This is a genomic window from Peribacillus sp. NPDC060253 (assembly GCF_042727425.1).
In the GTDB taxonomy this organism is placed as follows: domain Bacteria; phylum Bacillota; class Bacilli; order Bacillales; family DSM-1321; genus Peribacillus.
In genome coordinates, this window is record NZ_JBHXAS010000004.1 from 1 (window position 1) to 57,671 (window position 57,671).

Annotated in this window: 53 protein-coding genes and 3 other annotated features (1 of these 56 running past the window's edge); of the genes, 46 read left to right on the forward strand and 7 right to left on the reverse strand. The window is 42.3% G+C overall.

The genetic code is table 11. The features are described 5' to 3' along the window. Positions 1-178: 178 nt before the first annotated feature. Positions 179-436, forward strand: a binding site (T-box leader). 117 nt (positions 437-553) lie between these two features. The 13 genes from ilvB (at position 554) to yihA (ending at position 18,041) form a co-directional block, all read left to right on the forward strand. Next, on the forward strand, positions 554-2,269 hold the full coding sequence (ilvB, locus tag ACFWE9_RS01945; protein WP_230154879.1) for an acetolactate synthase large subunit: 1,716 nt from the start codon (positions 554-556) through the stop codon (positions 2,267-2,269). Positions 2,270-2,272: 3 nt separating this feature from the next. Beyond that, positions 2,273-2,785 (forward strand): acetolactate synthase small subunit, encoded by a 513-nt coding sequence (gene ilvN, locus ACFWE9_RS01950; protein WP_230154880.1) that lies wholly within the window; start codon positions 2,273-2,275, stop codon positions 2,783-2,785. Positions 2,786-2,853: 68 nt separating this feature from the next. After that, positions 2,854-3,882, forward strand: a complete 1,029-nt coding sequence (gene ilvC, locus ACFWE9_RS01955) for a ketol-acid reductoisomerase (RefSeq protein ID WP_230154882.1) — start codon at positions 2,854-2,856, stop codon at positions 3,880-3,882. Further along, on the forward strand, positions 3,869-5,404 hold the full coding sequence (locus ACFWE9_RS01960; RefSeq protein WP_230154884.1) for a 2-isopropylmalate synthase: 1,536 nt from the start codon (positions 3,869-3,871) through the stop codon (positions 5,402-5,404). Before ilvC ends, ACFWE9_RS01960 begins: the two co-directional genes overlap by 14 nt. Before the next feature lie 15 nt (positions 5,405-5,419). Further along, the gene (leuB, locus tag ACFWE9_RS01965; protein ID WP_230154886.1) at positions 5,420-6,532 is read left to right on the forward strand and encodes a 3-isopropylmalate dehydrogenase; all 1,113 of its coding nucleotides are present in this window, start codon (positions 5,420-5,422) and stop codon (positions 6,530-6,532) included. Between the two features lie 69 nt (positions 6,533-6,601). Continuing rightward, entirely contained in the window at positions 6,602-8,011 is a 1,410-nt protein-coding gene (leuC, locus tag ACFWE9_RS01970; protein ID WP_377355358.1) for a 3-isopropylmalate dehydratase large subunit, read from the forward strand. 28 nt (positions 8,012-8,039) lie between these two features. After that, on the forward strand, positions 8,040-8,639 hold the full coding sequence (gene leuD, locus ACFWE9_RS01975; protein WP_230154889.1) for a 3-isopropylmalate dehydratase small subunit: 600 nt from the start codon (positions 8,040-8,042) through the stop codon (positions 8,637-8,639). Between the two features lie 180 nt (positions 8,640-8,819). After that, positions 8,820-9,854 carry a tetratricopeptide repeat protein gene (locus ACFWE9_RS01980; protein ID WP_230154891.1) on the forward strand — a complete coding sequence of 345 codons (1,035 nt, stop codon included), beginning with the start codon at positions 8,820-8,822 and terminating at the stop codon, positions 9,852-9,854. A gap of 185 nt (positions 9,855-10,039) precedes the next feature. After that, positions 10,040-11,332, forward strand: coding sequence for a trigger factor (tig, locus tag ACFWE9_RS01985; protein WP_377355359.1), 1,293 nt, complete (start codon positions 10,040-10,042; stop codon positions 11,330-11,332). A gap of 435 nt (positions 11,333-11,767) precedes the next feature. After that, positions 11,768-13,036 carry an ATP-dependent protease ATP-binding subunit ClpX gene (gene clpX / locus ACFWE9_RS01990; RefSeq protein ID WP_230154895.1) on the forward strand — a complete coding sequence of 423 codons (1,269 nt, stop codon included), beginning with the start codon at positions 11,768-11,770 and terminating at the stop codon, positions 13,034-13,036. A 181-nt stretch (positions 13,037-13,217) separates the two neighbouring features. Next, positions 13,218-14,888 carry an ATP-dependent protease LonB gene (gene lonB, locus ACFWE9_RS01995; RefSeq protein ID WP_230154898.1) on the forward strand — a complete coding sequence of 557 codons (1,671 nt, stop codon included), beginning with the start codon at positions 13,218-13,220 and terminating at the stop codon, positions 14,886-14,888. A gap of 253 nt (positions 14,889-15,141) precedes the next feature. Next, the gene (lon, locus tag ACFWE9_RS02000) at positions 15,142-17,463 is read left to right on the forward strand and encodes an endopeptidase La (protein ID WP_230154900.1); all 2,322 of its coding nucleotides are present in this window, start codon (positions 15,142-15,144) and stop codon (positions 17,461-17,463) included. Beyond that, positions 17,460-18,041, forward strand: coding sequence for a ribosome biogenesis GTP-binding protein YihA/YsxC (gene yihA / locus ACFWE9_RS02005; RefSeq protein WP_230154910.1), 582 nt, complete (start codon positions 17,460-17,462; stop codon positions 18,039-18,041). The genes lon and yihA overlap by 4 nt, the downstream gene beginning before the upstream one ends. Positions 18,042-18,112: 71 nt before the next feature. On the opposite strand, the gene ACFWE9_RS02010 is transcribed toward yihA, so the two are convergent. Further along, positions 18,113-18,595 carry a LiaI-LiaF-like domain-containing protein gene (locus ACFWE9_RS02010; protein ID WP_230154912.1) on the reverse strand — a complete coding sequence of 161 codons (483 nt, stop codon included), beginning with the start codon at positions 18,593-18,595 and terminating at the stop codon, positions 18,113-18,115. Between the two features lie 254 nt (positions 18,596-18,849). On the opposite strand from ACFWE9_RS02010, the gene hemA reads away from it, so the two are divergent. From hemA to ysxE, 8 genes are all read left to right on the forward strand, one after another. Beyond that, positions 18,850-20,199 carry a glutamyl-tRNA reductase gene (gene hemA / locus ACFWE9_RS02015; RefSeq protein WP_230154914.1) on the forward strand — a complete coding sequence of 450 codons (1,350 nt, stop codon included), beginning with the start codon at positions 18,850-18,852 and terminating at the stop codon, positions 20,197-20,199. Between the two features lie 10 nt (positions 20,200-20,209). After that, positions 20,210-21,040: a cytochrome C assembly family protein gene (locus ACFWE9_RS02020; RefSeq protein WP_230154916.1), complete on the forward strand. Its 831-nt coding sequence runs from the start codon at positions 20,210-20,212 to the stop codon at positions 21,038-21,040. 9 nt (positions 21,041-21,049) lie between these two features. Then, positions 21,050-21,982, forward strand: coding sequence for a hydroxymethylbilane synthase (gene hemC, locus ACFWE9_RS02025; RefSeq protein ID WP_230154918.1), 933 nt, complete (start codon positions 21,050-21,052; stop codon positions 21,980-21,982). Next, the gene (locus tag ACFWE9_RS02030) at positions 21,982-22,758 is read left to right on the forward strand and encodes a uroporphyrinogen-III synthase (RefSeq protein WP_230154920.1); all 777 of its coding nucleotides are present in this window, start codon (positions 21,982-21,984) and stop codon (positions 22,756-22,758) included. The genes hemC and ACFWE9_RS02030 overlap by 1 nt, the downstream gene beginning before the upstream one ends. 18 nt (positions 22,759-22,776) lie before the next feature. Beyond that, a complete protein-coding gene (gene hemB, locus ACFWE9_RS02035) occupies positions 22,777-23,772 on the forward strand; it encodes a porphobilinogen synthase (RefSeq protein WP_230154922.1) in 996 nt (331 codons plus the stop codon). Positions 23,773-23,810: 38 nt separating this feature from the next. Then, positions 23,811-25,100 carry a glutamate-1-semialdehyde 2,1-aminomutase gene (hemL, locus tag ACFWE9_RS02040; protein ID WP_230154924.1) on the forward strand — a complete coding sequence of 430 codons (1,290 nt, stop codon included), beginning with the start codon at positions 23,811-23,813 and terminating at the stop codon, positions 25,098-25,100. Positions 25,101-25,445: 345 nt separating this feature from the next. Next, on the forward strand, positions 25,446-26,882 hold the full coding sequence (gene spoVID / locus ACFWE9_RS02045) for a stage VI sporulation protein D (protein WP_377355360.1): 1,437 nt from the start codon (positions 25,446-25,448) through the stop codon (positions 26,880-26,882). Between the two features lie 140 nt (positions 26,883-27,022). After that, complete coding sequence (gene ysxE, locus ACFWE9_RS02050) at positions 27,023-28,093, forward strand: spore coat protein YsxE (RefSeq protein WP_377355361.1); 1,071 nt, start codon at positions 27,023-27,025, stop codon at positions 28,091-28,093. A 58-nt stretch (positions 28,094-28,151) separates the two neighbouring features. On the opposite strand, the gene ACFWE9_RS02055 is transcribed toward ysxE, so the two are convergent. Continuing rightward, positions 28,152-28,343: a hypothetical protein gene (locus ACFWE9_RS02055; protein ID WP_101222799.1), complete on the reverse strand. Its 192-nt coding sequence runs from the start codon at positions 28,341-28,343 to the stop codon at positions 28,152-28,154. Positions 28,344-28,578: 235 nt separating this feature from the next. After that, positions 28,579-28,808 (forward strand) — a binding site (T-box leader). A gap of 44 nt (positions 28,809-28,852) precedes the next feature. On the opposite strand from ACFWE9_RS02055, the gene ACFWE9_RS02060 reads away from it, so the two are divergent. After that, entirely contained in the window at positions 28,853-31,504 is a 2,652-nt protein-coding gene (locus tag ACFWE9_RS02060; protein ID WP_230154932.1) for a valine--tRNA ligase, read from the forward strand. Between the two features lie 72 nt (positions 31,505-31,576). Here the strand turns inward: ACFWE9_RS02060 and ACFWE9_RS02065 are convergent, their stop codons facing one another. After that, complete coding sequence (locus ACFWE9_RS02065) at positions 31,577-32,419, reverse strand: ATP-grasp domain-containing protein (RefSeq protein ID WP_230154934.1); 843 nt, start codon at positions 32,417-32,419, stop codon at positions 31,577-31,579. After that, complete coding sequence (locus ACFWE9_RS02070) at positions 32,388-33,329, reverse strand: ATP-grasp domain-containing protein (RefSeq protein WP_230154936.1); 942 nt, start codon at positions 33,327-33,329, stop codon at positions 32,388-32,390. Before ACFWE9_RS02070 ends, ACFWE9_RS02065 begins: the two co-directional genes overlap by 32 nt. Positions 33,330-33,426: 97 nt before the next feature. Between ACFWE9_RS02070 and ACFWE9_RS02075 the strand changes: the two genes are divergently transcribed. The 11 genes from ACFWE9_RS02075 (at position 33,427) to minD (ending at position 43,045) form a co-directional block, all read left to right on the forward strand. Beyond that, a complete protein-coding gene (locus ACFWE9_RS02075; protein ID WP_230154938.1) occupies positions 33,427-34,710 on the forward strand; it encodes a bifunctional folylpolyglutamate synthase/dihydrofolate synthase in 1,284 nt (427 codons plus the stop codon). A 353-nt stretch (positions 34,711-35,063) separates the two neighbouring features. Further along, on the forward strand, positions 35,064-35,195 hold the full coding sequence (locus ACFWE9_RS02080; protein WP_290370502.1) for a hypothetical protein: 132 nt from the start codon (positions 35,064-35,066) through the stop codon (positions 35,193-35,195). A gap of 3 nt (positions 35,196-35,198) precedes the next feature. Next, entirely contained in the window at positions 35,199-35,948 is a 750-nt protein-coding gene (locus tag ACFWE9_RS02085) for a prepilin peptidase (RefSeq protein ID WP_377355365.1), read from the forward strand. 296 nt (positions 35,949-36,244) lie between these two features. Then, positions 36,245-37,219, forward strand: a complete 975-nt coding sequence (locus ACFWE9_RS02090; protein WP_377355367.1) for a hypothetical protein — start codon at positions 36,245-36,247, stop codon at positions 37,217-37,219. A gap of 192 nt (positions 37,220-37,411) precedes the next feature. Then, positions 37,412-37,981 carry a Maf family protein gene (locus ACFWE9_RS02095; RefSeq protein ID WP_230154944.1) on the forward strand — a complete coding sequence of 190 codons (570 nt, stop codon included), beginning with the start codon at positions 37,412-37,414 and terminating at the stop codon, positions 37,979-37,981. Positions 37,982-38,040: 59 nt separating this feature from the next. Then, on the forward strand, positions 38,041-38,715 hold the full coding sequence (gene radC, locus ACFWE9_RS02100; RefSeq protein ID WP_230155356.1) for a RadC family protein: 675 nt from the start codon (positions 38,041-38,043) through the stop codon (positions 38,713-38,715). A 146-nt stretch (positions 38,716-38,861) separates the two neighbouring features. Then, entirely contained in the window at positions 38,862-39,881 is a 1,020-nt protein-coding gene (locus ACFWE9_RS02105) for a rod shape-determining protein (protein ID WP_230154946.1), read from the forward strand. 171 nt (positions 39,882-40,052) lie between these two features. Then, a complete protein-coding gene (gene mreC, locus ACFWE9_RS02110; RefSeq protein WP_230154948.1) occupies positions 40,053-40,925 on the forward strand; it encodes a rod shape-determining protein MreC in 873 nt (290 codons plus the stop codon). Beyond that, on the forward strand, positions 40,922-41,440 hold the full coding sequence (gene mreD, locus ACFWE9_RS02115; RefSeq protein WP_230154951.1) for a rod shape-determining protein MreD: 519 nt from the start codon (positions 40,922-40,924) through the stop codon (positions 41,438-41,440). Before mreC ends, mreD begins: the two co-directional genes overlap by 4 nt. A gap of 115 nt (positions 41,441-41,555) precedes the next feature. Continuing rightward, entirely contained in the window at positions 41,556-42,239 is a 684-nt protein-coding gene (gene minC / locus ACFWE9_RS02120) for a septum site-determining protein MinC (RefSeq protein WP_230154952.1), read from the forward strand. 2 nt (positions 42,240-42,241) lie between these two features. Continuing rightward, on the forward strand, positions 42,242-43,045 hold the full coding sequence (minD, locus tag ACFWE9_RS02125) for a septum site-determining protein MinD (protein ID WP_230154953.1): 804 nt from the start codon (positions 42,242-42,244) through the stop codon (positions 43,043-43,045). Between the two features lie 123 nt (positions 43,046-43,168). Here the strand turns inward: minD and ACFWE9_RS02130 are convergent, their stop codons facing one another. Further along, the gene (locus tag ACFWE9_RS02130) at positions 43,169-43,612 is read right to left on the reverse strand and encodes a S1 domain-containing RNA-binding protein (RefSeq protein ID WP_034308861.1); all 444 of its coding nucleotides are present in this window, start codon (positions 43,610-43,612) and stop codon (positions 43,169-43,171) included. A gap of 278 nt (positions 43,613-43,890) precedes the next feature. Between ACFWE9_RS02130 and ACFWE9_RS02135 the strand changes: the two genes are divergently transcribed. The 11 genes from ACFWE9_RS02135 (at position 43,891) to ACFWE9_RS02185 (ending at position 54,026) form a co-directional block, all read left to right on the forward strand. Next, positions 43,891-44,640 carry a M23 family metallopeptidase gene (locus tag ACFWE9_RS02135; RefSeq protein ID WP_230154955.1) on the forward strand — a complete coding sequence of 250 codons (750 nt, stop codon included), beginning with the start codon at positions 43,891-43,893 and terminating at the stop codon, positions 44,638-44,640. Beyond that, positions 44,633-45,499 (forward strand): M50 family metallopeptidase, encoded by an 867-nt coding sequence (locus ACFWE9_RS02140; protein ID WP_377355371.1) that lies wholly within the window; start codon positions 44,633-44,635, stop codon positions 45,497-45,499. The genes ACFWE9_RS02135 and ACFWE9_RS02140 overlap by 8 nt, the downstream gene beginning before the upstream one ends. Positions 45,500-45,541: 42 nt before the next feature. Continuing rightward, on the forward strand, positions 45,542-47,014 hold the full coding sequence (locus tag ACFWE9_RS02145) for an Rne/Rng family ribonuclease (RefSeq protein ID WP_377355411.1): 1,473 nt from the start codon (positions 45,542-45,544) through the stop codon (positions 47,012-47,014). Positions 47,015-47,089: 75 nt separating this feature from the next. Then, positions 47,090-47,173: a sequence feature (ribosomal protein L21 leader region), on the forward strand. Positions 47,174-47,186: 13 nt separating this feature from the next. Then, positions 47,187-47,495: a 50S ribosomal protein L21 gene (rplU, locus tag ACFWE9_RS02150; RefSeq protein WP_034308849.1), complete on the forward strand. Its 309-nt coding sequence runs from the start codon at positions 47,187-47,189 to the stop codon at positions 47,493-47,495. A gap of 13 nt (positions 47,496-47,508) precedes the next feature. Then, positions 47,509-47,841, forward strand: a complete 333-nt coding sequence (locus ACFWE9_RS02155; RefSeq protein WP_053347153.1) for a ribosomal-processing cysteine protease Prp — start codon at positions 47,509-47,511, stop codon at positions 47,839-47,841. A 12-nt stretch (positions 47,842-47,853) separates the two neighbouring features. Then, entirely contained in the window at positions 47,854-48,144 is a 291-nt protein-coding gene (gene rpmA / locus ACFWE9_RS02160; RefSeq protein WP_230154959.1) for a 50S ribosomal protein L27, read from the forward strand. Positions 48,145-48,683: 539 nt separating this feature from the next. Next, on the forward strand, positions 48,684-49,223 hold the full coding sequence (locus ACFWE9_RS02165; protein WP_230154961.1) for a Spo0B domain-containing protein: 540 nt from the start codon (positions 48,684-48,686) through the stop codon (positions 49,221-49,223). Positions 49,224-49,271: 48 nt separating this feature from the next. Further along, entirely contained in the window at positions 49,272-50,561 is a 1,290-nt protein-coding gene (obgE, locus tag ACFWE9_RS02170) for a GTPase ObgE (RefSeq protein WP_230154962.1), read from the forward strand. A 14-nt stretch (positions 50,562-50,575) separates the two neighbouring features. Further along, the gene (locus ACFWE9_RS02175; RefSeq protein WP_230154964.1) at positions 50,576-51,052 is read left to right on the forward strand and encodes an ACT domain-containing protein; all 477 of its coding nucleotides are present in this window, start codon (positions 50,576-50,578) and stop codon (positions 51,050-51,052) included. Between the two features lie 1,017 nt (positions 51,053-52,069). Then, complete coding sequence (pheA, locus tag ACFWE9_RS02180; protein WP_377355375.1) at positions 52,070-52,945, forward strand: prephenate dehydratase; 876 nt, start codon at positions 52,070-52,072, stop codon at positions 52,943-52,945. Positions 52,946-53,333: 388 nt separating this feature from the next. Further along, positions 53,334-54,026: a DUF6944 family repetitive protein gene (locus tag ACFWE9_RS02185; RefSeq protein ID WP_230154968.1), complete on the forward strand. Its 693-nt coding sequence runs from the start codon at positions 53,334-53,336 to the stop codon at positions 54,024-54,026. A 57-nt stretch (positions 54,027-54,083) separates the two neighbouring features. Here ACFWE9_RS02185 and ACFWE9_RS02190 read toward each other — a convergent pair whose 3' ends face one another. Next, complete coding sequence (locus tag ACFWE9_RS02190; protein ID WP_377355413.1) at positions 54,084-54,617, reverse strand: transcription repressor NadR; 534 nt, start codon at positions 54,615-54,617, stop codon at positions 54,084-54,086. A gap of 46 nt (positions 54,618-54,663) precedes the next feature. Continuing rightward, positions 54,664-55,791 carry an IscS subfamily cysteine desulfurase gene (locus ACFWE9_RS02195; protein ID WP_377355377.1) on the reverse strand — a complete coding sequence of 376 codons (1,128 nt, stop codon included), beginning with the start codon at positions 55,789-55,791 and terminating at the stop codon, positions 54,664-54,666. Positions 55,792-55,894: 103 nt separating this feature from the next. Between ACFWE9_RS02195 and nadB the strand changes: the two genes are divergently transcribed. Further along, a complete protein-coding gene (gene nadB, locus ACFWE9_RS02200; protein ID WP_230154972.1) occupies positions 55,895-57,478 on the forward strand; it encodes an L-aspartate oxidase in 1,584 nt (527 codons plus the stop codon). After that, positions 57,459-57,671 carry the 5' portion of a carboxylating nicotinate-nucleotide diphosphorylase gene (gene nadC, locus ACFWE9_RS02205; RefSeq protein ID WP_230154974.1) on the forward strand. Its footprint extends 639 nt past the window's final position, so the window shows 213 of its 852 coding nt (coding positions 1-213); the start codon lies at positions 57,459-57,461; its stop codon lies off the right edge, out of view. The genes nadB and nadC overlap by 20 nt, the downstream gene beginning before the upstream one ends.

Sequence of the window (57,671 nt, forward strand, 5' to 3'; positions counted from 1 at the left end):
AAATAACTTTTTTTATAGAATGTGGTAATGGTAGGTATGTAAGCGTATACACCAAATCTCGCAATTTAGAATTATCAAAAAATTCTCAAAAACCTGTTGACTACTACTTGAAATACGCGTAAGATAATCACAAATACAAGACATCAAACATAAACGTTTCGAAAAAATATGAATAATGCGAAAAACATTGAAGAGGATAAGTAGTCTTTTTACAAGGCATTCACAGAGAGCCGGGTTGCTGAGAGCCGGTATTGTCCCGAAAGATGAACTCACCTTGGAGTTTCAGCTTGAACGTTAACTAGTAGAGCTGAACGGGTGCGTACCAGTACCCGTTACCAAAACAGAGAATAGTGTAGGCTATTCAAAGTGCGCATGGATTTTCATGCGAAAAAGGGTGGTACCGTGGAGTGGCTCATCAAGCCTTTTCACCCCTTTAACTTGCCGAGTGCAAGTACATTTGGGGTGGGAAGGCTTTTTTGTATGCATAAAAAGCTGAAAATTCCGAATCTTACAAAAACAATTGAATGAGAAAGTGAAGGAGGTCTTTACGAAAATGACACAAAAATCAGTGGTAGCTGATCGGAAAAGTGGAAAGACACATTATAGTGGTGCCGAATTCCTGCTGGATGCACTAAAAAAGGAAAATGTTGAAGTCATCTTTGGTTATCCTGGCGGTTCGGTATTGCCGATTTATGACAAGCTTTATAGCTCAGAGCTTTTTCATATTTTGACAAGACATGAACAAGGTGCAATCCATGCAGCGGAAGGATACGCCAGGATCACCGGCAAACCGGGGGTGGTCATCGTCACATCCGGCCCCGGTGCAACGAACATCGTTACCGGTTTAGCGGATGCAATGATCGACTCTTTGCCACTTGTCGTTATTTCGGGTCAGGTCTCTACCAGTGTAATTGGTTCAGATGCTTTCCAAGAGGCTGATGTACTGGGGATTACTACCCCGATTACCAAACATAACTATCAGGTAAGAAAGCCGGAAGACCTCCCGCGCATTATAAAAGAAGCTTTTTATATCGCTTCAAGCGGCCGGCCTGGTCCAGTATTAATCGATATTCCCAAAGATATGGCGATCTTGGAAGGTGTATCGACGGATGCGGAGCCGAAAATGGATCTTCCGGGTTATCAGCCGACGACTAAGCCCAATTACTTACAAATCAGAAAGCTTGTTGAAGCAGTAAGCGGAGCAAAAAAACCGGTCATCCTCGCAGGGGCAGGTGTCCTGCATGCAAAGGCAGCCCACTTATTAAAGGACTACGTCGAGCAGCAAGGCATTCCTGTCGTCCACACCCTATTGGGGCTAGGAGGTTTTCCTGCGGAACATCCGCTCTTTATCGGAATGGGTGGTATGCATGGTTGTTTTGCAGCAAACATGGCGTTATCGAAATGTGATTTATTAATCAATATCGGTGCCAGGTTCGATGACCGATTGACTGGGAATCTAGCGAAGTTCGCACAGCATGCAACGGTAGCCCATATCGATATCGATCCAGCAGAAATCGGTAAAAATGTACCGACGAAAATTCCAGTTGTCGGCAGTGCGAAGGAAGCATTGAAGGAGTTGATCGCTCAAAACGGCAAGAAGCCTGAAATTGAAGAATGGACTACACAGCTGACCAAATGGAATGAAGAGTTCCCATTACGTTATACACATGAAGAAGGTGTGCTGAAACCTCAGCGGGTCATCCAGATGCTTCATGAAAAAACGAATGGGGAAGCCATTGTTACGACGGATGTAGGACAGCATCAAATGTGGGCAGCGCAATACTATCCGTTTAACAAACCGAATTCATGGGTCACTTCCGGTGGACTTGGGACGATGGGCTTTGGGTTACCTTCGGCTCTCGGAGCGCAACTGGCGGATCCGAAGGCGACGGTGCTTTCCATATCGGGAGATGGAGGATTCCAGATGTGCCTTCAAGAACTTTCGGTCATTGCCGAAATGAATCTGCCGATCAAAATCATCATCGTCAACAATGGGGCACTCGGAATGGTAAGGCAATGGCAGGAACTTTTTCATGATAATCGTTTTTCACACAGTATTTTTCAATCACATCCAGATTTCGTGAAATTGGCTGATGCATATGGAATTCCTGGATACAAAGTGACAACGGAGGAAGAAGCAAGCGACTGCCTCGACGTTGCGTTAGCGACCGATGGTCCAGTGTTAATTGATTTCCGTGTTAAGCAAAAGGAAAATGTCTTTCCGATGGTGGCACAAGGAAAAGGGCTTGATGAAATGGAAGGAGTTTAATCAATGAAGGGAATTCTTAGCCTCACCGTGAACAACCGGCCAGGCGTCCTCAATCGGATAACGAACCTGTTCACAAAAAGAAATTATAACATTGAAAGCATGACTGTCGGACCATCCGAACAGGAAGGCATTTCAAGGATGACCTTCGTGGTCGATGTTGACGACGAAGCAGTTGTTGAACAAATCACAAAGCAATTGAACAAGCAGATCGAAGTTTTGAAAGTGCATGATATTACGAATCAAACGATTGTGGCGAGGGAACTTGCACTCATTAAAATATTGGTGACTACACAGTCCCGAGCCGAGATTTATTCGGTCATTGAACCCTTCCGTGCTTCCGTAATTGATGTCAGTAAAGATAGCCTGACAGTTCAAATCACAGGGGAATCCGATAAAATTGAAGCCTTCATTGAACTGATCAAGCCGTATGGCATCAAGGAGTTGGCAAGGACAGGGACAGCCGCCATCGCGCGCGGAATGCAAATAGCACCCGCTAAGAGTGCGACAATCGTATAAAACAAAAACAAAAAAACAAAGAAACAAAAAAACAAAAACAATGAAAAGAAAAGGGAGATGTAATTATTATGGCAAAAGTATATTATAACGCAGAAGCAAACGAGAATTTTTTCAACAATAAAAAGGTAGCGGTTATCGGATATGGTTCACAAGGACACGCACACGCCCAAAATCTACGTGACAGCGGTGTAGACGTAATCATCGGAATCAGGAAAGGTAAATCCTTCGATAAAGCTGTAGAAGACGGCTTCAATGTATACACAGTTAAAGAAGCGGCTGAACAGGCAGATGTAATCATGAACCTATTACCGGATGAAACTCAACCGAAAGTATACCAAGAAGAAATCAAACCGGTATTGCGTGCAGGTCAAGCGTTAATGTTCGCGCACGGATTCAACATCCATTTCAATCAAATCGTTCCGCCAGCAGACGTAGATGTATTGTTAGTGGCTCCAAAAGGTCCTGGACATCTTGTTCGCCGTACATACGAACAAGGTGCAGGGGTACCGGCATTGTTTGCCATCTATCAAAATGTTACGGGTGAAGCGAGAGAATTGGCCCTAGCGTATGCTCGGGGAATCGGAGCTTTAAGAGCTGGCGGATTGGAAACAACATTCCAAGAAGAAACGGAAACAGATCTATTTGGAGAGCAAGCTGTACTTTGCGGCGGATTAACTTCTCTTGTGAAAGCTGGTTTCGAAACCTTGACAGAAGCTGGATACCAACCGGAAGTAGCATATTTCGAGTGTTTACATGAACTTAAATTAATCATCGACCTTATGTATGAAGGCGGAATGGAAAACATGCGCTATTCCATTTCTGACACAGCTCAATGGGGAGATTTCGTTTCTGGACCACGCGTTGTAACGGAAACTACGAAAGAGGCCATGAAAGCCATCTTGAAAGATATCCAAGACGGTGAGTTCGCTAAAGGATGGATCTTGGAAAACCAAGCGAATCGTCCAGTTTTCAATGCAATCAATAATCGTGAAAACAAGCATCAAATCGAAGTGGTGGGCCGTGAATTAAGAAAAATGATGCCATTCGTAAAACCTCAGCAAACAGAGAAAGAAGTGGTAGCCGTTGCGAAAAATTAATATATTTGAGACGACACTTCGAGATGGGGAGCAATCCGCCGGTGTGAATTTGAATTTTACTGAAAAACTTGAAATTGCTTATCAGCTTGAAAGATTGGGTGTTGATATAATCGAAGCCGGTTTTCCGGCAGCATCCAAAGGGGATTTCAACTCCGTACAGGAAATCGCGCGCAAAATTAAAAACAGCTCTGTTACAGGGCTGGCGCGTGCTTTAAAAGGGGATATTGATGCAGCTTGGGAATCATTAAGAATCGGGGCAGAACCAAGATTGCATACGTTCATCGCCACGTCTCCCATTCATCGTGAATATAAGCTGAAGATGTCGAAGCAACAAGTGATAGAAAAGTCCGTCGAGATGGTTAAGTACGGGGCAGCGCGTTTTCCGATCGTCCAATGGTCTGCAGAAGATGCGAGCCGAACCGAGCTTGACTACTTGGCTGAAATCGTTGAAGCGGTCATTCAAGCTGGTGCCAAGGTCATTAATATTCCGGATACAGTAGGTTATGCCGCTCCAATCGAATACGGCAACATTTTCCGATACCTTCGTGAAAATGTTCCTTCTATTGATAAGGTAAGCTTATCTGCACATTGTCATGACGATCTTGGGATGGCAACGGCCAATTCATTAGCTGCCATCGAAGGCGGGGCTACACAAGTCGAAGGAACAATCAACGGCATTGGTGAGCGTGCAGGAAACGTGGCACTTGAAGAAGTGGCCATGGCACTCTATATCCGTAAAGATTTCTATCAAGCAAAAACGGATCTTGTATTGAATGAAATTAAAAGGACCAGTGATTTGGTTAGTCGTCTTACCGGAATGCAGGTTCCTGCTAATAAAGCCATAATTGGTGCCAATGCTTACGCACATGAATCTGGCATTCACCAGGATGGCGTGTTAAAAGAAAAAACGACATACGAAATCATATCACCTGAACTTGTCGGTGTAGCTTCCAATTCACTCGTTTTAGGCAAACATTCAGGGCGCCATGCTTTCAAAGAAAGATTGCAAGAGTTGAATTTTTCGGTAACGGACGAGGAAATGAACTCATTATTCGTTCAATTCAAGGAGTTGGCTGATAATAAAAAGACCATGACTGATGAAGATATCGTGGCACTAGTGCTTGAAGAGAAAGCGACGGATATCAGTTTCTATGACCTGGTTTCTTTCCAGATTTCTCACGGTACACATCAGACGGCGACCGCGACGGTTACACTGAAAAAAGGCGATAATGAAGAAATTCAGGAAGCGGCTACAGGAGCAGGAAGTGTTGAGGCTCTATATAACACACTTGAAAGGTGTTTGGGCAGCGAAATCAACTTGCAGGACTATCGAATCCAATCGGTTGGTGGCGGAATGGATGCCCTTGCTCAAGTTTTTGTGAAAATTGATTATAACGGTGTGGAAACAAGCGGCCGAGGTCTTGATCAGGACGTCTTGGAAGCATCCGCCAAAGCATATTTGAACGCGGTGAACCGTGTGATCATTATGAAGGAACTAGAAGTAAAAGCAGTATTACAATAGGAAGGGGAGATTTCGATGAAAAGGAATATTGCGGTGCTTCAAGGAGATGGCATCGGGAAAGAAGTAACAAGAGGCGCTGTAGAAATCCTCGAGGCCGTTGCCCAAAGATATGGACACGATTTTGAATTTCAATATGGTGAGATTGGCGGCGGTGCCATCGATAACACGGGATCGCCCCTGCCGGATGAAACCGTGGAGATTTGTAAAAACAGCGATGCGGTATTATTAGGGGCTGTTGGGGGACCAAAGTGGGATAATCACCCTGCGCACCTAAGACCGGAACGAGGTTTGTTGAAAATCCGAAAAGATTTGAATCTTTATGCTAACATCCGTCCAATCAGCTATTATTCCAGCTTATCGGAATCTTCTCCTCTTAAAAAGGAATTCATTGAAGATGTGGATTTCGTGATTGTCCGGGAACTAACTGGCGGCCTTTATTTCGGAAAGCCAAGTGAGCGAGTGGAAAGAGAAGGGAAAGAAGCGGTTGTTGATACTCTTTTCTATCAGAAAAGTGAAATGAAACGCATCATTGAACTTGCGTTTAAATTAGCATCCGATCGCAAGAAAAAAGTAACATCCGTAGATAAAGCGAATGTTCTTGAATCCAGCAGGATGTGGCGTGAAACGGCTGAAGAAATCGCTAAGGACTATCCGGATGTGACGCTTGAACACATGCTGGTGGATAATGCAGCGATGCAGCTGATTAAAAACCCGAAACAATTTGATATTATCGTAACGGAGAATATGTTTGGTGATATTTTAAGCGATGAAGCGTCCGTTTTGACAGGTTCGCTTGGAATGCTTCCTTCCGCCTCGATATCAACGGAAGGGCCTAATTTATATGAACCGATTCATGGCTCTGCGCCGGATATTGCGGGGAAAAACTTAGCTAATCCGATTGGGACCATTTTATCGGCGGCGTCCATGCTGCGTTTATCCTTTGGCTTGGAGGATGAGGCACATGCCGTTGAGCAGGCTGTGGAAACGGTCCTTGAATACGGCTTGAGAACAGGTGATATCGCAAATGGGCAACCGAATATTACGTCTACTTCAGAGATGATTGCGGAAATAAAAGCCAATCTTTTAGACCAGGAAGCCATTTCCAACATCATGGGTGCTTACGCATAAACTTCTTTCACGGCCTAACATTAGGCCGTGTTTTTTAAAAAAATATAAGATTAATCGAGGTGGATACGGATGGGAAAGTCGATAATAGAGAAAATATGGGATCGTCATATTGTAAATGAAGAGGAAAATAAACCGGATTTATTATATATAGACCTTCAATATATACATGAAGTGACCTCTCCGCAAGCATTTGAAGGATTGAGATTAAAAGGACGCAAAGTCAGGAGGCCGGACCGTACATTTGCGACTATGGATCATAATGTACCGACCGTTAATCGTTATTTCATCGAGGATGATATTGCAAGGAAACAATTAGAGGCACTTGACCAAAACTGTAAGGAGTTCGGTATTCGTCTTGCTGATTTAGACAGCCCGGAACAAGGGATCGTACACGTAATCGGACCGGAATTAGGACTTACGCAGCCAGGAATGACCATTGTCTGTGGTGACAGTCATACTTCGACACATGGAGCATTTGGATCGATTGCATTTGGAATCGGTACGAGTGAGGTCGAGCATGTCTTGGCCACGCAATCATTATGGCAAACAAAACCCAAAACTTTGAAGCTTGAGGTTAACGGTAAACTAGGTCACGGCGTGATGGCGAAAGATGTCATTTTATATGTCATTTCTAAATTCGGTGTCGATTTCGGCACGGGATACATCATTGAATACTGTGGGGAAGTTTTCAGGGAAATGTCAATGGAGGAGAGAATGACCGTCTGCAATATGTCGATTGAAGGCGGTGCAAGAGCTGGACTGGTAGCTCCGGATGAAACAACTTTCTCTTATTTAAAAGGTCGTAAATATGTGCCAAAAGGAGAGGAGTTCGAACAATGTGTTCAGGATTGGAAGTTACTTTCGAGTGATGAAGATGCTGTGTATGACCAAGAAATCATTCTTGCTGGCAGTTTGATTTCACCAATGGTCAGCTGGGGCACAAATCCTGGAATGGCCAGTGGGGTGGACGGTAAAGTACCGACCTTTGCAGAAGATATCATAGATTCAAAGGAACTGAATCGTGCACTTGAATATATGGGTCTTGAGGAAGGCATGCCAATCACGGAAATTCCCGTTCAGCATGTATTCATAGGGTCCTGTACGAATTCCCGGATCGAAGACTTACGGCAGGCGGCAGAAATGATTGAAGGCCAAGAAGTACAAAAAGGAGTCAGGGCGATGGTCGTTCCCGGTTCACAGAGCGTTAAAAGGCAAGCGGAAGATGAAGGCTTGGATGAGATTTTCAAATCTGCGGGCTTTGAATGGCGTGAATCAGGTTGCAGCATGTGCTTGAGTATGAACCCAGATGCGGTACCATCCGGCGAGCATTGTGCTTCCACGAGTAATCGGAACTTTGAAGGCAGGCAAGGAGCTGGTGCAAGGACGCACTTAGTCAGTCCTGCAATGGCCGCTGCTGCAGCCATTTATGGGAAATTTGTCGATATTAGAAATTTGAAAAAGACTGAACAAGTCCATTAAAAATACGAATTAACTGGAGGTGCAGAGAATGGAACCCATTACGATATATAAAGGAAGAGCGGCGGCACTTGACCGTAAAAACGTAGATACCGACCAAATCATTCCAAAGCAATTTTTAAAACGAATTGAGCGAAGCGGATTTGGGGAATTTTTATTTTATAACTGGCGTTTTGATGAAAATGGTAAAGAACGTCCTGATTTTGAATTGAATCAGCCCCATAATCAAAACACGTCCATTTTAATAGCAGGTGAAAATTTCGGCTGCGGTTCTTCCCGTGAACATGCTCCATGGTCATTGAAAGACTATGGATTCGATATTGTCATCGCACCGTCTTTTGCTGATATTTTTAAAAGTAATTGCATGAAAAATGGCATGGTCCCCATGGCTTTAACCCAGGCGGAGGTAAAATATTTAATGGAAAGGGTGTCGTCACTTGACTATGAGCTGACGATCGATCTTCCCAATCAAACATTGAAAGATGATCAAGGGTTTGAAACAAGCTTTGAAATCCATCCATATTGGAAGGAAATGCTCGTTAAAGGCTGGGATGAAATTTCCATAACCCTTCAATATGATAAAGAGATTACAGCCTATGAGTCACAAAAAAAGGTTATTTCAAGTATTTAATTGTTGAAGGATATTTTCCCGTTTTCCTTTCTTATTTGAGGGGGTGCGGGATTTTTTTTTAGGTGAGGGAAGCCGGAAAGTAGTCAGGGATGGGCTCATCCATCCCTATAAATTTTTGTGTTTCTTCCTATTACATGCTAAACTGTTTTTCAAAAAGCGAACGGTGAGGCGGAAAATAGGATGGATAATGAGAACAACCAAAAGAAGGCCGGAGAAACCAAGATTATCGCCTTTCCGAATCTCGGTGAAAGGTTGATTGTAAAAGGGTTGGATGAGCTTGGAAACAGAAACTTCAAAGTTGCTGCACAGCTTTTTACCCAAGCGAGGGAGTATGAGCCCGAAAATGATGAAGTTTGCATGGGGCTAGTGGTCTCGCTTGTCGAACTTGAGTATTATGAGGAGTCAAAAGAATTGTGTAAAGAGATGCTGAATAAAGGCATCGGTGACTATTTTCAGCTTATCAATATCTATTTGATGGTACTGCTTCAATTAGGTGAGCATCAGGAAATGGTCGCGACGATCGAACTGCTATTTGAAGAGAGCCAAATTCCCTTTGATAAAGAGGAACATTTCGAAAAGATGCTTCAGTTCAGCAAACGGGCACTTGAGGAAAAAAAAGATGAAGAAGACAGACAAAATCAGCAGATTGCAGAGGAATTGCAAGAGGATGATCTTTTTGTAGGTAAAACGGATAATGAAATGTTCTTGGTCATTTCAAAACTTACGAATATCAATATTCGACCATTTATCCCGCAAATCGAACAATTTCTACAAAAGGATGATGGGCATCCGTTCTTTAAAACGATGCTGCTTATCATTCTTATTGACCAGGAATATAACGAAGAAGTGGCATTGAGGAAATTCAATCAATCGAAATCTGTCATACCAAGGGAATTAGAAAGTTTGAAGGAGACGGCCTTTTATAAGAAGGTTACGGGCCTGGCAGAAGAGGAATTAAGTCAGGAAAACCCGAGCTTATATGAAATGGTGCATAGCTTGATCGAACGGCATTCCTTTCTATTATATCCTTTTGAACCAGAGCCAGAAAGCTTGCCAGGATGGGCAGCTGCCTACCATGCCTTAGCTGAAGAATACATGGCTGGAGAAGTTTCCGGGATGGACATCGCGGATATTTACCATGCTGATGAGGAAGCCGTTGCGGATATTCTATCCTATTTAAAAGAAATTGAGGAAATTTCTTATCCCATTATTTAACCTATTGCTGTTGTAACAGAATAAACCTGTGGTATAATGTAGTGGTTGTAATGTATAATCGTCTAAATTTGACGATTTCCCAATAATTTTGTTGGGGTTATATGAAGGATGACTTGTTAACACTTGCAAAGCATATTCATCCAATGCTTATTATTGAAGTATATAGATTTTTTGGAGGGAAACACATGTCTGTAAAATGGGAAAAACAAGAAGGTAATCAAGGCGTACTAACAATTGAAGTTGACGTTGCAAAAGTAAACGAAGGTTTAGACGAAGCTTTCAAAAAAGTTGTAAAACAAGTAAATGTACCTGGCTTCCGTAAAGGGAAAATGCCACGTCAAATGTTCGAAAAAAAATTCGGCGTTGAATCACTTTACCAAGATGCGCTTGATATCATTCTTCCAGATGCTTATGCAAATGCTGTCGAAGAAGCTGGAATTCAGCCTGTAGATCGTCCAGAAATCGACATCGAAAAAATGGAAAAAGGCGAAAACCTAATCTTCACTGCAACTGTAACAGTTAAACCGGAAGTTAAATTAGGAGATTACAAGGGTGTTGAAGTTGAAAAATTCAACACTGAAGTAACTGACGAAGATGTTGAAAATGAATTGAAAACTTTACAAGAGCGTCAAGCTGAGCTTGTTGTTAAAGAAGAAGGACAAGCTGCTGAAGGCGATACAGTTGTTCTTGACTTTGAAGGATTCGTTGATGGTGAAGCATTCGAAGGCGGAGCTAGCGAAAATCATTCATTGGAAATCGGTTCAAATTCTTTCATTCCAGGATTTGAAGAGCAACTTGTTGGTCTTGAAACTGGCGCTGAAAAAGATATCGAAGTTGCTTTCCCTGAAGAATACCATGCTGCTGAACTTGCAGGTAAACCAGCTGTATTCAAAGTGAAAATTCACGAAATCAAAACAAAACAACTTCCTGAGCTTGATGATGAGTTCGCGAAAGATGTTGACGACGAAGTGGAAACTTTGGCTGAACTGAAAGGAAAAACAAAACACAAATTAGAGCATGACAAAAAACACGAAGAAGAAAACTTCGTACAAAATACTGTAATTGGTAAAGCTGTTGAAGGTGCAGAGATGGACGTTCCTGAAGCAATGATTTCAAACGAAGTGGACCGTATGATGAATGAGTTCTCTCAACGCATTCAATCTCAAGGACTTAATTTGGAACTTTACTACCAATTCTCAGGTCAAGACGAAGAAGCTTTAAAAGCACAAATGAAAGAAGAAGCTGAAGGACAAGTTCGTACGAGCCTAACTCTTGAAGCAATCGCTGAAGTTGAAAAACTTGAAGCAACTGACGAAGATGTTGAAGCTGAACTTGGACAAATGGCTACAATGTACAACATGGAAGTTGAAGCGATCAAACAAGCTCTTGGAAACTTAGATGGAATCAAAGGCGATCTTAAAATTAAGAAAGCGATTGACTTCTTGGTAGAAAACAGCAAAACAGTTGAAGCAAAATAATTTTTTATAAGTAAGCAGATTTAAATATTACCTTAAAAAAACAAGGCGCGAGTAATCGTGCCTTGTTTTATACATATTGAGAATTAGTGAAAATTTCAATTATCAGTTATTTCCTGATTGATTTTTTTTGGATTTCGGTGTAGATTAGTTCTAATACCGCATATACATATTTATACAGCGAATCCTAATTTTAAAAATCAAAAGTTTTGGGCATACTGGTAAAGGGCAAATACATATTGATTGATTATTGTACTTATTTAACAACTCGGACGCGTGAGCATTTTTGTTACTAAACTTCCAAGAACATGATAAAATGCAAAACATACTAGGGAATTTTGGAATGCTTAAGTAGATGTGTGCCTAGTTTTTTTTTTCATTACGATTGGGTACCGCTATGTAATAGAGTTGGAAGAGTATTTAAAGGGGTGAACGTTCATGTTTAAATTTAATGATGAAAAAGGACAGTTAAAATGTTCTTTTTGCGGTAAAACACAAGAACAAGTTCGTAAACTGGTTGCTGGTCCAGGTGTATATATTTGTGACGAGTGTATCGAGCTTTGTACGGAGATCGTCGAAGAAGAACTGGGTACTGATGAAGAAGTAGAATTCAGAGATGTGCCAAAACCTATGGAAATCCGTGAAATTCTTGACGAATATGTGATTGGACAAGAACAGGCGAAGAAGTCTTTGGCTGTTGCAGTTTACAATCATTATAAACGTATCAATTCCAATAGCAAAGTCGATGATGTGGAGCTTTCTAAGAGTAACATCGCCCTAATCGGACCGACGGGAAGCGGGAAAACCCTTCTTGCGCAAACATTGGCGCGTTTACTGAATGTTCCTTTTGCCATTGCTGATGCGACCTCATTGACGGAAGCTGGATATGTAGGGGAAGATGTGGAAAACATCCTTCTTAAATTGATTCAAGCGGCTGATTATGATGTGGAAAAAGCGGAAAAAGGCATCATTTATATTGATGAAATCGATAAAGTTGCCCGTAAATCGGAAAATCCTTCGATTACACGTGACGTGTCTGGTGAAGGTGTGCAACAAGCTTTATTGAAAATTCTTGAAGGAACGGTTGCAAGTGTTCCGCCACAAGGTGGACGTAAGCATCCACATCAAGAATTCATCCAAATTGATACGACCAATATTTTGTTCATCTGTGGCGGTGCCTTTGATGGCATTGAACCAATCATCAAACGCCGTCTTGGTCAAAAAGTCATTGGTTTTGGCTCTGACGTGAAAAAGGATGACATTGCAGAAAAAGAATTGCTTTCCAAAGTCCTTCCTGAAGATTTGCTTCGTTTCGGATTAATCCCTGAATTTATCGGACGTCTTCCGGTAATTGCCACACTTGAGCAATTGGATGAAGCAGCTTTGATTGAAATTCTGACACAACCGAAAAATGCTCTTGTTAAACAATATCAAAAATTGCTTGAGCTTGACGATGTTGAATTGGAATTCGAACCGGAAGCGCTAAGTGAAATTGCTAAAAAAGCAATTGAACGTAAAACTGGTGCACGTGGACTGCGTTCCATTATTGAAGGGATCATTTTAGAAGTGATGTTCGATTTACCATCACGTGATGATGTCGCAAAATGTGTTATCACAGGCAGCACAATTTCGAAAAATGAATCTCCAAAGCTCGTCCTTAAAGACGGTACAACTATCAAAGGACAAGAAAAGAAAACATCTGCTTAATTTATAAGAAAAAGTAAGACTGCCAGTTCATCCTGGCAGTCTTTTTATGTTTACTGAAAAAAATGTTGTTCTTTAGGTTAAAAACCCCAAAATTTACAACCTGAATTTCTTGGATAAATTCGCCCTTCCCAAGGAGATACTAACAGAAATGACAAACTAGGAGAGTGCAGGAGGGAATACGATGAATTGGACAGGATTGGCGTTGTTTATCCAGCTTTTTTTTGGGATTATAATTGGATTGTATTTTTTGAACTTATTGAAAGGCCAGCGGACACAAAAAGTTTCCATTGACCGTGACTCAAGAAAGGAAATGGACCAATTAAGTAAGATGAGATCCATTTCATTAACAGAGCCATTGGCGGAAAAAGTAAGACCAAGTACATTTAATGAAATCATCGGTCAAGAAGATGGCATTAAATCTTTAAAGGCGGCCTTATGTGGGCCAAATCCCCAGCATGTGATTGTTTACGGTCCTCCAGGTGTAGGAAAAACAGCAGCGGCCAGACTTGTTTTGGAAGAGGCTAAGAAGAATGGTAAGTCACCATTTAAGAATTCGGCCGTGTTTGTTGAATTGGATGCCACTACAGCTAGATTCGATGAGCGGGGAATTGCCGATCCGCTGATTGGTTCGGTGCATGATCCGATCTATCAAGGGGCCGGGGCGATGGGACAAGCCGGCATTCCGCAGCCAAAGCAAGGTGCTGTCAGCAATGCTCATGGCGGCGTGCTGTTCATAGATGAAATAGGGGAGCTTCATCCAATACAGATGAATAAACTGTTAAAGGTATTGGAGGATCGTAAGGTCTTTTTGGAAAGTGCCTACTATCAAGAGGAAAATCAAAATATTCCCACTCACATCCATGATATTTTTAAAAATGGACTTCCGGCTGATTTTCGCTTGATTGGAGCCACAACCAGAACGCCCAATGAAATCGCACCTGCGATTCGCTCAAGGTGCATAGAAGTGTTTTTCCGTGAACTTGATCGGGAAGAAATCATCAAGGTGGCTAAAAACGCATCCGATAAAGTGGGAATCACCATCAGTGAAAAAGGCTTGCAGTCGATTTCGGATTATGCCCGAAATGGCAGGGAAGCTGTCAACATGATTCAAACCCTTGCAGGTATATCCATTAATGAGAACAGGACTTTTATTAGAGAAGAAGATATTGATTGGATGGCACATAGCAGCCAGCTGACGCAAAGAATGGATAAGAAAATAGAATCTGATTCCAAAATAGGCCTTGTCAATGGTCTTGCAGTCTATGGTCCCAATTCCGGGGCATTGCTAGAAATCGAGGTTACCGTCATGGCCGCTTCTAATGAGAAGGGTTCAATAAATATTACCGGCATCGTCGAAGAGGAGAGCATTGGCGGAGGGAACGGAAAATCGATTCGCCGCAAGAGCATGGCAAAAGGTTCGGTTGAAAATGTAATTACGGTTCTACGGTCGATGGGAGTACCTGCCGATCAATTCGATATCCATGTCAACTTCCCGGGCGGCAGTCCTGTAGATGGCCCTTCTGCGGGAATTGCGATGGCTACTGGCATTTACTCGGCCATTTATAAAATCCCTGTTGATCATACATTGGCGATGACTGGAGAAATCTCCATTCATGGCGGTGTTAAACCGATTGGCGGAGTCATCCCGAAAATCAAGGCCGCAAAACTGGCCGGGGCAAAAAAAGTAATTATTCCAGTCGATAACATACAGCCGCTGCTATCTGAAATCAAGGATATAGAAATCATTCCCGTTTCGAATGTGAAAGAAGTGCTCGATCAGGCACTGAAAAAGGAAATGATGACGGAACAAATCCTCACGTCCTTGGACCTATCAAAAAAAGAAAGCGTATAAAGGAAAATGCCCCGGCTTAATACAACCGGGGTATTTTTAGGACCATAATGTACGACTTGCATAAACCGAACGAAAAAATAAACACATGTCATACGTGCTTTTTTATCTAATATTGGAGATAATAAAAGCAGTCGAAACGTGTTAAGGTAAACAAATAGACACTTCTATATAAATAGGATAGAATTGTTAAAAGGTTGAGAACATGGGTAAATAGTTTACAACGACGATACTAATTAGATGGAGGTGTCAGGAAATGACTGATAAAGAAATCATCGTCCCCCTCCTGCCGCTTAGAGGACTGCTTGTATATCCAACAATGGTACTTCATTTAGATGTAGGCCGAGATAAATCGGTACAAGCCCTTGAGAAAGCAATGGTGGAAGACCATCTTATATTTTTGACGACACAACAAGATGTTTCGTTGGACGAACCAGGTGAAGAAGATTTATTTAAAATGGGCACTTTGACAAAGGTAAAACAAATGTTGAAGCTTCCGAATGGCACGATCCGGGTGTTGGTGGAAGGATTGAACCGAGCAGAGGTCATTGAATTTTACGATTATGAGACACATTTTGGTGCCAAGATTAAAATATATGAAGACAGTGACGAAAAAGATGCTGAACATCAAGCATTAATGCGCACTCTACTGGATTATTTTGAACAATACATAAAAATGTCCAAGAAAATAACTGGTGAAACGTTTTCATCCACTTCCGATATTGAAGAGCCGGGGAGATTAGCGGATATAATCGCTTCCCATTTGCCTTTGAAATTGAAGGAGAAGCAAGAAGTGCTTGAGACGATCGATATGAAAAAGCGTTTAAGCCGTGTAATCGAGATCATCAATAACGAGAAAGAAGTTCTTTTTCTCGAGAAAAAGATCGGTCAGCGTGTTAAGCGTTCCATGGAGCGGACTCAAAAAGAATATTATTTACGTGAACAAATGAAAGCGATCCAAAAGGAATTGGGCGATAAAGAAGGAAAAACGGGGGAGATAGAAGTCCTCAACGAAAAGATAGAAGAAGCGGATATGCCAGAGCACATTAAACAAACGGCATTAAAGGAATTGGACCGTTATGAAAAAGTGCCGTCCAGCTCAGCCGAGAGCTCAGTCATTCGCAACTATATTGAATGGTTGATCTCGCTTCCTTGGTCCAATGCCACTAAAGATGACTTGAATATTCATAAAGCTGAAAAAATCCTGAACAGGGATCACCATGGTTTGGAAAAGGTGAAAGAGCGGGTGCTTGAGTATTTAGCCGTCCAACAATTGACCAATTCATTGAAAGGACCGATCCTTTGCTTAGTGGGACCCCCTGGCGTCGGAAAAACCAGTCTGGCTAAATCGATCGCGTCATCACTGAACAGGAATTTCGTTCGTATTTCTTTAGGCGGGGTGCGTGATGAGTCAGAAATCCGGGGACATCGCCGCACGTATGTAGGAGCAATGCCAGGACGGATCATCCAAGGTATGAAAAAAGCTGGAACGATCAATCCGGTCTTCTTGCTGGATGAAGTGGATAAAATGTCCAATGACTTTAGGGGTGATCCATCTGCAGCGATGCTTGAGGTGCTGGATCCGGAGCAAAATCATAATTTCAGTGATCATTATATTGAAGAAACGTATAATCTTTCCAAAGTCATGTTCATAGCGACGGCAAACAATTTGGCATCGATTCCTGGACCGCTACGTGATCGTATGGAAATCATTTCGATTGCAGGTTATACTGAGATAGAGAAACTTCACATAGCCAAGGATCACCTGCTGCCTAGACAGTTGGAAAACCATGGTCTATTGAAGACACAACTGCAAGTTCGTGAGGAAGCTCTTACCAAAATCATTCGTTATTATACTCGGGAAGCCGGTGTTCGGAGTCTGGAACGACAGCTTGCAAGCATCTGTCGGAAGACTGCGAAAATCATCGTGTCCGGAGATAAAAAGCGGGTCGTCATTTCTGAAAAGAATGTCGAGGAGTTTTTAGGGAAAACCATGTTCCATTATGGACAGGCTGAAGTCGAGAACCAAGTCGGTGTAGCTAATGGTTTAGCTTACACGTCGGTTGGCGGCGATACGCTTCAAATCGAGGTTTCCTTATCACCAGGTAAAGGCAAACTTATCCTGACAGGAAAGCTTGGCGATGTAATGAAAGAGTCAGCCCAGGCTGCTTTCAGTTATGTACGGTCGAAAACCGAGAAACTTCATATTGATAAGGACTTCCATGAGAAATATGATATCCATATTCATGTCCCTGAAGGCGCTGTCCCTAAAGATGGCCCTTCTGCAGGTATCACGATTGCAACAGCGTTAATATCGGCCCTCACTAATAGGCCGATCAGAAAAGAGGTAGGCATGACAGGCGAAATTACATTACGCGGACGGGTTCTTCCAATCGGCGGGCTTAAAGAAAAATCTTTAGCGGCTCACCGGGCAGGACTTACGAAAATCATCATCCCGCAAAATAACGAAAAGGATATTGATGATATCCCGGAGAGTGTCCGTAAAGCATTAACATTTGTTCCAGTTTCACACGTAGATGAAGTCCTTGAGCATGCATTGGTAGGTGTGAACGAATGAAAGTGACAAGTTCAGATATTGTCATCAGTGCTGTGAAGCCTGAACAATATCCCAATACTCCAATACCGGAGTTTGCTTTGGCAGGCCGTTCCAATGTTGGGAAATCGAGTTTCATCAACAAAATGATCAATCGAAAAAACTTGGCGCGCACATCCTCTAAACCGGGTAAGACGCAAACCTTGAATTTTTACATCATAAATGAAGCACTCCATTTTGTGGATGTACCGGGTTATGGTTATGCTAAGGTATCTAAAACGGAGCGCGATGCTTGGGGAAGGATGATCGAGACATACTTCACTTCCCGTGATCAGTTATGCGCTGCGCTTCTGATTGTCGATTTGCGTCATCCGCCGACAAAGGATGATATCGCAATGTACGAATTCCTAAAGCATTATGACCTGCCCCGGATCGTTATTGCCACAAAAGCGGATAAAATTCCAAAAGGCAAATGGCAGAAGCACTTAAAAATCACACGCCAAACGTTAAATATGGAAAAAGAAGATGAATTGCTTCTTTTCTCAGGAGAAACAGGCGAAGGGAAAGAACAAGCCTGGGGCGTCCTTAAGAAATATATGTAATAGAAAAGGGTATTCCGCATCTGGAATACCCTTTTTCGTATGTATTTTTCGAAATATACGATTAACCATCTTTACTTTTTTCGAACTAGAAAAAAGATGCCGATTGCCATCAAGGCAAATGGCCAAAACCTTTCGATGTTTGCCGTGCTTGTTTCAACAATCCCGAAAGACGTTGTGATTTTATCGTAGAAAAAGAAAAGGATCGAGATGATGAGTAATATCATCCCATGAAACATTCCAGAATTTGTTTTGCGTGCCCGGAGAATAAATCCCAGTGAGATGATTAAAATAAAGATACCTATATTATCCGGCCAAATATCTAGGTTCTCGACGATGTGGAAATGAGCCCCAAACCCCAGCAAGATGACGCCTGGAAGGATGGACTCATATTCATTACCGCTATAAGCCTGAATTAAGAAGGCGGCACCAACTATACATAATAAAGTGGGCCAGCTATAAAAGCCTGGAAAGATTTCCATTTTAGAGTGTTCAAGAAAAAAATAGAGACCGAAACCGATTAAGACGATTCCGGGAAAAATACGTTGCGTTTTCATTTTATCCTCCTATGCAATTCGATTACTTGAAGTTTTTTGCCATTTTTGATATGGTACTTTTGTACACAATGTCGAACTATGTATGTAACTTACAAATCACCGCTTAGACACCTTTTGTAGCAATTCAGGCGTTTAGGCTGTCTTTTCATGGTAGCATACGTTTTCATAAACTGTTCATATTATTTGCGTGAATCCATTTTAGTACATGGTATAATAAATTTACATGAAAAATTTTGGGGGTGCAAAACAAAAGGATGCATATTTTAGCGGTTGGTATAAATTACAAAACTGCCCCTGTTGAAATTCGGGAAAAACTGTCGTTTAACGAAGCCGAACTTGCCGAGGCAATGAAAGCTCTTAAAAATAAAAAAAGCATTTTGGAAAATATCATTATTTCTACATGTAACAGGACGGAAATATATGCGGTCGGTGACCAGCTTCATACAAGCAGGTATTATATCAAGGAATTTCTTTCGGAATGGTTTAACATCGATAAAGAAGAATTTTCTAAATACCTGTATATCTATGAAGGCGATGGGACTGTCGAGAATTTATTTTCAGTGACCTGCGGCTTGAATTCCATGATATTGGGAGAAACTCAAATTTTGGGACAAGTGCGTTCCAGCTATATGTTAGGACAGAAGGAAGATACGATTGGTACCGTTTTTAACCATCTCTTCAAACAAGCCCTTACATTAGCGAAAAAAGCCCATTCAGAGACGGAGATCAATACGAATGCCGTTTCTGTCAGCTATGCGGCAGTCGAGCTTGCGAAAAAAATCTTCGGTGGCCTGAATGGCAAGAACGTCTTGATTCTTGGTGCCGGTAAGATGGGTGAGCTAGCCATTCAAAACCTGCATAGTAATGGAGCAAACAGCATTACTGTCATTAACCGTACCTTTCAGAAAGCCGTCGACTTGGCCGAAAGATTCAATGGTACAGCGAAGCAGCTTCAAGAGCTGCAATGCGCTTTAGTGGATACGGACATCCTGATCACTTCCACTGGTTCAAAAAATCTTTTAGTAACAAAAGAAATGATGACATTCGTGAATAAGCTTCGTAAAGGCCGTCCTATTTTCATGGTCGATATCGCAGTGCCTCGTGACCTCGATCCATCATTGGGCGAGCTGGAGAATGTTTTCTTGTATGACATTGACGACCTTGAAGGGATCGTGCAAGCGAATATCGAAGAGCGTAAAAAAGCTGCCGAGAAAATAGAAATGATGATTGAATCTGAAATCGTTGATTTCAATCAATGGATTAATTTGCTTGGTGTGGTTCCTGTCATTTCTTCTTTACGGGAGAAATCCTTATCCATTCAAAAGGAAACGATGGAAAGTATCGAAAGAAAGCTTCCGCATTTAAGTGAACGTGATAAAAAAGTACTGAACAAACATACAAAGAGCATCATCAACCAAATGTTAAAAGATCCGATTCTTTATGCAAAAGAGCTTGCGGATGAGCCGAATGCAAAAGAACAATTAAATAATTTCGTGAAAATCTTCCATTTAGAGGAATTGATAGAAGACCAGCTGGTGGCGGATGATGAAAAAGAACGGAACAGCTCCAAGGCATCTCTATTGAATCCACTTCCTGTCCAGTAATGAGGTAGATATGGAATTAATAATGACAAGATTGCATGAAGCCACTGTATTGTTGTATGCCATCAGTATGCTTTTATATTTTATTGACTTCCTTAATAATAACCAGAAGGCGAACAAGGTCGCTTTCTGGTTGCTTTCTATTGTTTGGGTACTGCAAACAATTTTTTTGTTTCTGTATGTATTGAAAACGGGAAGATTCCCGGTATTGACGATTTTTGAAGGCTTATATTTTTATGCATGGGTCCTCATATCGTTATCATTGGTTATTAACCGTTTGCTAAGAGTCGATTTTACGGTCTTTTTTACGAACGTTTTAGGTTTTATGGTCATGGCCATCCATACCTTTGCACCAGTTCAGATAGAATCTCAAGTACTTGCACAGCGTCTCGTTTCAGAGCTTTTGCTCATACATATCACTTTTGCCATTCTATCTTACGGGGCCTTTACTCTTTCATTCGTGTTTTCACTACTATACTTAATTCAATATGATTTATTGAAACGGAAGAAGTGGGGAAAACGGCTGCTTCGACTCGGCGATTTAACAAAGCTTGAGCATATGTCTTATGTCCTTGCTGTAATAGGTGTTCCGTTATTAGTGGTCTCGCTTATCTTGGGCATTCAATGGGCATATATAAAAGTGCCTGGAGTATCCTGGCTGGATATGAAGATCATCGGTTCGTTTATTTTGCTCATCGGTTACAGTGTATTTTTATACTTGAAAATTCGGAAACAAATGTATGGAAGGACACTAGCCTTTCTGAATATTGGATCTTTCATGATTGTGTTAATAAACTTTTTCCTTTTTGGAAGCCTTTCAACATTCCACTTTTGGAATACATAGGAGGAAACTATGAGAAAAATCATTGTCGGTTCTAGACGTAGTAAATTAGCGATCACCCAAACAAACTGGGTGATCAAACAACTTAAAGAGCTTGGGGCTCCATATGAGTTCGAGGTGAAGGAAATTGTCACGAAGGGTGACCAAATTCTTGATGTAACACTTTCCAAGGTTGGCGGTAAAGGCTTATTCGTTAAAGAAATTGAACAAGCGATGCTGGATAAAGAGATCGATATGGCTGTACATAGTATGAAAGATATGCCGGCAGTGCTACCAGAAGGATTGACGATTGGTTGCATACCACCGAGGGAGGATCACCGGGATGCTTTGATTTCAAAGAACCACGAAACCCTTTCTGAAATGAAGCCCGGTTCCATCATAGGTACGAGCAGTTTGCGCAGAGGTGCTCAAATTTTGGCAAGAAGACCGGATCTTGAAATTAAATGGATTCGCGGAAATATCGATACCCGTTTGAATAAGCTGAAAACGGAAGATTATGATGCTATCATCCTAGCGGCAGCCGGACTATCAAGAATGGGATGGAAGCAGGATATCGTATCGGAATTTTTAGATGAGGATATTTGTATTCCTGCAGTTGGCCAAGGAGCACTTTCCATTGAATGCCGTGAAGACGACAAAGAGCTGCTGGCAGAACTTGCAAAATTAACCTGTGAAAAAACGAAAAGAACGGTTGAAGCGGAACGTGCCTTTTTGGATAAAATGGAAGGCGGTTGCCAAGTGCCGATTGCCGGATTTGCGGTAGCAAAAGATAATGAATCTGTTTCCTTGACGGCTTTGGTCGCTTCTCCGGATGGAAAGGTGATTTATAAAGAAATGGTTGAGGGGACTGACCCTGAGGCAGTTGGACATGCTGCTGCCAAACAGATTAGTGAAATGGGCGGTAAAGCGTTGATCGATCGCGTAAAAGAGGAGCTTGATCAGTAATGAATCCCTTTCAACCTCTTAAGGATTATCAGGTATTAATCACCAGAGGGAAAGGGCAGGCTGATGGTTTAAAAGATTCGATCGAGAAAAATGGCGGAACGCCGCTTCTTGTACCATTGCTTGAGTTCACTCTTCCAGATCATTTGGAAGATGTTCAACAGCGGTTAGATGAGCTGAATACTTATGACTGGATTATTTTGACCAGTCAAAATGGAGTGGAATTCTTCTTTAAGCTTCTTGGTAAAAAGCCTGTCAGGCTTCCGAAAATAGCCGTCATCGGCTCAAAAACGGAAGCGGCCCTGAAAGGACATGGATATAAGGCGGATTTTGTCCCAACGCAGTTTGTTGCTGAAGGGTTTGTATCAGAGTTCATTCCCTTACTAGATTCCGGGACACGTGTGTTGCTGGCAAAAGGAAATCTCGCAAGGGCGGTAATTGCGGAGACAATCAATGAAGCTGGTGTATCCTGTGATGAAGTGATTATTTATCATACCGTACTTCCCGGAAGCAGTGAAAAACAACTCGTTCAACTTATAACGAATCATGAAATCGACATCATCACCTTTACGAGTTCTTCGACGGTCAATCATTTCTTGCAGATCATGGAACGCCATGAACTGGGTACATACATAGACCGGATCATCATCGCTTGCATCGGGCCGGTTGCCGCTAAAACGGCTGCTAAACATGGGCTATCCGTCGATGTGTGTCCAGCTGTTTATACAACGGAAGCCATGGTCGCGGATATCATACGATTCATAAGTGAAATGAAATAATAAAGGAGGAACTTTCTAATGAAAAACATTCCATTCAACCGTCACCGTCGCTTACGTGCAAGTGCCGGAATGAGGGCTTTAGTCCGTGAAACACAATTGCATAAAGAGGATTTGATCTATCCGATCTTCGTCATTGACGGTGAACAGGTAAAAAATGAAATTAACTCGATGCCGGGTATCTATCAGCTTTCCATGGATAATCTGGGTGCGGAAATGGATGAAGTCGTGAGTCTGGGCATAAAGTCGGTCATTTTATTCGGTGTTCCTTTTGATCATGATAAAGACGAACAAGGAACGGGTGCGTTTCACCATAACGGACTTGTTCAAGAGGCAACCCGCCTTATCAAAAAACAATATCCTGAAGTCATTGTCATTGCAGATACATGCCTTTGTGAGTATACAAGCCATGGTCATTGCGGTGTCGTAGAAGGGGAAAAAATCCTGAATGACGCATCTCTTGACCTTCTTGCCAAAACGGCAATCAGCCAGGCTGAGGCCGGCGCTGATATCATTGCCCCTTCCAATATGATGGACGGTTTCGTTGCGGCCATCCGAGCAGGTTTGGATGAAGCGGGTTATGAAGATATTCCGATCATGTCCTATGCGGTGAAATACGCTTCGGCTTTTTACGGCCCATTCCGTGATGCAGCGAATGGGGCGCCACAATTTGGCGATAGGAAGACGTACCAAATGGACCCTGCCAATCGTCTTGAGGCGTTCCGTGAAGCTGAATCCGATGTTGAAGAAGGTGCAGATTTCTTAATCGTGAAACCAGCCCTATCCTACATGGACATCATCAGGGATGTTAAAAATAATTTTAATCTTCCTGTTGTTTCCTACAATGTCAGCGGTGAATATTCAATGGTTAAGGCAGCTGCCCAAAATGGCTGGATTGATGAAAAAGCGATAGTGATGGAAATGCTGACAGGCTTAAAACGTGCAGGTTCCGACTTGATCATCACGTATTTTTCAAAAGAGGTAGCACGCTGGATAAATGAAGAAAATCAAAGATGATAACAAACATAACCTGAAATGGAAAAGGGGATTGAATCATGCGGTCATATGAAAAATCGAAAAAAGCGTTTGCCGAAGCAAAAAAATTGATGCCGGGCGGCGTGAATAGCCCTGTGCGTGCCTTCAAATCTGTGGACATGGATCCCATTTTCATGGAGCGTGGAAAAGGTTCGAAAATGTATGATATCGATGGCAATGAGTATATTGACTATGTTCTTTCATGGGGACCGCTTATCCTTGGTCACACGAATGACCGTGTCGTTGAATCATTGAAAAAGATAGCTGAATCAGGTACAAGCTTTGGAACCTCTACGCTGATTGAGAATGAACTGGCTAAGTTGGTCATCGAACGGGTGCCTTCGATTGAGATGATCCGGATGGTATCATCAGGAACAGAAGCAACCATGAGTGCTCTAAGGTTGGCGCGAGGCGTTACAGGTCGGGATAAAATCCTGAAATTCGAAGGTTCTTATCATGGACATGGCGATTCATTGTTAATCAAAGCTGGATCCGGCGTTGCAACCTTAGGTTTACCGGATAGCCCGGGAGTACCGGAAGGCATTGCAAAAAATACGATTACCGTGCCATATAATGATCTTGCTGCAACCAAATATGCGTTTGAACAATTTGGTGAAGACATCGCCTGTATCATCGTAGAGCCTGTTGCAGGGAACATGGGCGTCGTTCCGCCACAACCTGGATTCCTCGAAGGCTTACGCGAAGTGACGACACAATACGGCGCTCTATTGATCTTTGACGAAGTAATGACAGGGTTCCGTGTCGGCTATAATTGTGCACAAGGTTATTTTGACATCGTTCCTGACCTGACTTGCCTTGGGAAAGTAATTGGCGGCGGCTTACCTGTCGGAGCTTTCGGAGGCAAGCGCGAATTCATGGAACAAATAGCTCCGAGCGGGACAATCTATCAAGCAGGAACATTGTCCGGTAACCCTTTGGCAATGACGGCTGGTCTTGAAACACTGAGCCAATTAACTCCTGAATCGTATGAAGAGTTCACCCGAAAAGGTGATATGCTCGAAAAAGGCATTGGCGAAGCAGCGGAAAAGTACGGTGTTCCGTATACATTCAATCGTGCCGGTTCCATGATTGGACTTTTCTTTACGAATGAAGAAGTGATCAATTATGATACAGCAAAAACATCCGATTTAGAGTTCTTTGCTTCCTACTATAGGGAAATGGCGAATCAAGGCATTTACTTGCCACCTTCCCAGTTTGAAGGATTATTCCTATCTACGGCACACAGTGATGAAGATATCGAAAAAACCATTGCAGCTACAGAACAGGCTTTTGCGAAATTAAAAAAATGATTTGAATAAAACTATTAAGTCAGGCTCCCTTTTTCCAAACACTTTTGGAGAAAGGGAGCCTGTCTTTTTTGAATTTATTCGATATTGGCCGAAATAAAATGAATGCAGGACGAATAAACTGGCAGAAGGCCGAATTAAAGCGAATGTAGACCGGATTAAACGGTAAAAGGCCGAAGTAAAGGCAAAAGCCAAAATAAATGCTTAATAAAATTACTTCTTTATAAAAGGTCCAGCAAAAATAAGGACAAGATGGCTTCCGACGAAAAAAGGAATAATCAATGGCCATCCTTCATAGATTGTTATTGGTATAGGTACCGTTTCCTGAAGCTGAAAGGAGGAGTTGTCTTGTCGCAAGAAAATGAATCGTATTTACGATTTTCTTTAGAGGAATCTGTTTGGTTCCATAAGGGACAGGAAGTGGTTGAGCTATATTCCATTTCCCTGGATCCAAATGTGACGATTCAAGAAAGTGATCAATATGTTTTTATACGAGGCTCGTTAGACTTATGCGGTGAATACAAAGACTCGCAAAATGGTGAAGAAGAGGAGTTTTCGCAGACCTTTTTGCCAAAAGCCGTTCAAAAGGTCGAGAGGAATCTCAATGGACTTAATGAGTTCACACACCGTTTTCCGGTTGATATAACGATTCCGAATAATCGGATTGCCTCATTGGAGGAAGTGTATGTCTCGATTCAAAGTTTTGATTATGCTCTGCCTGAGCATAATTGTTTAAAATTGCAGGCTGATTTGCTGATAACCGGAATTTATAATGATTCATATGTCGAAGAAAGGTTTGATACGGAACAGGAAGTTGGTGAAACTGAGGAACAAGAAGAAACGGACGGAGAAAATGAGTCTTATATTCCATATGCGGCTGGAGTGCCGCCAATCCCTGATTTTCAGCCTGTGTTCCGTGATGAGCAGGAAGAAGAGTTATACACACCATTTACTGCTGAGGCAAGACGTGTTTCTGAAGCAAACGAAGATGAGGAAGAAGAAGAGCCAATATATTTAAGTGATCAGCATAATGCCCCAGTTTTTGAAATTCCCGTTTCACCATATCCTGAAGAGGAGGAGTGGGAAACGGAAATTAACAGACAGGAAGAACAGGAAGAAGCTGAAGTTGTAGAGGAAGAAACGGATTTAGTAAGTGATTCGCATGACTCCGCAGAGGTACCTGTGTCATCCATGGAAGATGAGAAATTAGAAGAAGTAAGCAGGCAGGAAAAAGTTATAGAAAAATTGGAGACTCCTAGAGAGTCATTGAAAGAAGAAGAGCTAAATCAATCAAGCAATCAACAAAGTTTTCCAATGGGAAATGAACCTGTATCACAGTTTGAAACCGATGACGTCATCCGGCAGGAAGAAGAGGACGCTGTTGCGGGTCCCATCCTCAACGAACATGTAATGGTGGAAAAGGAAGAGGAATCGAATTCGTCCATAAGGGATCTGTTCAAAAAGAAAGAAAGACCAGCGCCGCCAGCTAAGGAAGTTAAAAATTATAAGGGTCGGAAACAAGCCGCTGAACGTGATGAACAAGATACGGCTGATCAAGGGGAAAAGCAGCATTCCATCATGGATTTATTCGGCCGGAAACAAGAAGAAGAACTGGTAAGGATGAAGGTTTGCATTGTCCAGCAAGGAGAAACGCTGGATGATTTGGCTCAACGTTATGATGTAACGGTACAATCCTTACTTTTCAGCAATGAATTGGAGTCCAATCAGAACATCCATGAAGGGCAAGTCATCTATATACCGAAGGCTGTTGCCTATAAAAATTAGCCACGACAGAGAGCAGAGCATATGGTCTGCTCCTGTTTTTTACTAAGGTATTAAAGTTTGAACGGTGGCTTTGGCCGCTTGAATGAAACGACGCCAGAAATCGGATTGTTGAGTTTTTTTAGAGAAAGTGAGTGAGTCTCGTGAGGGAAAACGAGAATCAGCAGCCTGCTAATCGGGATTGGGACACGGAGACCGTCTTGAAGGAATATGCCATGTATGTACAATATATTGAGGACTTCGGACGAGTGAAAAAAGTGTACAGTGATCGCGGTATCTTTGCCTTGAAATCCATTTTGCCGCACAATGGCATTGATTTTATTAAAAATGTTCAAAAATTGTACCATCGCGGATATAACCGGATCGTTCCCATTTATCAAACGATGGATCAGCGTTACGCCGTTCTTCATAATGGACGTTTGTATTACCTGATGCCCTGGTTGAATAATGAAGGAGCCGGGGAGCGCGATGAAAAGCATAAGCAAATGTTCAGGGAGCTTGCTCGGATGCATACGCTGTCTGTAAAAGAAACCCAAGTGGATATAGAAGAACGGGAAGCACATTATGAACGGACGATTGATGCTTGGAATAACGAGAAGGACTTTATGGATGAGTACATTGTCAGCTGTGAAAAGAAGTGGTATATGTCTCCATTCGAAATGACGGTTTGTACTTTCTTCACAGATATTTCACAGGCATTGAAGTACTCGATCAAGAAGTTTGAAACCTGGTATGAAAAAACGAAGGAAAGTGATAAGGTTCGAACCGTGGTCACTCATGGAAAGGTCTCTCTGAAACATTTCATTTATGATGAGCGGGGATATGGCTATTTCATCAATTTTGAGAATTCGAATACGGCACCGCCTCATTTCGATTTACTTCCATTTTTAGTTAAATCAGCTAGGACCTATCCTGTACAATGCGATGACTGTGTCGACTGGCTATATAACTACATGCGTTATTTTCCGTTGAAAGAAGAAGAATTGCTGCTCATGCAAAGTTATCTCGCTTTCCCCGGATCAGCGCTGGAATTAGTGAAGGGCTATTCTGATGGCAAGGGCCATCGTTCGGAGCTTGATAATGTTACCCAACTGCAGCGGCAATTTTGGCTCCTGAAGAATATTGAGTATATGGTGATGAAAATCGAAGAGATCGAACAGAAGAAAAAGGCGGCTGCCGAGGCTGCCAAACAAGAGCAGTCCCCCCAAAGCTAAATATACATGATTGGATTAACTCCAGGTCATGTATATTTTTTTTGCTTTAAGGGAATAATTAAATCCATTCGAAATATAAAGACATGGCCAAGAAAATAAATGCGATCAGCAGGAGCATATCAAAGAAAGTAGGAAAAATCAGAGTCCGTAATCCTTGGAATACGATAAAGGGGACGATGAACTGCTGGCAAACACCGCGGAATTTTTTCATCCAAGGCGGTAAAGTGTAGGGAGTATATCTTCGCTTCATATTATTACCTTCCTTTTTAGGCTTCTTATATTCTATGGGTGGTTAGTGGAAAATGTGAGAAAGCCGTCACAATCACTGTTCTTGGGTGATAAAATAAAGAAAACGGCAAGGCAAAGGGATTAATTTATGAAATTGGATGCTTCTCAAGTAAGTAAGCGAAAAGATGATTGACTGGAGCCCCATATTTTTTGTACTATATACTATATGCATTTAATGATTTTACATATGAATATAAATCAATGCAAAGACCGGAAATAGTAAGATGAAATGCACTTTCCAGAGAGGAAACCAATTGGTGGGAGGTTTCCAAGCAGCAGCATCCGAAGTCGTCCGCGAGCTGTTTTCGTGAAAGATTTTTAGTAGCGAAGGCCGGTGAAGAGCCGTTATCAGATTTGAGAGCCGAAAGAGATGTTTTTCTTTTTCGGAAAAAAGGTGGCACCGCGAACAACTTCCTTCGTCCTTTTATGATGATGGAAGTTTTTTTTATGCCCAAAAAAGGAGGAAATGATATGGAAGAAAACCAAATTTCGATGCCGACTAAATATGATCCGCAGACGATAGAGAAAGGCCGCTACAAATGGTGGCTTGATGGGAAGTTTTTCGAAACGACGGGTGACGATAAAAAAGAGCCATATACGATTGTCATTCCACCACCAAACGTAACAGGTAAGCTGCATCTTGGCCACGCTTGGGATACGACGCTTCAAGATATATTGACACGCATGAAAAGGATGCAAGGGTTTGATGTTTTATGGTTGCCGGGCATGGACCATGCTGGTATCGCCACTCAAGCGAAAGTTGAACAGAAACTTCGTGCCGAAGGCGTAAGCCGTTATGACCTGGGACGCGAAAAGTTCGTAGAAGAAACATGGAAATGGAAAGAAGAATATGCGAGCCATATTCGTGAACAATGGTCAAAGCTTGGTCTTGGCCTTGATTATACCCGTGAACGCTTCACTCTTGATGAGGGGCTTTCAAAGGCAGTGCGCGAAGTGTTCGTTTCGCTTTATAACAAGGACCTGATTTATCGCGGCGAATACATCATCAACTGGGATCCATCAACGAAAACGGCGTTATCCGATATCGAGGTTATTTACAAAGATGTGCAGGGCGCATTTTACCATATGAAATATCCGTTGGTTGACGGATCAGGCGAAATTGAAATAGCCACGACTCGTCCAGAAACGATGCTTGGCGATACAGCGGTTGCCGTACACCCTGAGGATGATCGTTATAAACACTTGATCGGCAAAATGGTTCGCTTGCCAATTACAGGCCGAGAAATCCCGATTGTCGGTGATGATTATGTTGATATGGAATTCGGTTCAGGTGCGGTAAAAATTACACCGGCTCATGATCCGAATGACTTTGAAATCGGGAACCGTCACAATTTGGAGCGCATCCTTGTCATGCATGAAGATGGCTCAATGAATGAAAAGGCCGGTAAATATGAAGGCATGGACCGTTTTGAATGCCGTAAACAAATCGTCAAAGACCTTCAGGAAGACGGAGTACTCTTCAAAATAGAAGATCATCTTCACTCAGTCGGTCATTCAGAGAGAAGCGGTGCTGTTGTTGAACCATATCTTTCGACTCAATGGTTCGTTAAAATGCAGCCGCTAGCTGATGCATCTGTTGAACTTCAAAAAGGGTCCGATGAGGAAAAAGTTCATTTCGTACCAGATCGTTTCGAAAAAACATATCTGCACTGGATGGAAAACATTCGCGACTGGTGCATTTCTCGTCAGCTATGGTGGGGCCACCGCATTCCAGCTTGGTACCATAAAGAAACAGGCGAAGTGTATGTAGGACATGAAGAGCCTGCGGATGCTGAGAACTGGGAACAAGATACTGACGTTTTAGACACTTGGTTCAGCTCTGCATTATGGCCGTTCTCAACAATGGGCTGGCCTGACAAAGATAGCGTTGATTTCAAACGATACTATCCAACCGGAGCGCTTGTGACAGGCTACGATATCATTTTCTTTTGGGTTTCAAGGATGATTTTCCAGGCACTTGAGTTCACGGGCGAACGTCCTTTTGAAGATGTATTGATTCACGGTCTTGTTCGTGACGAACAGGGACGCAAGATGAGTAAATCGCTTGGTAATGGTGTCGATCCGATGGATGTCATCGATCAATACGGTGCCGATTCCCTGCGTTACTTCCTATCGACGGGCAGCTCACCAGGTCAGGATCTTCGTTACAGCACGGAAAAAGTGGAAGCGGTTTGGAACTTCTCCAATAAGATTTGGAACGCATCCCGTTTTGCTTTAATGAACATGAATGGCATGACGTATGACGAAATCGATTTAAGTGGTGAAAAATCTGTAGCCGATAAATGGATTTTGACGCGTTTGAACGAAACGATTACAAACGTGACAAGACTTGCTGACCGTTATGAATTCGGTGAAGTAGGTCGTGTGCTTTACAACTTCATTTGGGATGACTTCTGTGACTGGTATATTGAAATGGCGAAGCTTCCGTTATATGGCGAAGACGAAGCAGCGAAGAAAACGACGCGCTCAATCCTGGCTTATGTACTGGATAACACGATGAGATTGTTGCATCCTTTCATGCCATTCATCACCGAAGAAATTTGGCAAAACCTTCCTCATGAAGGAGAGTCCATCACCGTTGCTGCATGGCCTGTAGTGAACGAAGAGTTGACTGATACAGATGCAGCCGAGGAAATGAAGCTGCTTGTTGAAATCATCCGCTCCGTTCGTAACATCCGTGCCGAGGTGAACACACCGTTAAGCAAAAAAATCAATCTGATTTTAAAAGCGAAAGACGAGTCCATCTTAGCTACATTACAGAAAAACAGCAGTTATATCGAGCGTTTCTGTAATCCTGAACAATTGACGATCGGAATCAAGGTCGAAGAACCGGCTCAAGCGATGACGGCAGTCGTAACGGGTGTGGAATTAATCCTTCCGCTTACAGGACTGATCAATATCGACGAAGAAGTGAAACGTCTTGAAAAAGAGCTCGACAAACTTAATAAAGAAGTTGAACGAGTACAGAAAAAATTAGGCAACGAGGGCTTCGTTAAAAAGGCGCCAGCAAGCGTCATTGAAGAAGAACGTGCCAAAGAAAAAGATTATAGCGAAAAACGCGACTCTGTGATTCACAGAATCAATGAACTGAAACAACTGTAAAACAAAAGGATGAACCAGCATTATGCCGGTTCATCCTTTTTGTGTTTCACACTATTTAAGAAATATGTTCCGTTAGGAGGTTATTCTTTCTTTTATGAATGTGAGGTACTCTCTGACGATATTCATGTCACTTAGGGCACTTAATGTCCGGCTCCCGACGACATCCTCGATTTCATTGAGCATGAGACTGCCGTCATCGTCAAAAATGAAATCGATCCCGACAAGGCCAAAATCAAACGCATCGATTACTCTTTCAACCAGAGCTAAGTCGGAAGCGGTCAGCTCGTATATGGAAGCCGATCCCCCTAACGTATAATTGGCCTTGAAGCTGGATGCGGATTCCCGGAGTACAGCAGCCTTCACATTGTTACCAACTACAAAAACGCGGATGTCCTTTCCGAATAAGCCAGGTTTTTGGACAATCCAACTCCCATCATTCATTTCAACCAGATCATTAGCATGCTCGATTAAATAAACTTGTTTCCCGCCGCGGCCATGTGTTTCTTTAGCGATGAAAGGGAACTCCATGTCATGGGCATTCGGCCTTCCGTTGCAGTATACGGTATCGGCCATTGGAATTCCCAACGTGGACAAATATTGATGTGTCTTTGCTTTGTCATTTGCCATTTCGGATACGAACGAGGAGTTAAAGCAAGCAATCCCCATTTGCTCCAGTTGCCTTGTGAGAAAAGGATCGATGGTCCGGACGATGGCAAAGTCCGGTAATGCAATTGGCTTCAGCTCATGTTCCACGTACAACTCGTTGTAGCGATGACCGATCCGAAGGTCTTCACGATGGTAAAATTGTAAATCAAGATCAAGCTTACTTGCCTCGTCTAGCATCCAATCTATGTATCCTTTATTTTTTACAGCATCCTCGCGGTTATAAATCAACCAACCTGCTTGTTTTCTCATCTGATGTACTTCCCTTTCCTAATTTGTCCAACATATAATCAAACATGCTATCAGCGATGTTGATGCCTGTACAGTCATATATATTTAGTAAATGCGAATTCGAATTCACTTCGCATAAAAGAGGACCATCTTCACCGAATAACAAATCGACGCCAGCAAAGTCGGTACCTAGAATCTCCACACATCGGATGGCGAGTAGTGCCTCCTCCCTTGTGGGTGTATAGGGTGCTGCCTGACCACCAGCTGTCATGTTAGCTCGGAAGTCGTGCTCGGAATGGCGTTGCATCGCAGCTATGACTTGATCGCCGACGACATTAACACGAATATCCCGTCCTTTACTGTGCTCGATGAATTCTTGAATGATGAATGGTCTGTGGCCGAGATTATGGATCGTCTTTAAAAAATCATCCTCTGTATGGATCAAATATACTTGTTCCCCAAAAGAACCGTATGCTTCCTTAACGATGAGGGGAAATCCAAGTTCAATCCCAATTTGTTTAAAGGCATCGACATTAACCCTATCAATCCCTTCGTACGTAAAAGGGGGAAACAAGGTTTTCGGCATAGGTATGCCATGCCCAGCTAATGCTTGATGAGTCTTTGCTTTGCTGTCGCATATATCGATCGCTGTACTGCTGTTATATACAGGTATGCCGAGCAATTCCAAATGGCGTGCCAAATGAATGTCTTTATCCATGAACAGAACAAAATCAGGCAGCCTATCAAACGTTCCTTTAAGTAATGGCACCCCTTTTTCAATAATGGGAAGTAGATCCGAATTACGGATAAGGGTGGCCGTGATTTTTTTTCTTTCTGCCGCCTCTTTAATGAACAAGGCTAAACTGGAAAACTTATCATGCTGTAAATAGCCGTTAACGACAATCCAACAGTGGAGAGCAGAAGTTTTCATTAAAACACTACCTTTCATCTAGGTTAATCGTTCAGATATTGATAAAATAATCTTAACGCATAAGAGCGGTATAAAGATAGAGGAGGCTCAATGATTAATGGTAACAACCATGAAAGAAATCAATCATTTTTTTGAACGGCGCCAAGTTCAATTGGGAATGAATTTTGGTCTATCACGAATGGAAGCATTATTAACTAAATTAGACAATCCCCATGAGGCGCAAAAGTATATTCATATTGCAGGTTCAAACGGGAAAGGATCTACCCTGCAATATTTAAAAGAAATCCTTCTAGCCCAAGGGGTTCGGGTCGCTGCCTTCACATCACCTTATTTAATCCGGATGAATGAACAGATAAAGATAAATGAAGATGAAATCAGTGATAAGGAGTTTATCGCTGCCTTCAACGAGCTGTGGCCGTACATCCAAGAGATGGACCAGGCAGGGAATGGACCCACTCAATTCGAAATATTGACTGCGTTGGCCTTCTCTTATTTTAGCAAAAAGGAAATAGATTTGGTTTTAATGGAAACCGGACTAGGAGGCAGGCTTGATACAACGAATGTCATCAAGCCGATTCTTTCGATCATTACCTCGATTTCTTTGGAGCATACGAACATCCTGGGTAACACGCTTGGGGAGATTGCTTCAGAGAAAGCGGGCATCATTAAAAGCGGCGCGCCGATCATCAGCGGAGTTACAGCAGAGGAGCCTGCAAAAGTAATCGAAGAAAAAGCGTATTCAGTAGGCGTACCTTATTACCAATTAGGTAAAGACTTTCATGTTGATCATGTAAAGCAAAGTGAAAAAGGTCAAAGTTTCTCATTTTCTCTGGGTGATAGGTTCATCGAAAATGTAGATATGCAGATGTTAGGCCGTCATCAGGTGGAGAATGCAGCACTGGCCGTGGCTGCTGTCTTATTAGGAATGGAAAATATCGATGAAAAAAGCATCCGCAAAGGAATAGGAGAAGCGAAATGGGATGGCCGTTTCGAAAAAATATCGGCAGAGCCGTTGGTGATCATTGATGGTGCACATAACCCTGCTGGCATCGACGTACTGATGAAAACGCTAAACGAGCATTACCCTGAATATAAGTATCGATTTGTATTCAGTTCATTTAAAGATAAAAATTATTCCTTGATGCTTCAAGGACTGGAAAAGGAAGCGATTGAAATCATCATTACCGAATTCGTCCATGATCGGGCGGAGGATGCGCAAACGCTTTATGATAAATGCAGACATGAAAATAAAAGTATAAACAAGGATTGGCAAGAGGCGATAAGGGAAGGGAGACGGAAAACAGTCGAAAAGGAGGTTCTTGTCATCACAGGTTCCCTTTATTTCCTTTCACTTGTGAGGGATTTCCTATCTGAAAGTTGAAGCCTTGTGACTGATAGAGTCTTGCCTGCGATTACATGAAGATTTCATGCGGCTCGGCCTACTGCTCGTTACCGAGAGTGTAATTTGAATACAATGATTGCTGTTTCCATCGTAATGAAAACTCGTAGTGAATGATCAACTTTTATCGGTCAAAAAACAGGATTTTTCAAAAGGTCCATTTATTAGCCATATTTTGTTAAATCGAGCCTTTGAATAAGAAAAATCCTGAATGGGTTATGGACAAACCAATCACCCAATATATTGGTTAAAACATGTTTAATATTGAAGCTATATGACTTAGGAATGATTATGCTCGGGCGGGATGAAAAGAAAATATCGGGAGGAATGAAACTATGGAGAAGGCTAGTTATTATCATAAAGTAGGTTGTCCTGAAAAAGGGATGGGACATTCTGATGAAGGAACGTTTACCGTTGACCTAAAAGGTCCAATGGAAGTGAATAGATTCCTTGTCCAATTGAAATAAATGATGGCTATCCATATCTATCTATTTGTCCTAGGTTTAATTTTAGGCTCATTCTTTAACGTCGTCGGATTAAGTGTTCCGGTAAACAATACTTTTGCGAATCGCCGATCCGCTTGCCCAACTTGTGGGCGGAAATTGGCATTCTTCGAGTTGATACCAGTTATTTCTTATATGTTGCAAGACGGAAAATGCCGGGGCTGTAAAACAAGGATTTCCCCCCTATATCCACTAGTGGAAATGCTGACCGGTGTTTTGTTTACCACTTCTCCCATATTCCTTGGCTGGTCGAACGAACTCTTGATTGGCTTGACATTGATTTCATTATTTATGATCATCTTAGTGTCTGATGTGGCCTATATGCTCATTCCTGATAAAATTCTGCTTTTCTTTATGGTGATATTTATGATACTAAGAGTTTTATATCCACTATCTCCCTGGTGGGATTCCATTGTTGGGGCAAGTGTTGGTTTCAGTCTCCTGCTAGTGATCGCTGTAGTGAGTAAGGGGGGCATGGGGGGCGGTGATATTAAGCTGTTCGCTGTGATTGGATTTGTACTGGGGACGAAGATTGTGCTATTATCGTTTCTCTTTGCGAGCTTTTATGGGGCATTCTTTGGCATCATAGGGATGCTAACCGGAATTTTAAAAAAGAAAACCTTGATTCCATTCGGGCCGTATATCGTGTTTGGGACATTGACAGCTTATTTTTGGGGTGATTCCCTTCTGTACTGGTATGTTACCTTCCTGAGATGAGCGTAAAGGACTATCCTAGTAAAGGGGGAATTTGTCAAAAGTTCCCTGAACATTAGCGTAGCTAGGGAATCATCCTCATTTGGTGCAAGTGAAAATGCTAGGAATGGGAACGTCTAGTGACGGAGATTGAACCGCCCATGAACCAGAAGTATCAGTGCTTGGAGGTCCTTGTATTTCAATTGATATTTAAAGGGAAATTTGACGAAACCTATTAATGACAAGACGACAAAAGTCTTGTTATTTTTTTTTGTCTCTATGTTAGGATGGAAAAAATGACCTGGAGGGGAGGAGAAAAAGTGAGCAAGTCTGAAAAAAGCAAAGGTGTCACGATTAAAATAAATGGGGAAGAAAAAGTATTTGCCGATAAAAATAAGATTGAAAGCCAAGAGGCAGCTAGTGAGGAACAGGAACGCCGTGATGAGAGTTTCGAATGGATCCTTCCTGATGATTCAAACGAGAATAAAATCGTATTGGTCCCCACACAGCCAAAGAAGAAAATGCCGAAGCTTATCGGTTTTGGTACAAGCTCACTGAAAAGCTCGAATAAAGGACCGATAAGGACATTTTTGATTGCTGTCATTTGTGCCGTGTTTTTTGGTTCGATTCTTGGTTTGATAGCCGTTAAGACAATCACAAGGGAAAAAGCTGCAGTTTCTTCGATCGAGACCTCGATTCCAACGGGGCAACCTGTTGAGGAGGATAAAAAAGCGGCATCGAAGGTACAAGGAGCCCAACTGAAGACGTTCCTAGTACAGGGCGGTGTGTTCAGCAGCGAAGATGCGGCGAGGCAAATACAAAAGAAAGTCATTGAAAAGCAGGTTCCGGCTGAAATATTCAAATTGGAAGACAGCTATTATTTATTCTTAGGTTCAGCAGAGAGTCTAGCTGCAAGTAAGGATCTGGCCTTGTACTTAAAGTCGTATGATGTAGACGTATATTGGAAGGAAATCAATTTTGAAGCGGCTGGGAAAAGTCAAGCAGATGAGACAACCCTCGACAAGATGAAGATGGTATATGCTTCGTTAGCAGAAATATCTGCAACCAAGCTTCGTGGGAAGGGAGCGACGGTGAACGATGAAACGCTGAAAAAAAACATGGATGAGTTGAAGGCGGGGAAATTATCTCCAGAGTTTTCGAAAATGAACGATGATCTAACTGCTGCGGCAAAGTCGATTAGCGAATTTGAGACTTCAAAAAATGAAGAAAAGCTCTTGCAGGCTCAAGGAAGTCTTCTTGATTTTTTATTGAATTACCAAAACATATTGAGTTAAGTATCGAAAAAGGGGAGCTATTTAACAGGACAAGCTCCCCAACAATAAACTAAAAAGGTGACACCTTTTTTATTTTCCGGGAAATACTTACAGACTTTTGTCGATTCATAGTAAACAATAATTGTGGATTGCACCATAATTTGATAGGATAGAGATGTATCTCCCTATGTAAAGAAAGGTGACCTTTTAATTATGCAACCATTGATTTTAGCTTCTTCATCACCACGTCGTAAAGAACTTCTACAATTACTTCAAATCCCCTTTAAAAGCATGAATTCCAATGTCGATGAAAGTATTGATGAAAACATGTGTCCGGATGATGCAGTAAAAGAGCTGGCCTCCCGTAAAGCGGCAGCCATCTTTGCAGAGTTTCAGGAAAGCTGGGTAATCGGCTCGGATACAGTTGTTGTCCTTGATGGAAAGATATTGGGTAAGCCAATAAACCGGGCAGATGGAAAAAGAATGCTGGAAATGTTATCAGGACGGACACATGAGGTTTACACTGGTGTTGCCATCCTATTTGGCATGCATCGCAAAGTGTTCGCAGAAAAAACCGAAGTGACATTTTGGGAGCTGCCAGAAGCTGAAATCGAACGTTATCTGGATAGTGGGGAACCTTTTGATAAAGCTGGCAGTTATGGGATTCAAGGATACGGATCGCTTCTTGTCAAACAAATCAAAGGGGACTATTTCTCTGTCGTTGGGCTTCCTGTTTCAAGACTGGCACGTGAACTAAAGGCAATGCAGGCAGACTTGGGATAATGAATTTCTCCTTTGGCATCTCCCTTTCTTAAGGAAGGGTGGATGTATTGAGTGAAAAAATGTTAATACGGGATTACCCGAAAGAAGAGAGGCCGCGCGAAAGGTTTCTGCAAGACGGACCGCAAAGTCTCTCCAATCAAGAATTGCTTGCACTGCTATTGAGGACGGGATCAAAGGAAGAATCCGTTCTTCAGTTATCCGGCAGGCTCATCAATTCCTTCAAGGGACTGCGTCTGCTAAAAGAAGCCTCAGTAGAAGAATTGACCGTGATTAAAGGAATTGGTGAAGCGAAAGCGATTCATATTCTAGCATCTGTCGAACTTGGCCGGAGAATCAACAAATTGAATGATCAAGACCGTTATGTGATTCGATCTCCTGAAGATGGAGCCAATTACTGCATGGAAGAAATGCGGTTTTTGTCACAGGAACATTTCGTCTGTCTTTATTTAAATACGAAAAATCAAGTTCTTCAAAAAACTACGGTCTTCATAGGAAGCCTCAATGCCTCGATCGTACATCCACGTGAGGTTTTTAAAGAAGCTTTCAAAAGGTCCGCTGCCTCTATCATTTGTCTTCATAACCACCCCTCCGGAGACCCCTCTCCTAGCAGAGAAGATATTGAAGTGACGAAAAGATTAGTCGAATGTGGTAAAATAATCGGGATTGAAGTATTGGACCATATCATTATCGGGGAGCACAAATATATTAGTTTGAAGGAAAAAGGTTATTTATGACACTATCAAAATTTTTGACGATACGATATAATATTGTTTATGATTTTTAAAAGAGGAAACTTTTTCAAAACTCTTATTGTCAAAAAACGACAAATAATTTGAACTTATAAAAAAGGCATTTTTGTTTACGAAAGGGAGATACCATAATGTTTGGAATTGGCGCTAGAGATATAGGGATTGATTTAGGAACGGCTAATACGCTTGTGTATGTCAAAGGAAAAGGGATTGCAGTACGTGAACCATCAGTTGTCGCTGTGCAAACAGATACAAAGCAAATCGTTGCAGTCGGAAATGATGCGAAAAACATGATCGGCCGTACACCTGGGAACGTGGTTGCCCTTCGCCCGATGAAGGATGGGGTAATTGCCGATTATGAAACGACGGCTACCATGATGAAGTATTATATGAAAGAAGCTCAAAAAAAAGGCGTATTCGGTAACAAGCCATATGTCATGATTTGTGTGCCTTCTGGAATTACAGCAGTTGAACAACGTGCAGTCATCGATGCAGCTAGACAAGCTGGTGCCCGTGATGCATATCCTATCGAAGAACCGTTTGCAGCAGCGATCGGGGCAGACCTTCCTGTTTGGGAACCTACAGGCAGCATGGTCGTTGATATCGGTGGAGGAACAACGGAAGTGGCGATCATTTCCCTTGGTGGAATCGTTACAAGCCAATCCATCCGAATTGCCGGTGACGAAATGGATGATGCCATTATCGTATACATTCGTAAGAATTACAATTTGATGATCGGTGAGCGTACTGCTGAAGCGATTAAAATGGAAATTGGTTCCGCTGGTGACACGGAAGGCGTTGAAAACATGGAAATTCGCGGCCGCGATCTATTGACTGGATTACCAAAAACGATCGAAATTACCGCTGAAGAAATATCCAGAGCATTGAGCGATACAGTGTCTGCGATTGTTGATTCCGTGAAAAACACTTTAGAAAAAACACCACCTGAATTAGCCGCTGACATCATGGACAGAGGCATTGTGTTGACAGGCGGAGGTGCTTTGCTGCGCAATTTGGACAAAGTCATCAGTGAAGAAACGCAAATGCCGGTGATCATCGCTGAAAATCCGCTTGATTGTGTTGCAATCGGAACGGGAAAAGCATTGGACCACATTCATTTGTTCAAGACTAAATCAAGAGATTCACGATAAGCATTACTTCTCAAATAGGACCGGCTCAACAAAAGGTTGCAATTTTGAGCCGGTTTTTTTATGTTCGAACCATTAAATTAAAATGTAGCTGTTCAGTTTAATCATGACCATTGTGTAAATTTAAGATATTAAGATGTGAATTAAAGATATTAAGATTGAGGTGCAATAATCATGCCACAGTTTTTTAATAAAAAGCTCCTTCTCTTGCTCGTTAGTATTATCGTTCTCGTGGCATTGATCGGTTTTTCATTAAGAGAGAGAGAAGAGTTGACTTGGCCGGAGCAATTCCTAAAAGATACGACAGGCTGGGTCGGAAATGTGTTTAATAAGCCAGTATCGGGTATAACAGGTTTTGTAGGGGACTTAAAAGACCTTCAACATACATACGATGAAAACAAAAAATTGAAAGCCCGCTTGGATGAATATGTACTATTGAAAACCCAAGTTCAAGATTTGAAAGAAGAAAATAAAGACCTTCGCGATAACCTCAAAAAAGAAGATGACCTGCGGAAGTATTCACCTACTCAGGCGACGGTCATTGGACGTAATCCTGACCGTTGGCACGAAATGCTGACGATCAATAAAGGAAAGCGTAATGGGGTAGAAAAAAATATGGCTGTCATCACTTCCAATGGGTTAGTCGGCAAGGTTAAATCAGTGACGAACTTCACGGCTTCGGTCCAACTCTTAAGTTCGATTGATAAAGCCAACCGAGTTTCTGCCATCGTTCAAGGTGATGATAAAGCATATGGCTTGATTGAAGGGTTCGATGATAAAAAGAATCTTTTGCTAATGAAACGCATTCCATATGATAAAAAGATAAAGAAAAATTCATTAGTCATCACTTCCGGTTATGGAGGGATTTTCCCGAAAGGTCTGCTGATCGGGAAAGTGGTTGATGTCAAAGTGGATCAATATGGCTTGAACCAGACTGCCTATATTGAACCTTCGACGGATTTTTATGATATTAATAATGTTATGGTCGTTCAACGTGAAGTTGACGGTGAACCGAAAGAAAGTGTTGGGGAGGATGAAGTTAAGTGAAACATTTCATCCTTTCTTTTATAGCCTTGGTTTTTTTTGTTTTTGAAAGTATCTTCGCCCAGCTATTCGCTGGAGATGCATTTGGGGACGATAAAATCGTCGTTCCGCATTTCATGATGATTTTCGTTTTTTTCCTTACCATGTATGGTTCGAGGAAAATGGGCATGCTTTATGGAGCGATTCTTGGGTTGACTTATGATGTCGTATATACGGAAATACTCGGGATTTACATGTTCCTGCTTCCTTTTCTTGCCTATCTGATTTCGAAATGTATGAAAATCCTGCAAAATAATATATTGATTGCCGTCCTAACTGCGCTATTCTTCACGGCCATTCTAGAGGTTGTTGTTTTTCAGATGAATATCATCCTTTCATTTGCAGATATGGGATTTGGGGAATATATGGAACGAAGATTGTTACCGACGATATTATTGAACCTCGTATTCATTATCATCAGTTGCTATCCTTTAAAGAGAATAATTGAAAAGCTTGATTTACAGGGGGAAACGGATTAACGTTCCTGTGTCCGGAAAGCAGGCCGGAAATGAATTTTCTTTTTTCCGTGTATGTAGAAAAAGGAAATTTGTTTTCCTGTGTCGAATTATATTTCATTGAGGTGAAACAAACGTCATGAATAAAAGAATTCAGCAAAATGTCATGATTAAGGGAACAAAAGACGGGTTTATGCTTCATCTCGATGATTCTTGCTCATTTTCCGAATTATTGAAAGAGTTAGAAGTGAAGCTGTCGGCAAACTATCAGTTTCAAGAAAATGACCCGTCCATTTCCGTTAAAGTACATACAGGGAACCGCTATCTAGATGAAAAACAAAAAGAAAAGATTAAAGAAGTCATCCATAAAAAGAAGAAACTTTTCGTTGATGAGATGATTTCTAATGTCCTGACAAGGGATGAAGCGAAACGCTGGAAAGATGAAAACCAAGTGACGACCGTTACAAAGGTGATAAGGTCGGGACAGGTTTTTGAAGTTCCTGGAGATTTACTTCTAATTGGGGATGTCAATCCCGACGGAATGGTTCGTGCGGGTGGCAACATATATATCATGGGACAGCTAAAGGGAATAGCCCATGCCGGATATAAAGGGAACCATGAGGCCATAATTGCTGCCTCGGTCATGAAGCCCGCCCAGCTGCGCATTGCTGGACAAGTGAATTTATCCCCTGACCAGTATACGAAATGGGGACATGACTTGGAATGTGCCTACATGGATGAAGAAGAAAATATCATTATAGAGAAACTGCAAGTATTAAAGAAATATAGACCTAATTTAAATAGATTAGAAGGGGGTCTCTAATCGTGGGAGAGGCAATAGTTATAACATCCGGTAAGGGTGGTGTCGGGAAAACGACCACCTCCGCCAATTTAGGAACATCTTTAGCTCTTCTAGGCAAGAAGGTTTGCTTGATTGATACGGATATTGGTCTTCGGAACTTGGATGTAATCATGGGATTGGAAAATCGCATCATCTATGATTTGGTCGATGTAGTCGAAGGGCGCTGTAAGATACATCAAGCGCTTATTAAAGATAAACATTTCGAGGATTTGCTTTATTTGCTTCCAGCTCCACAAAACAGTGATAAATCAGCGGTGAATGAAGAGCAGATGAGGAAACTCATAAGCGATATGAAACCTGACTATGATTATATCCTTATTGACTGCCCTGCAGGTATTGAACAGGGCTTCAGGAATGCCATAGCTGGGGCTGACAAGGCGATCATCGTTACGACTGCAGAGAGACCGGCTGTAAGGGATGCAGACCGAATTATTGGCCTGCTTGAAAAAGAAGAGCATATTGAACCGCCTCAATTGATCATTAACCGGATTCGCGGCCATTTACTTCATGAAGATGAAGAAATGGATATCGATGGAGTTACAGACTTTCTTAAAATTGATTTGATCGGCGTCATTCCTGACGATGATCAAGTCATTGTTGCAGCGAATAAAAAGGAACCCATTGCCTATAATCCGGACAATAGAGTCTCACTTGCCTATCGGAACATTGCCCGGAGGATCCTTGGTGAATCCGTGCCCTTGACTCCAATTGGCGGCGAACCAAAAGGTTTCATATCCAAAATAAAAAAATTCTTTAGCGTGCGGTAATCTATCTTCCATTTTTAGCAGCGAGAGCATATGATGCCCTCGCTTTTTTTTCATGCCATATAAAATAAAAAAGGCAAGCCATCGTTGTGGCCTGCCTTATCTATATGCTGAAACTGCATCAGATTATCCGCGTCTTCCGCCTCTGCCGCCGCGTTTCGATTCGGTGCTGCGTTTAAGAGTAGATAAATTTTCTTCACTAGTCTTTAAAAAGCGAACCATTTTATCTTCGAAATTTTCCTTTGGTTGGAAATTACCTTTAGAACGAAAATCTTTAGAACGGCTATCCCCTTGGCGTGGTGGGCGTTTGGTATAAGAAGAGGTTTGCCCTTCGGGTCTATCTATAGCCTTTTTGATGGACAAGGCAGTTTTTCCGTCTTTCTCACTAATCACTTTAACTTCAATTTGGTCGCCTACTTTAAGATGGTCATTGACGTCTTTTACATAGCTATCTGCTACCTCACTGATATGCACAAGACCTGTTGAGCCTCCTGGTAATTCTACGAATGCTCCAAAATTAGTGATACCTGTTACTTTACCTTGTACTTTGCTGCCTATTTCGATTGACATAAAAAAATGTTCCCCCTCAATAATGTTAAAACCACTTTATTATAACAAATTCAGAGGAACAATATCAATTGGATTTTTCCCTCAATTATTCGATTTTCCCAAACGATGCCCCAATTAGCTTGGAATTCCATAAGTTTCGATGGATTTTTCATTCGAAAAAATTTTTTTTACTTTCTAAATTCAGATGTGCAGAAAGAAAATCTTTTCTCGGTCATAGTCTGGACAAGTTGCTCATACGTTGTAATATAGCGCTTTGACATGAGCAGGGGGGATTCTTTATGGATGATCGCAGGAAAGATATCCGCAATCGTATCGCCAAGAGACGTAAGTTCAATGATAATCCAGCAGGAAGCAGCAGCTGGACGGAGATCAACAATGAGGAACCATATGGTGTTGATTCATTTAACGGGTATTCCGAGAAAGATCATCCGCTCTTCAAGAAAGAAAATTTTTTCTTTAAAATTCTTGCAAGTGTATGTCTTTTCCTGATTATCGCTGTGATGTTTAAACACCCTTCGGTGCGGCTGGACCCTGCCAGAAGTTTTGTCACGGAAAACATGAACAAGGAATTTCAGTTCGCTTCAATCTCCAATTGGTACGAAAGTGCGTTCGGTAAACCGATCGCTTTTTTACCGAATAAAGCTGACACGGAAACAGTTGACTCGGGTGATGGCTATGCGATGCCTGCCTCTGCGAAGATTACCCAAACCTTCGAGACGAACGGTGAAGGGATCATCTTGGAAACGAGCAAAGGCTCCAAGGTAGAAGCCATCAATGAAGGGGTGGTCATTTTTGCCGGTGAAAAGGAGGGGATTGGAAAGACCGTCGTCATTCAGCACGCCAATAAAAGTGAATCCTGGTATGGACAGCTGGAAAAGATAGATGTGAAACTATATGAGTTCGTTAAAAAGGGAAATGAAGTCGGACAGGTTACAGTAAGTGAAGATGGATCTAAGGGCAGATTTTATTTAGCGATCAAAGAAAATGACGCGTTCGTCGATCCTAAAAAGGTGATTTCCTTTGAATAAATATGGGGAATTACTGTTGAAAATCAGGGTGCACCCGACACTGTGGTTCGTCATTGGCATCGCCATACTCACTGCACATTTCATTGAAGTGATGATGCTGCTGCTCATCGTCTTCATTCATGAGATGGGGCATGCCGTCTGTGCCCAGCACTTCAAATGGCGGATAAAGTCCATTCAGCTGCTTCCTTTTGGAGGGGCTGTCGAGACGGAGGAGTATGGAAATAAAAGTTTGAAGGAGGATTTGGCTGTGGTGCTTGCCGGTCCGCTTCAACATGTTTGGCTCATCGGTGCTGCTTTTTTGCTCTATTTCTTTTCTATTATTTCCTATGAGCTGTATCAGCCCTTTTTGTATATGAATCTTATGCTGCTTGTTTTTAATTTGCTGCCAATTTGGCCATTGGACGGGGGACGGCTACTATTCATTGGAATTTCTCTATACTGCACCTTTCTTGAGGCGCAGAAACATACACTTCATTTTTCTGCAGCCTTCGCTTTCCTGGCTTTTTTGACCTGGCTCATTCTTGATCCGCTCAATTTGAATATTTGGCTCATCATCTTGTTCATCTGTCTCTCACTCGTCATGGAATGGCGACAAAGGTATTATGCGTTTATTCGCTTTCTTTTGCAGCGCCATTACGGGCATACGAATGATTTAGCAAAACTAAAGCCGATCTTGGTGGATTCACAAGAACCGATTTATAAAGTGCTTGAACTGTTCCAACGCGGATGCAAACACCCTGTCATCATCATGAAAAACGGGAAAGAAAGCGGCTCGTTGGATGAAACGGAGATCCTTCATGCCTATTTTTCTGAGAAAATGACGGACGGGAAAATTGGTGACCTATTATATTCTTATTAAATATGTTATCCTTTCTTCAAATTGAGGAGAGGATTTTTTTTGATGAAAAAGATGATCGCGAACCTAGCTTCACGCGAAAAAAGAGTGGCCGTACTGGAGAATGATGTGTTACGTAAGCTTGAAATCTTGCCGCCTCATCAGCGCAGTAAGGTCGGTAATATTTATCTAGGGAAAGTGACGAAGGTGTTACCGGGTATGGATGCCGTCTTCATTGATTATGGTGCAGAGAAGAATGGTTTTTTGCATCGAGACGAGATTCCCTCTTTCCAGCAGGCAAAAAAAACGGATGGGAAAGCACCCATCGGTCAATATGTCCGCCAAGGAGAAAAGCTGCTGGTTCAGGTGACACGGGATGAAACAGGCACAAAAGGAGCTAAATTGACGGGGCTAATCGAGTTTTCTACAGATTCCCTCGTATACATACATGGAATAGATTATGTTGGCGTTTCAAAGAAATTTAATAACGATGCACTGCATAAGCAGTGGCGGGAAACAGCCTTACAATACAAAAAGGCTGATGAGGGATTGATTGTCCGCACATCGATGGAGAACGAAAATGAAGCGATCTTCCTTGATAGGCTAACTTCATTGCGAGAGCTTTTTAAAGGAATTGAACGTAAGGCAGCATCTCTAAAAGCTCCAACGCTTCTCTATGAGAGGGACATGTACCTGGACATGATCAAATCCGAAATGTCGGGAACGCCTTCCGGCGAGCTTGCCATCGATGATTTCGCGGTTTACCAAGAGTTGAAAAAATGGCAGGAGGAAAACCGCAAGGAGTGGGAAATATCCCATATATCGGGTACGAGGAATATTTTTTCCGAATGGAATGTGGAAGCGCAAGTGGAGAAAATGAATAAGAAAATCGTCTGGCTTGATAATGGCGGTTATTTAATTTTTGAAGAAACGGAAGCTTTCACCGTAATCGATGTCAATTCAGGTAAGTTCACCGGAAAAGTGGCAAAGGAAGAAACCTTATTTGCGGTGAATCAGGCAGCAGCGAAAGAGGCCGTCCGTCAATTGAGATTAAGGAATATTAGCGGAATCATCTTGATCGATTTCATTAATATGGATCAATCACGACATGAGCAAGAAATCATCGACATCGTCAAAAAGGAATCAGCTAGGGATGAGAAGAGGGTCCAGGTCATCGGCTTTACGGAACTGGGCATTTTACAAGTGACGAGAAAGAGAACGTCTCCGTCAATAGGTGAAATGATGACGGTACCTTGCCCAGTGTGCAGTGGAAGCGGTAAAATCGAGAGCCCTGAAACGGTGGCCTTCCGGTTGGAACGTGACCTGCTCGAACACCGGAAGACGGATGATGAAGCGGTATGGGTGGAAGTCAGTGAAGCGGTGGCCGATGTGTTGCTGGGTGAAAAGGAATCATATAGGCCGACATTGGAAGAATTGATTTCTAAAAAATTATTTCTTTCATTTGTCTCCGGTTCTATTAATACGTATTCTATTAAGCGCTTCGGGAGCATTCAGGAAATCGAGCGAGCTTTCAAGTGATGGACGAGAATTCTTACAAATATATTGACAGCTCTTCCGGTTTCATGATAGGATTTTAATGTTATGTTTGTAGCACCCGTGCTACAACCGCTCAACAACAGGTCTTAAGCTTTTGTCTTTTTGACAAGACGCCTGTGATTGGCGAGTCTGAGACATTTAAGGAGGTGCAAGTATGTACGCAATTATCGAAACTGGCGGTAAACAAATTAAAGTAGCAGCTGGCGAAGCGGTTTACATTGAAAAATTAAACGCAGAAGCAGGCGAAACTGTTACATTTGACAAAGTTTTATTCGTAGGTGGCGAAGACGTGAAAGTCGGTGCTCCACTAGTGGAAGGCGCTACTGTAACAGGTACTGTCGAGAAACAAGGTAAGCAAAAGAAAATCACTGTTTTCAAATACAAAGCGAAGAAAAACAATCGTAAAAAACAAGGTCATCGTCAACCATACACAAAAGTTGTTATCGAAGCAATCAACGCGTAAGGGCTGATTCTAGATGATTAAAGTTGTCTTTGATGCTCCGCAGGAACGGATTACTTCGTTCACCTTAAGCGGACATGCTAATTTTGCTAAAAAAGGTTCAGATATCGTTTGTGCAGGTGTATCGGCTGTTTCCTTCGGGTCAGTCAATGCGATTATGTCCTTAACGGATGTAGAGCCTGAGATTGAGCAAGGGAGAGAGGGCGGCTATCTTCGCTGCGTCATTCCGGGGAATCTTTCACCGGAATCCGAAGAAAAGGTGCAGCTGCTCTTGAACAGTATGCTCATATCGCTGCAAACTATCGAACGTGATTATGGTAAATACATGAAAATTATCCTCAACCAATAGGAGGTGGAACAAATGTTAAGATTAAATCTTCAGTTCTTCGCTTCGAAAAAAGGAGTAGGTTCTACAAAGAACGGACGTGACTCTCAATCTAAGCGTCTTGGCGCTAAACGTGCAGATGGTCAATTCGTTTCTGGTGGTTCTATTCTTTACCGTCAACGCGGAACAAAAATCTATCCTGGTGAGAACGTAGGCCGTGGTGGAGACGATACTCTATTTGCAAAAGTAGACGGTGTTGTTAAATTCGAACGTTTCGGACGTGACCGTAAAAAAGTAAGCGTATATCCAGTTGCACAAGAAGCATAATTGGCATCTTTGAACAGAGGCTGACTCAAAAGGGTCTGATTCCTTCTACAAGACACTATATACCGCGTCATTATTAATAATGGTAGGCTATATAGTGAAGAAGGGGTCCGGCCCTTTATTTATACTATAGAAACGATAAATAACCAGCATTTTGCAGGAGACTTTAGTCATTAGTATAAGGAAACAACCTCTGACTTACAAAAGGCTCGCCAATCGGCGGGCTTTCTTATACTTTCAGGGGGAAATCCAGGTACTCTACCATCCCATTTGGTTAACCAAATAGACATTCCAATTCAACTATAATATCTCCAATTGGTGCATAAATAAGGCCCATTCTCTTTTTTAGTTCAAATGGCTCTACCATCGTCCAAAGAACTCAGGGTGTGTGGCTGTATTTTTTGGACGGGGGCATTCATATGAAGGCATGTGAATAGAGCTTCATTTCCTGTTTGTTGTTTTTTTGATATACTGTACAAATGGAAGTATTCAACATGATAGAGCGGAAAAAAGTTTCTTTATCATAATTGAAGGTGTTAATAATGGATAAAAATTGGACGACTATTGAAACTCTACGTCAAACCAGGCATGACTGGCTAAATAAAATTCAAATCATCAAAGGGAATCTGGAGCTAAACAGAATTGATCGAGTCAAGGGCATCATTGATGAAATCATTATTGAAACCCAGAATGAAGCACGCCTCTCCAGTTTGAATTTACCGAAGTTCACCGAGATGTTGTTGACCTCGAATTGGAATAATGGATCATTTTATTGCGAATATGAAATCATTGATGTGTTTGAAGGCTCTGCTGAGATGGACGAGCTGATGCATCGCTGGACGAACGATTACTTCGAAATTTTGGATAAGAATCTGGACCCGTCTTTTGAAAATATACTAGCTGTTTCTATGTGTAAAAAAGAAGTGAGCGATATGCATTGTTCATTTCAAATGCAAGGCAGATTCATTGATCTATCGGCCGTGATGGAGTTTTTGGAAGGTGCATTAACAGTCGAGCAATCAATCGAAATCCGCGAATGTAATGAGAATGAAATATTTTTTAAGATGGATATTAAGTTTTAGAGAAGTATACAGCAAGAAAAGACTTGCAGAAAACAAGGAAGTGATAGCATGTTTGTCGATCAAACGAAAGTCTATATAAAAGGCGGAGACGGTGGTAACGGGATAGTTGCTTATCGTCGTGAGAAATTCATACCAAAAGGCGGACCTGCCGGCGGAGATGGCGGTAACGGGGCCAATGTCGTTTTTGAAGTGGAAGAAGGATTGCGTACGTTAATGGATTTCCGTTATCAACGTCACTTTAAGGCACCTCGCGGAGAACATGGCATGTCCAAAAACATGCATGGTGCGGCTGCAAAGGATATGGTCATCAAAGTTCCGCCAGGCACGGTTGTCATTGATGAAAAAACGAAGGAAGTCATTGCTGATTTGGTTGAGCACGGGCAGCGCGCCATCATCGCCAAAGGCGGACGCGGAGGCCGGGGGAATTCTCGGTTTGCCACACCTGCCAATCCTGCTCCTGAAATCGCGGAAAACGGCGAACCGGGCCAAGAACGCGATATAATCATGGAGCTGAAACTGTTGGCTGATGTAGGTTTGGTTGGTTTCCCAAGTGTAGGGAAATCCACATTACTTTCTGTCGTATCGGCAGCAAGACCTAAAATTGCCGAATACCATTTTACAACGATCGTCCCAAACCTCGGAATGGTGGAAACGGAAGATCACCGCAGCTTCGTCATGGCGGATTTGCCGGGTCTGATCGAAGGTGCTTCTGAAGGAGTGGGGCTTGGACATCAATTCCTGCGCCATATTGAAAGAACAAGAGTAATCGTTCATGTAATCGATATGTCGGGTCTTGAAGGCAGGGATCCATATGAAGACTACCAAACAATCAATAAAGAGTTAGAAGAGTATAACCTGCGCTTGACTGAACGTCCGCAAATCATTGTAGCAAGTAAAATGGATATGCCGGACTCAGCAGATAATTTAGCTGCATTCAAAGAAAAGCTTGAAGAAGACTATCCGGTTTTCCCGATTTCTGCCGTAACGCGTGACGGAATCCGTGAGCTTCTTTATGCAATTGCTGATAAAATCGAAGAAACACCTGAGTTCCCTCTTGATCATGAAGAAGAGAATACGGGAATTCACCGTGTATTGTATAAACATACATCACAGTCGGATGAATTTAACATTGAACGCGAATCCGATGGCAGCTTTGCCGTATCAGGATTCAAGATCGAGCGTCTATTCAAAATGACTGACTTCACCCGTGATGAGTCCATCCGTCGTTTCGCTAGACAGCTTCGTTCATTCGGAGTCGACGAAGGCCTTCGCCAAAAAGGTGCGACTAATGGCGATATCGTCCGTATCCTTGAATATGAATTTGAATTTGTTGATTGATTAGATACACATGAATGCAGGCAAAAGGAGGCGTGCGGAGTTTGAATAAGTCCGATCAGAAATTTTTCCTCGTTCGAGAGGATGTCCTTCCCGAAGCGATGAAAAAGACGCTTGATGCAAAAGAAATGATTGAACGGGGAAAAGCGGAATCAGTTTGGGAAGCGGTAAAGCGAGTGGACCTAAGCAGGAGTGCTTTTTACAAGTACCGGGACACGGTTTTTCCGTTTCATACCGTTGTTAAGGAAAAGCTGATTACCCTGTTCTTCTATCTCGAAGATCGTTCTGGTACTCTGTCTGAGCTTTTACGGCTCGTCGCCTCTTCAGGCTGCAATATCATGACGATTCATCAAACGATTCCCCTGCAGGGACGTGCCAATGTTACCCTTTCTCTAAATACGGGTGGGATAACGATGGATATTGATGATCTGCTTACAAAACTGCGTAAAATGGAGTTCGTCGAAAAGGTCGAAATCATTGGGAACGGCGCATGAAAAAAGAGCCTGTACATTTCACATGTACAGGCTCTCAGTTTGTATACAAAAAGGTTTCGGATTGGTTTCCCTTCCGAAACCTTTTTGATTTTTTATTGGATTTAATTGCGTTATCTGAGGTCACAATCATCCTACTACAAAACTGGTTGATCTGAGGCAGCATGGAATGAATAAGCATATTGTTTTGTATGTTCGTCTTTGGCGCAGTACCTCTGGATCGGTTGTACTTTATTTAATTTATTTCACTTCTTACATATCGAAATTCTGGAGATATTGGCTTTCTTTCGCAGTCTACACGGTCTGGTTGCACTCTTTTTGGAGATGTTCTTAGTAGGCACTTTTCTTTCTAAACAATTTTCTTTTCAAATTTGTGCATATTCGCATTAGCTTTCATAGGTGTGGACTCAACGAAAATGTATTTTGGGTTGATTAGCTTTTTCTCCGTAGCAGTCTTTTATATGCGATAGAAAATATGTTCAAACAGGTCAGTATCTTTAATGCGTCGCTAAAACAAAAAAGACTGTAGGCAAAAGGAGTGTCTATCTGAATGAAGCAAAGTTGAGTGGAGCGGGTGTTCGAGACTACTGCGGGAATACTCGTCCAAGGGAGAACCCGCAGGCGCAGGGCGCCGAGGGCGGACCGCCCTCGGAAAGTGAGTGCCTGGAGCGGAAATCAACGTTCAAATTCAAAACAGTTCGTAGACAAATGAGGTTCCATCTAAATGTTAAAAGAAAGTTTATTGGAATGGGTGTACGAGACTCCTGCGGGAAAAGTGCGTCCAAGGGAGACCCCGCATGCGCAAAGACGCCGAGGGTGGACCACCCGCGGAAAGAGAGTGCCCTACGTTCCAATCAACGGTCATATTTTAAAAGCATAAAAAAGTTGTAGAAAAACTTCATTATTATCGGTTTGTCTACCAGTTTTTTATTAGTGGACGATTTAACGATTTACTATTGTAAAAAATCAGAAAATGACATAACATAAACAGTAGATTTTCCGTGAAAAGGAGATTATAATATGACATCAAAAATTGCATTTCTTGGACCAAAAGCAACGTTCACGGATTTAGCTGTATCGCGACTATTTCCTAATGATATAAAAATACCGATGAACACGATTCCAGACTGCCTTGATGCTGTCCGTGACGGGGAAGCCAATCATGCGCTCGTCCCGATCGAGAATGCATTGGAGGGATCGGTAAATATAACGATGGATTACCTAGTCCATGAAGTCACATTACCGATTAAAGGCGAAGTGACGATTCCAATCCAACAGCATTATATGGTGCATCCGGACCATGCATATCCTGGTTTCAAACCGGATATGGTTTATTCACATTCGCACGCCATCGCTCAATGCCGCAAATTCCTACATAAAGAACTAAAGGGCATTCCATATGAGTATGTCACGTCCACTGCTGCTGCTGCAAAGATGGTGATGGAGAACTCCGATATCCATATTGCTGCGATTGCAAATGATATGGCTGCAGCGGAGTATGGTTTGACGATCATAAAACAAAATATACATGATTATGATCATAATCATACCAAGTTTGTCGTCGTATCCAATAGTGAAGTTGACTATGAGGGGCACTTGACCGTTGAAGGGGACAAGAAAACGACCTTGATGATTCAGCTTCCTGCCGACCGCTCAGGGCAGCTGCATCAAGTCCTTTCCGCTTTTGCTTGGAGGAAGCTTAATCTTTCCAAGATTGAATCAAGACCAATGAAAACGGGTTTAGGCAATTACTTCTTCATCATCGACATTGAAATGGCCCTTGACGAAGTTCTCATCCCAGGCGCTATTTCTGAGCTAGAGGCTCTTGGATGTACGGTTTCGGTCATGGGAAGCTATTCATGCTTTAAAGTCCAAATAGGAGTACCGCAACGATGATTTATCATTTTTGAACCTCAGCCGAGTTTTATACAATGAATAAGAAGGGTGCCCCGGAAGTATTTCCGGGGCATTTTTTGTGTGGTTTATATTTACCTTGTACAAGTTCCTAAAACGATTGGCTGTCATTTTATGAATATTGAAATAGGCAGGTAAAGGGCAGGAAGGAATAATTCATTTTTTGATTTTGAGGATGATGGGAGAAAGTTATTCATTATAAAAAGAGCACATGATTCTGGATGGAAAACAAACACCGATTGTGATGAACGCAAATACAATGAGTAAATCCCGGTAGGCCACCTGTGGAAATAGGAACAGAAATACATACATCAGTGGATGCACCTTTTTTAAAATCAAAATTGCAGAGAGAGGGCGGTGGTCAGCAGAGATGGATAGTCAATTCAAAGAAACTTTCGGTTCTTGGACTCAAGCGATAGGAACTGTCATTTCTGCTGTTGCGGGTACACCATCCAAAGTCTTGAACGAAGAATTTCGTGAAAAATTGGACTTGATTGGAAATGAACTTCAAGCAACAGGAAATGCCCTATTGGCGGACGCAGAAGAAACCTGGTCACTGGATAAATTCGGTAATATATTACAGGCGATCGGGAATTCGACGGTTATCTTAGGATTAGTCATTAATTTCGATGAAGTAACCAAACAGGAATTGATCATTAAAGGCAATCTGATTCAAGCGTTGGGCGGAGGTACCGCTTTGGCGGGGGCATTCGAAAATCCGGATGAACCGGAGCAGGCCTTCAATGCTACGGGAAATTTGTTGCAGGCGATTGGGAATTCGATGCAAGCGATAGGTGGAATTGCCGAACTTAAAAATAGTGTTCAAGATAAAGACCAAGAAAAGAATCAAGAGCAAGAAGAACAAGAGAAGGAGGAGCAGGAACTACAAAAATATCAATATCCTGATTTGGAAGAGAAGCCATCTGATGCTGAATTGATTCAAGTGATGGGAGGCTGGATTCAGGCGGTCGGCTCCGTCATCAGTCTTATAGGGCAGTTGAGAAGTAACGAAGAAAACTCCGGGGATGACAGCTCAAATGATAGCAATTCCAATGATGAGTGAGCATAAGGCCAATAAAAAAAACCTCAAAATTTAGGCTTTTGAGGGTTTTTCGTTAATTCAGTCGACTAAAATGCCTGCATCCCTAAGTGCACCCTCCGCTTCGTCAAGCAGTTCTTCAGAAGATGCGCTCAGTGTATGGAGATGGATGCCACTCGTTAGTTCCGATAAAAAAGAAGCGTTCGTTGCTGTCACCCTAGAGAGGAATTGCTGGACTTCCTTACGGCTGCTTACCATGATCGATGCAGTCAGGTCACCGTACACGGGGTGTTCGATTTTGACATCTTTTACCGTGATACCAATATCGACGAGTATATATAGCTCTTCCTGGGTCCGGGAAGGATCGTGCTGGCAAGCGATGGTCCTTTCCGGCTTTTGAGTGCCCCCCGTTTGTAAGTACATATAGCCTTGGCTCGTGGCAATGATCGGTTCATTCCGCGCTTTCAGGAGCGTTATGTCACCAACGATAACCTGCCGGCTTACATTCGTTATCTGCGAAAGTTCGCTTCCAGTTACTGGATGCGCACTTTTTTGCAATATATGTAAGAGTTTCGTCCGTCTTTCTTCCCCGAGTAATTTCTTTTTTTCCATAATCATTCACCTCTTTATTTACAAACATTCTACCACAGAGTGGAAGGTTTTATCGAATGACAGCCACTCCTGCAAGGCAGTCTGCCAATTTGTGAACGTCATCGGCCGTCGTGTATTTACCAAAGGAAAATCGGACGAATTGATGGGCTTCTTCTTCGCTTTTCCCAATGGCCATCATGGTTTTTGAAGGATCCTGTTTACCGATTTGACAAGCACTTCCCGTCGAAACCGCGAATCCTTTCTGGTTTAATTCGAGCATGATGTACTGTCCTTGCAATCCAGTGAAGGCCAGGGCCAGAATGTGAGGCAATTGCTGGCTTTTTCCCTCGATGATTTGAAAATCTACTTTCCTTTCCAAAAGACGTTGAATCAATTGCATCCTAAGCGTGGTAATCCGTTTATGTTCAGCTTCCATGTTATCCCCTAATTTCTTTGCAGCGGTCATGAAGGAAGCTATACCGGGGACGTCCACTGTCCCTGGTCGGAAACCATATTCATGAGTGATATTCGGTACCGAAGACTTCAACTGATGGATGGCCGGGAAAATGACGGCTCCAGTCCCTTTTGGACCATAAACTTTATGACTGGAAATGGATAATCCATCACATAAGGCAGATATCTTTTCTAGCGGCAATTTAGCAAATGATTGGACGCAATCCACGTGCAAAAAAGCCTGGTGTTTTCGAACGATTTTACTTATATGCTCAATGGGTTGAATGACCCCGATTTCCGAATTGACATGTTGGACAATGACCAAGCATGTTTTCTCCGAGAGACATACCTGCAGATGTTCCATATCAATACGGCCATCATCCAAATGCCGTAAATATGTAACCTCAAAGCCAATATGTTCAAGCTTTGCGACATAATTGGCAATCGACGCATGCTCCGTTCTACTTACAATCAAGTGGTTCTGCCAGGATGGTTTTGAAGCGATGAATGTATCGATGGCAAGCATGTTGCTTTCCGAACCACCGCTCGTAAAGATGATTCCTTCCTTTTTTATGTTCAGCATTTCTGCGAGTTGTTGCCGTGACATATCCAATAAACGTGCCGCTTCAGAGCCAATATCATGCAAACTGCTCGCATTCCCGAAAAACTTCCGGGATGCTTGGCTGAATACGTCGAGGGCCTCCTCATCAATCGGAGTTGTAGCCGCATAATCCAAATAAATCAAGAAATCACATCCATCCTTTAATCTTAAAAAACTCTTGATAATAGTTTAATAATATGTAAATATAGTTGTCAAGACACCTGTCGTAAACAGGAGGAATGAAATAATGGTAAAAGCGGAAATCATCGTGATAGGCAGCGGGATTGCTGCCTTGAAAACGGCATTGGAAGCAAGTGAACATAAGCATGTGATACTCATCACAAAATCAAATATCCGTCATAGTAATTCATATTTGGCGCAAGGCGGGATTGCTGCTGCAATATCTGATCGTGACAGAGTATCTTTACATAAAAAAGATACGCTGGCGGCTGGTCAGCGATATAACAAGGTGAAGGCAGTCGAAAAGCTCGTCGAAGAGGCGCCTTTGGTTATAGCTGAACTTATTCAATCCGGTATGCAATTTGACCATGATGATGACGGCACACTCATGCTTGGCATGGAGGGCGCTCACAGCGAAAGAAGAATCCTTCATAGTCACGGCGATGCTACAGGAAAATACATCATGGAACATCTTATAGCGTGTTTGAAAAACTCAACGATTACTGTGATGGAGAATACAACTGCCGTGGAGTTGATCATCGGAAAAGATGATTCTTGCATTGGCGTCAAAACTCTTGATAAGGCAGGGGAACTTGTAATCTATCATGCAGAACAAACGGTTTTGGCAACAGGCGGATGTGGTTCCCTATACCATTTCAATTCAAATTCACAAACGGTTTCAGGCGATGGAATCGCACTTGCATTCAAGGTCGGGGCAAAAGTTCGAGACATGGAATTCATACAGTTTCATCCGACGCTGCTTTTTATAAATGGTAAAGCGGAGGGACTGGTTTCAGAAGCGGTGCGCGGGGATGGTGCAATATTAGTGACTGAACGGGGAAGGCCGATCATGGAGGGTGTCCATAGTCTGAAAGATCTCGCACCAAGACATATTGTGGCTCAAACGATTTTTTCTTATTTACAGCGCGGTGAAAAGGTATTTTTGGATATTTCGATGATTAAGGATTTTAAAAAGCGTTTTCCGACAGTGAGCTCATTATGTGAAAAGAGTGGGCTGGACCTTCAATTCGGGAAAATTCCGGTTGCACCCGGTAACCATTTTCTAATGGGGGGAATTGAAGTGAATGAATGGGGGCAAACCTCTGTCCCCTCCTTGTATGCAGTTGGTGAAGTGGCATGCACCGGTGTACATGGAGCGAACCGATTGGCAAGCAATTCCCTTCTAGAAGGGCTGGTTTTTGGAAATTCGCTTGGTCATTTGCTTGCTAAATTGCCGGCAAGGTCGATACCGGAAGAAAAAGAGCAGTCCAAGGATTCCTGCCATTTTCTCTCTTTGCCTGATTTCGAAGCATTGCAGGAAAAATTAATGAACGAAGCAGGAATCGTTCGAAATGAAGCAGGTTTAGCTCGACTGAAGGATTTTCTAGAGACATTTAATATGGAGAAATTGCTGCAGATGGAAGTAACGGAATTATCGATTAAAGAAATAAAGATAATCAATGCCATGATCGTGGCGTGGCTGATTGCCGAATCCGCATTGACCAGAACGGAAAGCAGGGGCGGTCATTTCCGCAGTGACTATCCTTGCGAGGATGACGGGCAATGGCTGGAAGATTCGGTTATCCTTGCTTGCACGGATGTGAAAAACCGAGTGAAAGGGAGACGACTATATGAACATATTGAAGCTTAAGCAGATGCTGCAACAATTTTTAATGGAAGATATAGGGGAATGCGATGTAACGAGTGATACGATTTTTGATCAAGGTGAACAAGGGACTTTGACCTTCATTGCAAAAGAAGGTGGGGTTTTTAGTGGAGGTGACGTCATCAAGACGGGATTTGCATTGTTGGATGAGCAAATCGACGTTTCCCTGCAAGTTCTG

Excerpts from the sequence above, each read along its gene's own strand:
- radC (WP_230155356.1), top strand. The coding sequence starts at position 38,041 with ATGTTAATACGGGATTACCCGAAAGAAGAGAGGCCGCGCGAAAGGTTT.
- ACFWE9_RS02135 (WP_230154955.1), top strand. The coding sequence starts at position 43,891 with ATGGATGATCGCAGGAAAGATATCCGCAATCGTATCGCCAAGAGACGT.
- ACFWE9_RS02060 (WP_230154932.1), top strand. The coding sequence starts at position 28,853 with ATGGAAGAAAACCAAATTTCGATGCCGACTAAATATGATCCGCAGACG.
- ACFWE9_RS02145 (WP_377355411.1), top strand. The coding sequence starts at position 45,542 with ATGAAAAAGATGATCGCGAACCTAGCTTCACGCGAAAAAAGAGTGGCC.
- ACFWE9_RS01980 (WP_230154891.1), top strand. The coding sequence starts at position 8,820 with ATGGATAATGAGAACAACCAAAAGAAGGCCGGAGAAACCAAGATTATC.
- ACFWE9_RS02175 (WP_230154964.1), top strand. The coding sequence starts at position 50,576 with ATGCAGGCAAAAGGAGGCGTGCGGAGTTTGAATAAGTCCGATCAGAAA.
- tig (WP_377355359.1), top strand. The coding sequence starts at position 10,040 with ATGTCTGTAAAATGGGAAAAACAAGAAGGTAATCAAGGCGTACTAACA.
- hemA (WP_230154914.1), top strand. The coding sequence starts at position 18,850 with ATGCATATTTTAGCGGTTGGTATAAATTACAAAACTGCCCCTGTTGAA.
- ACFWE9_RS02165 (WP_230154961.1), top strand. The coding sequence starts at position 48,684 with ATGGATAAAAATTGGACGACTATTGAAACTCTACGTCAAACCAGGCAT.
- yihA (WP_230154910.1), top strand. The coding sequence starts at position 17,460 with ATGAAAGTGACAAGTTCAGATATTGTCATCAGTGCTGTGAAGCCTGAA.
- hemB (WP_230154922.1), top strand. The coding sequence starts at position 22,777 with ATGAAAAACATTCCATTCAACCGTCACCGTCGCTTACGTGCAAGTGCC.
- ACFWE9_RS02155 (WP_053347153.1), top strand. The coding sequence starts at position 47,509 with ATGATTAAAGTTGTCTTTGATGCTCCGCAGGAACGGATTACTTCGTTC.
- lonB (WP_230154898.1), top strand. The coding sequence starts at position 13,218 with ATGAATTGGACAGGATTGGCGTTGTTTATCCAGCTTTTTTTTGGGATT.
- hemL (WP_230154924.1), top strand. The coding sequence starts at position 23,811 with ATGCGGTCATATGAAAAATCGAAAAAAGCGTTTGCCGAAGCAAAAAAA.
- ilvN (WP_230154880.1), top strand. The coding sequence starts at position 2,273 with ATGAAGGGAATTCTTAGCCTCACCGTGAACAACCGGCCAGGCGTCCTC.
- leuD (WP_230154889.1), top strand. The coding sequence starts at position 8,040 with ATGGAACCCATTACGATATATAAAGGAAGAGCGGCGGCACTTGACCGT.
- nadB (WP_230154972.1), top strand. The coding sequence starts at position 55,895 with ATGGTAAAAGCGGAAATCATCGTGATAGGCAGCGGGATTGCTGCCTTG.
- hemC (WP_230154918.1), top strand. The coding sequence starts at position 21,050 with ATGAGAAAAATCATTGTCGGTTCTAGACGTAGTAAATTAGCGATCACC.
- ACFWE9_RS02020 (WP_230154916.1), top strand. The coding sequence starts at position 20,210 with ATGGAATTAATAATGACAAGATTGCATGAAGCCACTGTATTGTTGTAT.
- ACFWE9_RS02065 (WP_230154934.1), bottom strand. The coding sequence starts at position 32,419 with ATGAGAAAACAAGCAGGTTGGTTGATTTATAACCGCGAGGATGCTGTA.
- clpX (WP_230154895.1), top strand. The coding sequence starts at position 11,768 with ATGTTTAAATTTAATGATGAAAAAGGACAGTTAAAATGTTCTTTTTGC.
- rplU (WP_034308849.1), top strand. The coding sequence starts at position 47,187 with ATGTACGCAATTATCGAAACTGGCGGTAAACAAATTAAAGTAGCAGCT.
- ACFWE9_RS02085 (WP_377355365.1), top strand. The coding sequence starts at position 35,199 with ATGGCTATCCATATCTATCTATTTGTCCTAGGTTTAATTTTAGGCTCA.
- ACFWE9_RS02080 (WP_290370502.1), top strand. The coding sequence starts at position 35,064 with ATGGAGAAGGCTAGTTATTATCATAAAGTAGGTTGTCCTGAAAAAGGG.
- leuB (WP_230154886.1), top strand. The coding sequence starts at position 5,420 with ATGAAAAGGAATATTGCGGTGCTTCAAGGAGATGGCATCGGGAAAGAA.
- ACFWE9_RS02130 (WP_034308861.1), bottom strand. The coding sequence starts at position 43,612 with ATGTCAATCGAAATAGGCAGCAAAGTACAAGGTAAAGTAACAGGTATC.
- ACFWE9_RS02095 (WP_230154944.1), top strand. The coding sequence starts at position 37,412 with ATGCAACCATTGATTTTAGCTTCTTCATCACCACGTCGTAAAGAACTT.
- ACFWE9_RS02070 (WP_230154936.1), bottom strand. The coding sequence starts at position 33,329 with ATGAAAACTTCTGCTCTCCACTGTTGGATTGTCGTTAACGGCTATTTA.
- ACFWE9_RS02055 (WP_101222799.1), bottom strand. The coding sequence starts at position 28,343 with ATGAAGCGAAGATATACTCCCTACACTTTACCGCCTTGGATGAAAAAA.
- ilvB (WP_230154879.1), top strand. The coding sequence starts at position 554 with ATGACACAAAAATCAGTGGTAGCTGATCGGAAAAGTGGAAAGACACAT.
- ACFWE9_RS02075 (WP_230154938.1), top strand. The coding sequence starts at position 33,427 with ATGGTAACAACCATGAAAGAAATCAATCATTTTTTTGAACGGCGCCAA.
- minC (WP_230154952.1), top strand. The coding sequence starts at position 41,556 with ATGAATAAAAGAATTCAGCAAAATGTCATGATTAAGGGAACAAAAGAC.
- ACFWE9_RS02010 (WP_230154912.1), bottom strand. The coding sequence starts at position 18,595 with ATGAAAACGCAACGTATTTTTCCCGGAATCGTCTTAATCGGTTTCGGT.
- ACFWE9_RS02185 (WP_230154968.1), top strand. The coding sequence starts at position 53,334 with ATGGATAGTCAATTCAAAGAAACTTTCGGTTCTTGGACTCAAGCGATA.
- ACFWE9_RS02105 (WP_230154946.1), top strand. The coding sequence starts at position 38,862 with ATGTTTGGAATTGGCGCTAGAGATATAGGGATTGATTTAGGAACGGCT.
- ilvC (WP_230154882.1), top strand. The coding sequence starts at position 2,854 with ATGGCAAAAGTATATTATAACGCAGAAGCAAACGAGAATTTTTTCAAC.
- ACFWE9_RS02030 (WP_230154920.1), top strand. The coding sequence starts at position 21,982 with ATGAATCCCTTTCAACCTCTTAAGGATTATCAGGTATTAATCACCAGA.
- leuC (WP_377355358.1), top strand. The coding sequence starts at position 6,602 with ATGGGAAAGTCGATAATAGAGAAAATATGGGATCGTCATATTGTAAAT.
- rpmA (WP_230154959.1), top strand. The coding sequence starts at position 47,854 with ATGTTAAGATTAAATCTTCAGTTCTTCGCTTCGAAAAAAGGAGTAGGT.
- pheA (WP_377355375.1), top strand. The coding sequence starts at position 52,070 with ATGACATCAAAAATTGCATTTCTTGGACCAAAAGCAACGTTCACGGAT.
- lon (WP_230154900.1), top strand. The coding sequence starts at position 15,142 with ATGACTGATAAAGAAATCATCGTCCCCCTCCTGCCGCTTAGAGGACTG.
- obgE (WP_230154962.1), top strand. The coding sequence starts at position 49,272 with ATGTTTGTCGATCAAACGAAAGTCTATATAAAAGGCGGAGACGGTGGT.
- mreC (WP_230154948.1), top strand. The coding sequence starts at position 40,053 with ATGCCACAGTTTTTTAATAAAAAGCTCCTTCTCTTGCTCGTTAGTATT.